This window comes from Neorhizobium galegae (assembly GCF_017877055.1).
Lineage (GTDB): Bacteria > Pseudomonadota > Alphaproteobacteria > Rhizobiales > Rhizobiaceae > Neorhizobium > Neorhizobium galegae_D.
The window spans coordinates 1,532,631-1,589,750 of the sequence record NZ_JAGIPG010000001.1 but is presented as its reverse complement, the minus strand read 5'-3'; the positions used below and the strand labels follow the sequence as shown (position 1 = coordinate 1,589,750).

Here is a 57,120-nt window from a genome sequence, read left to right as displayed (position 1 = left end):
CCACACGACATTTTCTCATTTACAATGTTCCAAGAGATTGCAGCACGCCAACTCGGTTACGACGTCGGCCATTATTTCCATTCGGTCGGCAGCCTCCACCTCTATGACGACACCGAAGACCTGAAGCCACGAAAGATGGCACAAAGCTATATCAACGAGCACTATCTCGATGACGTGCCGATGGTCCCTATGCCTGCAGGCGACCCTTGGGAAAGCATCCGTGAATTCCTTAGGGTGGAGGAAGCTTTGCGACTTGGGTTACCGGCCGCCGACATTCCCGCATCTATGACACCTTATTGGCGCGACATGGCGGTCATGTTGAAAATCCATGCGACCTTGGAGGATGCTGAGACAGCGGCCGTGATCAAAACACACGTCAAGGACCTCTCTCCAGGATTCAAAACATTTGCTCTCGATAGATTGAATAAGGTCCTGAGCAGCGACCAGAGTGCCAAAGATTACCTCAGAGGAAAATAGATTTGCAACGCGCACATTATGATCGGCGAGCCCAGCTTGACGCGGCTATCACCGCTTATGAGCAAGCTCATGGCAAACTGGCGGGCCTGTCGACCGCAGCTCGGAAGGATACCTGGCTTGATCAGCTGATCTCCAGCCTGCGTCGGATTGAGTACATGAAGCTGCTGACGACGGCTAAAATCGATCCTTCGCGAGATGATCCCCACGACCTGTTGTTTGATCCGATCCGAGCTGCCGCTCGTCTTGGCAAGTTAGGCAAACGTGACGAGGCTGTGTGGATGGCGTTTGTCGCGACCCACTTTGGCAAGCACGTTCTCGACGGATGGAAATTGGCAGCCAATATCCTTGGTTCGTTCGGCGCAGGTCCGGTTTGGGACGTCGTGACCTACGGTAACAATCAGGCCACTTTCAATCAGATGCTGGTTCAAAACCAGACCGCTCTCGCTGACCCCACCAAATCCGGCAGATATTCGAACCACCGCCAATACCAATCAAAGAAACCGGCTGCCATTTCGGCGGTGTTCGACACATATTACGATTGGCAGTTCAAGGTCGGCGGCTTCGCGCAGCTCATCCAGAGCACCCACCAGCGTGTTGGCCAAAACCCGACGGAGGTCTTTGATGAACTGTACCGCTCGCTGAATGCCGTCCACGGCTTTGGTCGCCTGGGGAAATTCGATTTTCTGACAATGCTATCGAAACTCGACTTAGCTCCAATCGAAGCAGGGAGCGCTTATATCGTCGGGGCGACCGGCCCACTCTCCGGCGCGAAGCTGCTTTTTTATAATTCAACCAATCACGCAGCATCGGCCATCTCGCTATCACCTCGCGTCGATGGCTTAGACAACTATCTTCAGACCGGCAAACAGGTGATAGAGGACAGCCTCTGCAACTGGCAGAAGTCACCAGACAAATATATCTACTTTAAAGGGTAATGCTTCAAGCGGATTCAGGAAAGAACGCGTCTTCAGACCATCTGTAGCGATGTTTCATTCTATTCAAGCGACCTGGTGGGAGTGCACCCACCTTTTCCAGCTGGCCGATGATGATACCTGCCGTCACGCCAAGATGTCGGGCGGCCGCTAATATCCTTCTCGGAGCGGGATTCCGCTTCAAATCGTCGAGCGCTTCGGGCGAAACCAAAAGGCGCTGCGCGAACTCGTCAGCCTCGTCTTCTTTTGCTGAATTGGTTTCCATCGACGGATTGCTTCCATCGACGTCAATGTGTTCTTCCCCATGCAGCACGACGTGAGCCGCTTCGTGGAAGAAGGTGAACCAGAAGTGGTCCTCCGACAGGTGTCGGAAGCTGAGATGAATGATCGGATGCCGCGAACTCAGAACCCACGATGCTCCACTGGCGCGGCAGCCTTCCGGCGCTCGGGCGGTCGTGACTGCGACACCCACCGCACGGCATGCCTCGATCAGTCGAGGAAGGAATGTTTTCGGATGCTTGAATGCCGATAACCGGCGTAAGCGAGGCAAAAGATCGATAAATGCCTGCCGGTCATATTCTGGCAAGTCTAACCTTTCAGCCTGGCTTTCCCCAGCACGCAACCATACAAGGGTGGCCATTTCATTTGCTTCGAACGCAAATGAGGTACGGAAAGCAACAACCCCCACGCCTGCCGAATACTTGGCATTCCAGGAAAGAAGGTCATCGCAGCCGAAAAAGCGGAGGGCGGAAGCCAAAATGGCGTCCTCTCCACGATTTGCATCGACCCATCCATATTTTCTCATGGAACGGATCGGCAGAGATTTGATCCACTGGGAGACATTACCGCTGTCTGGGGCTAGGCGCGAGAGTTCCTCAACATACGTTTTGTCGCGTGCCAGCCAAAAGCGTGGCGTCGAACCAAGATTCTCTGAAAGAGCCGAGGCCAACTGTCCATCGATCCGGGCACGCCCGTCAATAAGAGCCTGGAGTTGGGTCTCTGAAAGACCAAGTCCTGACGCCATATCGTCGAAAGGTATCTCTTTCGCGTCCATTAGGCGAATGATGGTCGCGCCGGGCGCGGAAGCCCAATTCGGCTCAAAGCTCATACAATGACCTCTTGATCGCGATTTATGTTCCGCAGCAAAACCCGGTGAGCGCTTTGCCAATCATTATCCAGTGGTTCAACCACCAGGGCAGTCCGATCTCCGATATCAAATGATACCAGAAGACCCTTGTCAGTATCCTGAACGAGCCGGTCCCCGGGAACCTCGCCTAAGAAGTCGGCTTCCCGAAGGTCAGCGATCAGGCCTTGATAGATGCTTGCACGCTGCGGGCCGAGTAGCTGCCGCGCGACCTCGCTGTCCAGCGTCACTTGCCGAATGGCTGTGGATATGTATGTCAATTGCAAATCGGTCTTGCCCAAATGTCACTGAACACGCCTCCCTATCCGATTGTTTACAACCAACATCATGTTGATAGAGGGAATCATCCGCGTACTACAACAACGTTACACTTCGCTCGATTACGATCAACCACCAGTTATACCCGACAAAAAAATCGCCCCGGCCATATTCGCCAAAATTAGCTATTATTGCTGATCTTCGAAGACCAATTCGAATTGTACACTGGTGCCATCAGAGATCACGAGGCGCATTTTACTTGGTGCAGAATAGTGTCGCCTGCCAATTCTGGACGTCAGTGCTTGCAGCTCAGTCTCCGGCCCTTTTAAAGTGAAGACAGGGGCTCATTGCCGCCCCTCTGGCGGGCAAGCCCGCCATTCACCGGCTAGGATATTTGCAGTGAACGATTTCCATGATACCGATTCGGTACGGTACAGCCGGGGACGGCGATGACCGTGTGAACGATGACGGGCTAGCCGCAAGGCTGGCCCGTTTCCAGATCAGAGCTTTGCAGGCGAAGATGAAGAGCGACGTCTCGCTCCATCGATGCGGACCGCGCTTTTGCCGTAGCCACATAGGTCGCTTGCGATCCAACCATGATGACCCGGTCGGTAGCTCTCGTCACGGCTGTGTAGAGCATGGCCCGATCCAGGTTGGCGACTTTTTGCAGTGGAACCAAAACGTTGGCAAATTGGCTGCCCTGCGCCTTATGAACGCTGATGCAATAGGCCAGACCCAGCCGGTCCAGTTCAGATACCGGGATACGGTGTCGAGCCCCGTCGAAAGCCACGAGAACATTCTGAATATCAAATCCCGTCACCTGGCCCAACGAGCCATTCCAAAGACGGCGGTCGTAATCGTTCGCAAGCCAGATGCACGGGTCTCCGACCGCAAATCCAAATTGACTCTGCTGCCCCCGCTTCTGGTTCCGTTGGTGGAAGTGCTGATTGATGGCGTCAATACCGGCCACACCGCCGTAGGTTGCCGCCACGACCTGAACCTCCTCGTTGGCAAGATCGTGCATGACGTCCTCCAGGCAGTCGAGCATCTGATGAGGATCGGCAGTGAGGAACGAGCAACCCGTCGAGCCTGTAGCATACTCGGCGAGCCTCTCTGGACGACCCTCACGGATCGAGACCGAGACCTGCGGGATGCCGGTGGCTTCGGAAGCCCGAAGTATCCTCGTGAGTTCGACCTTTGGCACTGCGTTCTCAAGGACGAGGCGATGAAGTGTAAGGCCGAAGCCAATTGGCGGAAGCTGCGCGGTATCGCCAACGAGGAGCAGTGGAGCGTCGTCCGGAAGGTAAAACAGAATACGGTATAGCGTCGGCAAATCCAGCATCGACGCTTCGTCTATTATAATGAGTGTTTGGCGTCCGACCTCGATCTTTTCATCTGCGGCTGCTCTCAGCCACGATGCAATTGTTTGCGCTGGTTGACCGGTCAAGGCCGACATTCGGCTTGCAGCTCTTCCGGCGACGGCCAACTGATAGACCTTCATTCCGAAGTGCCGTGCCGTTGCATTGATTGCCCGAAGTGCGGTGGTCTTTCCTACGCCCGCGCCACCAATGAGAAGAGAGAACGTGTTGGCCATTACCATCTTGACCGCCGCTGCCTGCTCATCGGTCAAGCGGACCGATGAGCCAAGCGATTGCAGAAAGGTGTCGACCTGCGCTGTGGGAATTCCATCGAGGAAGAGGTCGCTGGTGACGGTTCGAGCTATGTGCCGCCGGATGCGGTCCTCGATGTACCGCTCCATGTAGGCAGCGCCCGCAGGCTGATAACCCTGGTCAATCGGGATCGCAGCGCCGTCCCGCACAGCAATCTCGACAGCTTCCCCTGCTGCTTGTGGGCTCACCCGGAGCCGCTCGGCCGTCAGTTTGACGAGCTTGGAGCGGGAGCACCAGGTATGTTTTCGATCCAGCCGATCATAGAGAACGCCCTCTACCGCCGCGACCAGCCTTCTCGGGTCGTCTTTCGACATACCAAGCCGAAGCGCGACGTCATCGACCTGCGTCCAGGTACAAACGGTCAGAAGGCGGTACGGATTGTCCAGAATGCTGCGGACGGCCTGATCGCCCCAGAAGTTCACAGCCTTTCGCGCCAACCGGTTGTCGATCCCGTGCTCGTCGAAGAAGACGACGCAGTCGGCCGTCGCCTGCTGTGTCCGCCATGCATCGATCACGATTGCCGCCTGATTGCGGTCCAAGACCTCGGCTAGACGATCAATGTCGCCGTTGCCGAGGATCGCATAAAGGTCGGTATTGAAGCGTTCCCAGAGCCGCCTGGCCGTGGCCTTGCCCACGCCGACGAACTCTGGCCGTGAAGCCATAAAGTCGATCAAGTGTTTGCCACGAGGGAGTACCGTCAAGGGATCACCCTCTTTCCGGTCGCGGTCGAATGTTCGTATCGTGCCAGGCGGCGTCGAAGCTCGTAGTTCTCGCTGCGCACGGACGCCAATTGCTGTTCAAGTTGCGTGATCCGGGTTTTGTCGGCCGTATCGCGCTTCGGCGTATCGGTCGGGTCCAATATTTCATCGGGAGCCTTCTTTTCCTCCAAACCCAAATCAGCGACGCCTTGGAGAAGACGCTCGTTGAAGCGCTCGTTTTGGACGAATGTTTCGCGATTGAAGCCGCAAGTCGTTGCGACGGCGGTCTTGTTGACCTTACCGCCACGCGACGGAAGCTTGAGGCCCGCACCCTTTAGCCGGTCGAGATACTGCTCAAGTTTAGAGTAGTTGTCTTCGCTGACCTGTTGGAAAGGGTTCAGGCTCATCGTTTGCGACCTACTTTTGTGGTGCTATTCCGCTCGCTGTGATCGCGGTCAATCTGCGGAAGCGGTTGGCTCAAATCGGATTGCGTCAGTCCTCGGCTCCGCGCGTTGTATAACCACGTCGCGAACCGCTCTAGGAGCCTATCCTTCTCTGCTTTCATGACCCCAATCTCAGCAAGAAGGTTTTCAATCCTCTTCTCTGCTGCCACAAGCTCGGGTAGCCTGCTATCGACGTTCGCCGGGGAAGATTTTAGGGCTCGGATGCGAAGCCTGTCCTTGGCCTGTTTAAAGGCGATGCTGATAGACTGTTGTTTATCGAGCCCCTGCCGCGTGAACTCTCGACCCAGCGACGGCGTGACCCGCCGGAGCAAAAGCTCCCAGCTCAGCTTACCCTGCCAGGTGGTCAGGAGTTTGACGATCCTGTCGACCTCGGTATCGGTCAGACGAGCTTCCGCCATCGATCAATCCTCGTCCATGATTGCCATGATGTCAGCCAAATCAGGGTCATCGTCGAGGGCGACCTCATGTTCTTCGTCGCCGAGGGCCTTGCGGTCACGGATAGCCATCGCGACGGCGTTATCCTGGGAAACGTCCGCCAGGTTGACCATTGTACCGTCCGGAATGCTTGTATCATCATGGATTGTGAGCATCTGTTTCATCCGCTCGATGCTGCGCCGATGGGTTTCGACCCATTTATCCGCGCCATAGTAATCTGCACCCATTGCGACGAGGGCGTCGTCCAGTTGCTTTTCGGTGATCGTCAGGCGTTTCGCGATTTTCGCTCGATGAGTCTGATCTCCCTTTACGAAGACGTTCTCGGAGCAACCCAGGCAGTCGCCGAAGCTCTGGCACGGAAGTAGAGAATAATCATGGACGCATACACCAAAATCGCTCAGGAGAGCGGACCCGATCTGTGCTTCGGTAAACTCACGCCGGTCTAAAGGCTGGTTTACGCCTCGAACCCTGGCGGCTTCAAACATCGGTCCGATTGCATTACCGTCATCAAGCGCCTGCCTGATTTGAGACAACGTTTCCTCGGGTGATACGTGGTTGTAAGCCTTGTTCTGGGATGCTTCGCGACCGCTCCATTTTGCGATGTCGAGTTCGCTCATCCCTCGGAACTGCGCAACCGTGTTCAGCCAGTGCCTGAATGCGTGTGTGGTAATTTCAATGTCCGACCCATCGCGTTCTTTTAGGTTCCAACGCTGGAATACGGAGCGCTTAACACCATTATCATGACCAGATAGCCATTGTTCAAAGGCCTGGACCGTAGCTTTCTCGACATAAAAGGGGACCGTTTTCTGGATTGCGGATATGCCATTACCGGCCAAGACGAACAGCGTATTAGAGTACAGCTGATCCTTCTCGCCGTTGTAATACGGGAAGTCCCTCGGCATCCGCGACAGCATAGCTTTTGCTAGAGAAGCCAATCTTACGTTTTTCATCGCTTGGTATCTTGTACGGCCACCGTCGTGTTCAATGCCAATCTGACGTACCCAATGAGCCGTCAAATGCATTCCGGTCTTGTCGCCGGAGGCTTCATGCTTCAAAATCTCTTGAAGATCAGTCAGTGGAAGCTGCCCAGATGCCCTCGCAGGTTCTGAAGCTGCCGGAAGCCAGAGCTTACCGGCATTTTCTTCATACCAACGACAGGTCGTTCGCGCGTCCTCGCACATTTCGCGAAGGCGTTGTATGGCTTCCGTGACGAGATCAACCATCTGGGTCGGAACCCACTTGACTTGGGGCGGATTGCCTTTTCCCGGCCAAACGCGAATGCCGTAGGTCTCGATCTCTTCAACGCTGTCAGGCGCTTTCGTTTTGCCCGATACCTCACAGTCGAGACGAAGCTGGAGCACTTCGTGCGCACGAATAGGAATGGCAATGCAGATCGCGCAGACGGCGCTGAACAGCTTGTCTCTTACCGTTTCGGCGTTTCGATAGACATGAGCGAGGCCGTGGAACGCCTCTGGGCTCGGAAGCTTTTTTTCGCGCCACTCCTTTGCTTCTTGGCCGATTTCCTCAGTTCGATTCTTCGGCTTCCTGACGCCGTGTTTCCACGGAAACGGGGCGTTCAAGGCTTGGCGGTCCATACAAAACCGATGAACCTGCTGGACATAAATCGCGAACTGATAGTGGCGGCCCGCACCGACGCCTTCCTTCGCGATTTCTACCGCTTTGTTGAGGACAACGACATTCAGATTTTCGATTGCGGGGTCGAGCCCCAACTGACGGAATGCTGCCTCGATCAACTGGACCGCGTCCAACCTCTTGCGAGTGTTTTCGTAAGTAACAGGAGAGGTCACATGTAAATACCTGCAATAAGCCTTGGCAAAATCGATGATCGCCGGATGCAAGGCCTCACCAGTGACTTCTTGTTTGCTAGAGATCGTCGCATCCCTGTTCACGAAGGCCAGGATGCGGTTGTCGCGATTTTGACCTTTGGTAAGGAAGCTGTCACCGACTGCCCAGACAAGCTCGCCCCAGGCATGGTGCGGGATCAACGCGTCGATCTGGGTCTGTGCCAACTCTATAAATTCGCGAACGCGATCAGCGGGGTGAATAATCTGAGCGGAAGAAAGTTTGACGACGTTCCCGTTCATGCAGCGACCTCTTCCTCGTCAAGCTGCGCAGCACAAAGCTGGATCACCTCGGCCACGGCTAGGATCGTCCGGTCGCGAATGGTGTACAGCTTCGGCGATATGTCTTCTGCAATCATCCGGTCCCGGTCATCGATCAGCGCTGCCATGAACTCTTCGTGCGGACCATCGAGCCAGGGTTTGAAGTGACGGCAGGTATAACAGGCGAACGGGATCGCCAGTCCGCAAAAGCTCATTTGTCCGCATGAGCCGAGCGCGTCATCAGCGGCATTGTTCAATGAACGGTCGAAGATACCGCTGGTGGGACCAAGCTTCCGCTCATGCTCGCCGTTCACCGTTACGACTACACCGGCAAAAGCTTGCGCTATTGGTGCCAACTCCATTGCAAGGTGGCGGTCAAGGCGCGGTACGACCGCTGGGCTTGCCTCATAATAGACGCCAACGTTCTGAGTGTCGGAATGATCGAGAAGCTCAGCGACAGTGTGTTTGTCTTTGCCATCATCGACAGCTCGCTGGGCAAGGGTGATCCGGAACCGCTTTGCGTTGGTTTTCAACCCTACCACGCGAGATGCTGCGTCCTTCAAGAGATAGCCAACTTGTTGCGAAGACATATGGAACTGCAAGCCCGGCAACTCGCCATCTTTCCTTGCCATGAACATGGGCCAATCGTCACCGATTAGTCCAAGCCGTATTCGCCTTTCGCGATTGACCTGGATGACTTCCTCCAACAACATGCCAATTTGCTTGCTGCAGTATCTCGTTTTAAATGCGGCCCGAGGGTCCTGACCGAATTGCTTGGCCCGAGGCATCCGCAATGCATACGCTCGTGCGCCATCATTCTCGGAAACAACAAGGTCGTTCTCTTTCAGAGCCGCGATCTGGATTGGCCTGGGACCATAGCCCAAGAACAACCAGACAGCAGCATATGTGTACAACCCTATCTTGCCGTCAGCATATGCATCATTGATGGATGCTTGGATCGACATCAGCTCTAAATCGGAGAAAGCTCCTTCATTGGGATCGCGCGTTCGGATCGATACCCCTTTAACATTACCCTTGATGGTCGCTTCTCGAAGATAATCTCTGACCTCTGGCGAGCAAAATCCGTAACCGAAGTCTTCTATGTTCTCTAATAGTATGCGTAGTGCGCCAAGCTTCCACTCCGTTTGACTATTGAGAGTCGCTCGATAATTTAAAATGTCAGAAAGCTCGATTGTATCAGCAACAACGTTCTTCCGAGCGAGAACCTCATAGTAGAAATCAATCATCCGCTGATATAGGTTCATGGCGTGGCTGAATGAATAATGTTCGAGATGCCAGATCAGCCCAAGTTTCAACTTGTGTATCATGCGCGTGCTAATGGACGTGAGCCGACTGAAGTCGAACGCTCTGGAGTTCGTAACTAGGGCCCTGAGCGGCCAGACATCCGAGCGTGGTGCAAAGACATGACCATCTTTGGTCGCCGTGGTCAGCGGCAAAGGTGGCAGATCAGCAAGTTCGGCACCAAAAGTAAGCTCACTCATCGGTTGAACCTGGCATTTTTATCGTTAACTCGTTCTGCATGGTTTCCAAGACTTCGTTTGATCGGCGTCGAACGCTTCTGCGAAGGTAGTGAGCGGCAGAGTCTTCGCTGCGCCATCCCATCAGGCGCTTTCTCCATTTGATCTCGTCTTCCTCCGCGAAGCCTTTTTTGTCGCTCTCTTCAGAGAACCAATCATTCCAACTATGCCGGAGAACGTGCGGCGAAAGCTCTTTTGGCAGGCCGGGCACCACATTCCGCAATCTTTCAAAAATCTTATTGAAGTTAGAGAGAGACATCGGCTTACCGGTTTCGCTGCTTACAATCAGGTAGGGGTGAAATCGAGCGCCTGGTATTTTAGCCCGATATTGGGTGATCCATTCATGCAGCAGCTCGGTGAGTCTGCCTCCGAGCGGCAATAGCCGCGCCGCCGTTTTCGTTGCCGCTGGCATAGACCGAGTTTCATGCGGATTGTCCGGACGACGGTGTATTGTGAGAGTTCCCTTTGACCCAAGGGAGCAATCCGCAACCATTAGACCACCTAGCTCTCCGCGCCTTACGCCAAGGTTCAGGAAGAGCAGGACGATTAAATAATTCCGAAACCGGACCTCTTTATTGAATGGATTTTCTGGATGGTCTGGCTGAATCACGTCCCGAAGCCGCTTGATTGCATCTTCGGACAAGCCTTCCCGCTGCCCAACATCGTCATTGTTGCGCCGGACTAGCCCCTTCCGTTGTCCATCTAGAGCTTTCAGACACTCGTTCCGGACGGCGCTATAATAGCTCCATCTATGTGGCCATGGCGAAAGCCGTGAAAGGAAGTCCGCACTTGTGAATTCAATGAATCTTCTTATTGCCGTTAGTCGGTTTTGCTTCTCGCCCGCCTGAACTCGTTTTGATGTCCGCCTGCTATTAAGTGACACCACTTTAGGAGAGGTTGGTGCGATCTGTTTTGCCGCGTCGGCAACATACAATCCGCAAAAATTTGCAATGTCCAAAACCTCGCTGAGCGAGAAGAACACCCCTTCGCTCAATCTAAGGGAGACATTAACACCGCGAGCAGCAGCCCATAAATACAGATAAGATAACGCGCGAAGCTCGTTAGAGAGCGTATTCGGCTGCATCCCCATAGCCCGACGGTCTGCTGTGATCCAATAAGTTGGCTCCTCTAAGGGCATACCGGTTTCGGGAGAGACCAGGAATGGCATGCGCTCGCCGTTGGCGAACTTGCCCCATGTCACAGAAAAAGGATTTACCGCACTAAAGTCCATGAGCCGCCCCGTGTCGCAAAATGCATTGCAACCTGAGACGTGGTTAGTCAACCCTTATTCTAAATGATCAGTGATCATTTAAATCAATGGCTTATTGCGATCAGTGATCGTAATACTTTAGCCAGATGTGTTAGTTTACAAAAAAACCCCTCCACCCTGGATTGGGTGGAGGGGCGTCGTAGCAGGTCAGTTTGTAAACTGTAATTGCGTTAGAAAACAATCGCTTGGACTGATTTAGTTTACGAACGCAGCACGACGGAACCCTAGAATGGGATGTCGTCGTCGAGATCGCGCGAGAAATTGCCGCCGGACGGCTGACCGCCGGAGGACGAAGCGCCGCGGCTCGCGCCGCCCGCAGCGGGTCGGCGCTCGTAATCGTCACCGCCGCCGAAGTCGTTACCGCCGAAATCGTTGCCGACCCGATTGCCGCCGCCGCCGAAACCAGCGCGGTCACCACCGCCCTCGCCGCGACCATCCAGCATGGTCAGCGTCGAGTTGAAGCCCTGCAGCACGATTTCCGTCGAATAACGGTCGTTGCCGGTCTGGTCCTGCCACTTGCGGGTCTGGAGCGCGCCTTCGATATAAAGCTTGGCTCCCTTTTTCACATATTGCTCGACGACCTTGCAGAGACCTTCGTTGAAGACGACGACCGTATGCCATTCGGTCTTCTCGCGGCGTTCGCCATTGTTGCGATCGCGCCAGGTTTCGGACGTGGCGATGCGAAGGTTGGCGATCGGCCGGCCGTCCTGCGTCCGGCGGATTTCAGGATCAGCCCCCACATTCCCCACCAGGATTACCTTGTTCACACTACCAGCCATATTCATCACCTCATCTGCCGCCCGGTAACGGCACCAAAAATCAATCGCGGCACTCTAGCCCATCGGGCCCAGCCATTGGGTTTTTGCGATCTTTAATCCACAGGCAAATTTGTTCTTTATTTGTTCTATTTTATTCCTATAGTGCTGTCAACCGACTCGGGAACGGCGTTGCATGCCAGCAGTTTCGTCTCGACAGTCGCGGATCAATCACTACATAAGGGCCTTCGATCCTCCCGAGAGCATGAAGATGAGCGAACTGAAGAGCATTTCCATACGTGGTGCGCGCGAGCATAATTTGAAGGGCATCGATCTTGATTTGCCCCGCAATTCGCTGATCGTCATGACCGGCCTGTCCGGCTCGGGCAAATCGTCCCTCGCCTTCGACACGATCTACGCTGAAGGCCAGCGGCGTTATGTCGAAAGTCTTTCGGCCTATGCGCGCCAGTTCCTGGAAATGATGCAGAAGCCGGATGTCGACCAGATCGACGGACTTTCACCGGCGATCTCGATCGAGCAGAAGACGACGTCGCGCAATCCGCGCTCGACCGTCGGAACGGTCACCGAAATCTACGACTATATGCGCCTGCTTTTTGCGCGCGTCGGCGTGCCTTATTCACCGGCGACGGGCCTGCCGATCGAAAGCCAGACGGTCAGCCAGATGGTCGACCGCATCCTCGCCTTCGAGGAAGGCACGCGTCTTTATATTCTGGCGCCGATGATCCGCGGGCGTAAAGGCGAGTACAAGAAGGAACTCGCCGACCTCATGAAAAAGGGGTTCCAGCGCGTCAAGGTCGACGGCCAGTTCTATGAGATCGCCGACGTTCCGGCGCTCGACAAGAAATACAAGCACGATATCGATATCGTCGTGGACCGGCTCGTGGTCCGCTCCGATATTGCCGCGCGCCTGGCGGACAGCCTTGAAACCTCGCTGAAACTGGCCGACGGGCTGGCGGTCGCCGAGTTCGCCGACAAGCCGCTGCCGCCGGAAGAGACTTCGGCCGGTGGATCTGCGAACAAGTCTCTCAACGAGACCCACGAACGGGTGCTGTTCTCTGAAAAGTTCGCCTGCCCCGTTTCCGGATTCACCATTTCGGAAATCGAGCCGCGGCTGTTTTCGTTCAACAATCCCTTTGGCGCCTGCCCGACCTGCGACGGTCTCGGCTCGCAGCAGAAGGTGGATGAAGCGCTGATCGTGCCGGAACCGGCCCGGACGCTGCGCGATGGCGCGATTGCCCCTTGGGCGAAATCCACTTCGCCCTATTACAATCAGACGCTCGAAGCACTGGGCAAGGTTTTCGGTTTCAAGCTGTCCAGCCGCTGGAACGAGCTTTCCGCGCAGGCGCAGAAAGCCATCCTCGAGGGCACCGAGGAAAAGATCGAATTCCACTATGCCGACGGCGCCCGCTCCTACAAGACGGTCAAGAATTTCGAAGGCATCGTGCCGAACCTCGAACGCCGCTGGAAGGAAACCGACAGCGCCTGGGCGCGCGAGGAGATCGAACGCTACATGTCGGCCGCCCCCTGCCCGGCCTGCAACGGTTTTCGCCTGAAGCCTGAAGCCCTCGCGGTGAAGATCAACAAGCTGCATATCGGCCAGGTCACCGACATGTCGATCCGTGTCGCCCGCGACTGGTTCGAGGTGCTGCCGGAACAGCTGAACGCCAAGCAGAACGAGATCGCGGTCCGCATTCTGAAAGAGATCCGCGAACGCCTGCGGTTCCTGAACGATGTCGGCCTCGATTATCTCAGCCTGTCGCGCAATTCCGGCACGCTCTCCGGCGGAGAAAGCCAGCGCATCCGGCTTGCCTCGCAGATCGGCTCCGGCCTGACCGGCGTGCTCTACGTGCTCGACGAGCCGTCGATCGGCCTCCACCAGCGCGACAATGCCCGCCTGCTCGATACGCTGAAGCACCTGCGCGACATCGGCAATACGGTAATTGTCGTCGAGCATGACGAAGACGCGATCATGACCGCCGACTACGTCGTCGATATCGGCCCTGCGGCCGGCATCCATGGCGGACAGGTGGTGGCCGAAGGCACGCCCAGCGAGGTGATGGCCAATCCGAAATCGCTGACCGGCAAATATCTGTCGGGCGAGCTTGGCGTGCCGGTACCGGCGGAGCGCCGCAAGCCGAAGAAGGGCAAGGAGATCAAGGTTTTTGGCGCCCGCGGCAACAACTTGAAAAATGTCACCGCCGCCATTCCGCTTGGCGTCTTCACCGCCGTCACGGGCGTGTCCGGCGGCGGCAAGTCGACCTTCCTGATCGAAACGCTTTACAAATCCGCCGCGCGCCGCGTCATGGGCGCCCGCGAAATCCCGGCCGAGCACGACAGGATCGACGGTTTCGAGCATATCGACAAGGTGATCGATATCGACCAGTCGCCGATCGGCCGCACGCCGCGCTCCAACCCGGCCACCTATACCGGCGCCTTCACGCCGATCCGCGACTGGTTTGCCGGCCTGCCCGAGGCGAAGGCCCGCGGCTACCAGCCGGGCCGTTTCTCGTTCAACGTCAAGGGCGGCCGCTGCGAAGCCTGCCAGGGCGACGGCGTCATCAAGATCGAGATGCACTTCCTGCCGGACGTCTACGTCACCTGCGACGTCTGCCACGGCAAGCGCTACAATCGCGAGACGCTCGACGTCACCTTCAAGGGCAAGTCGATCGCCGACGTGCTCGACATGACGGTCGAGGAAGGCGTCGAGTTCTTCTCGGCGGTGCCGGCGGTGCGCGACAAGTTGCAATCGCTTTTCGATGTCGGCCTCGGCTACATCAAGGTCGGCCAGCAGGCCAATACGCTTTCGGGTGGCGAGGCGCAGCGCGTCAAGCTAGCCAAGGAACTGTCGAAACGCTCGACGGGACGCACGCTTTATATCCTCGACGAGCCGACGACCGGCCTGCATTTCCATGACGTCGCCAAGCTTCTGGAAATGCTGCAGGAACTGGTGAACCAGGGCAATTCCGTGGTGGTCATCGAGCACAATCTCGAGGTCATCAAGACGGCCGACTGGATCATCGATATCGGCCCGGAAGGCGGCACCGGCGGCGGCGAAGTGATCGCGGCCGGTACGCCCGAGCAGATCGTCAAGGAAAAGCGGTCCTATACCGGCCATTTCCTGAAGGAACTGCTGGAGCGGCGGCCGATGAAGAAGGTGGAAGCGGCGGAGTGAACCTGCGCACAAGGGAGGTAATTCATGACCAAAGCCGGCACTATTCGCACGGGCATCGGCGGCTGGACCTTCGAGCCGTGGGAAGGCACGTTCTATCCGGAAAAACTGGCGAAGAAGAAACAGCTCGAATATGCCGCCAGCAAGCTTAGAGTCATCGAAGTCAACGGCACCTATTACGGATCGCAGAAGCCGGAGACCTTTGCCAAATGGGCATCCGAGGTTCCAGACGGCTTCATCTTTTCGCTAAAGGCAAGCCGGTTCACCACCAACCGCAAGGTTTTGGCCGAGGCGGGGGAGTCTATCGAAAAATTCCTGACCCAGGGACTGACCGAACTCGGCGATCATCTCGGGCCGCTGCTCTGGCAGTTCGCGCCGACCAAGAAGTTCGAAGCGGATGATTTCGAGGCTTTCCTGAAACTGCTGCCGAACAAGCTGGACGGGCTGAAGCTGACCCATGTGGTCGAGGTCCGCAACGACACGTTCAAAGTGCCGGAATTCATCGCGCTGCTTTCGAAATACAACATCGCGCCCGTCTGTGCCGACCATTTCGACTATCCGATGATCGCGGATGTCACGGCGGATTTCGTCTACGCGCGCCTGCAGAAGGGGTCGGACGATATCAAGACCTGTTATGCGGAAGAGGATATGAAGGCCTGGGCGAAAAGGCTGGAAACCTGGGCCGAGGGCAACGTGCCGGACGACCTGCCGCTGATCGACGAGAAACGTGAAGTCAAGAAGGAGCCGCGCGACGTCTTCGCCTTCTTCATCCACGAGGGCAAGGTGAACGCGCCCTATGGCGCGATGGCGATGCGCGAACTCCTGGAAAGCCGAAGCTAGGGGTCCAGCCCGATGCCGGCATGGGCGGCGAGGTCCTCGGCCGTCATGCCCCTGCCCGCGCGCGCTCCGGCTTCTCCATGCAGGTAGACGCCGGCAGCGGCCGCCTCGAAGGCGGGCATGCCCTGGGCGAGCAGCGCGCCGATCATTCCAGCCAGAATGTCGCCGGAACCGGCGGTGGCCAGCCACGGCGGTCCGTTGGTATTGATGTAAGCGCGTCCGTCGGGGCCGGCGATCACCGTATCGGCGCCCTTGTAGACAATGGCGGCGTGAGCGCGGGCGGAAACCGCGACCGCCTTTTCCACCTTGCTCAGGTTGTCATCCGCGGCGATGTCGGGAAACAGGCGGGCAAATTCGCCCTCGTGCGGCGTCAACACCAGATGGGGCTCGCCACCGGAAAAGGCATCGAACAGTTCCGAAGGCCTTTCCTTGAAGGAGGTGATCCCATCGGCGTCGAGGACCAGCGGCCGATCCTTCAGCGCAAGCGCGAATTGCCTTGCTTTCTTGCCGATGCCGAAGCCCGGGCCGAGCACGAAAGCGGCAAGTTTTGCCGTATCGAGCCAGTTCTTCAGATCTTTCACCGTGTCGATCCGATGCAGCATGATCGCGGTCAGCGAGGCCGCGTTGACCGGCATGGCATCGCTTGGCGAGCCGACTGTCACCAGCCCTGCCCCGGCTTTCAAGCCGGCGGTCGCCGAAAGCCGAGCCGCCCCGGTTTTGCCCGCCTCGCCGGAGAATACAGCCAGATGTCCGCGGCGGTATTTGTGGGTCTCGCTTCCCGGCTCGACCAGGAGACTGCGCCACAATTCCGGTCGGTTCTCCCTAATCTCCCCCGCAACCTCGCGGATGATACGGGCCGGGATGCCGATATCGAAAACCTCCACGTCACCGCAGAGCGACCTGCCCGGCAGCAGCAGGTGACCCGGCTTTCGGGTCATGAAGGTAACCGTATGGGCGGCCTGAAAGGCGGCGCCGAGCGGTACGCCGCGCCTTCCGCAGAGACCGGACGGCAGGTCGACGGCGACAACCGGGATCTGCGCCTCGGATACGCTGCGGATCATATCCGCGACAATGTCGGGCACGTTGCGCGTGAGGCCGGCGCCGAATAGGGCATCGACCAGCACGTCGCCAGCCCGCGGCCGATAGGCATCGAGGGGCTCCGTCGGCAGGGAGCAGAGTTCTCGCGCCCGCTTGGCATCGCCGGTCAGCTTCTGCGGGTCGCCGAAATGATGGACAGCGACGACCGCTCCAGCTTCGGCAAGCGCGCAGGCGGCCACATATCCGTCGCCGCCGTTGTTTCCGGGACCACACAGCACGACAAAACGCAAAGCGCCGGGAAAATGCCGGAGCGCCGCCGCCGCAACCGCCCGCCCTGCCCGCTCCATTAGATCGAACGACGGGATGCCGGATCGGGCAGAGCCGGCGTCCGCCCCCGCCATCTCGTCGGGTGTCAGAAGCAATGAGACAAGCGAAGCATCCATAGGCGCAATTGAGCGGAAAGATGGCCAGAAAACAAGCGTCGTCTGGCTCGCCAAATGGGCATAAAAATTATGCAAATGCCTAAATTTACATCCTCACCCGCAATACATTCGACAACACTTAACTAACAGAAAAACTTCAAAAAACTCCGATTCTTGTGCCGCAACGCACAAATTGTGAGAAAAACGGAAGCAATTTTGTCACCGAAGCTGCTGTTTTGTCGGGAATTAGGGCAAAACCGCATTATTTTTTTGAAAGTGTCGTCTGAGTTTGGCACGATAACTGCATTGGCAGGTGCGAGCGGGTAACGGCCTGCTTCAAGAGAGAAGCGGAGATATAGTTTCTCATGAAAAAGATCGAAGCGATCATCAAGCCTTTCAAGCTCGACGAAGTGAAGGAAGCCCTTCAGGAAGTCGGCTTGCAGGGGATCACAGTGACCGAAGCCAAGGGTTTCGGCCGCCAGAAGGGCCATACCGAGCTCTATCGCGGCGCAGAATACGTCGTCGACTTTCTGCCGAAGGTCAAAGTTGAGGTCGTCCTGGCGGACGAGAACGCGGATGCCGTCATTGAAGCCATCCGCAATGCGGCACAGACTGGACGGATCGGAGACGGCAAGATATTCGTCTCCAACATCGAAGAAGTCATCCGCATCCGCACCGGTGAAACGGGCGTGGACGCCATCTAAACGCCCCGGATAAACGCCCCCATAACGCCCTAGGGCCAAAGGCCGGGGTTTCATCGTCATCGTACATCGAGGAGGTCATATGACGAGCGCAAGCGAAATCATGAAACAAATCAAGGAAAACGACGTCAAGTTCGTGGACCTGCGCTTTACCGACCCCAAGGGCAAGCTGCAGCACGTCACCATGGACATCGCGTCGGTCGATGAGGACATGTTCGCCGACGGCGTCATGTTCGACGGTTCCTCGATCGGCGGCTGGAAGGCCATCAACGAGTCGGACATGGTGCTGATGCCGGACCCGGCGACGGTCCACATGGACCCGTTCTTCGCCCAGTCGACCATGGTCATCTTTTGCGACATTCTCGATCCGATTTCGGGCGAAGCCTATAACCGCGATCCGCGCGGCACCGCCAAGAAGGCCGAAGCCTATCTGAAGGCATCCGGTATCGGCGATACGGTATTTGTCGGCCCCGAGCCGGAATTCTTCGTCTTCGACGACGTCAAGTACAAGGCCGATCCTTACAATACCGGCTTCAAACTCGACTCGTCCGAACTGCCGTCGAACGACGACACGGACTACGAGACCGGCAACCTCGGTCACCGTCCGCGCGTCAAGGGCGGCTATTTCCCGGTTCCGCCGGTCGACAGCCTGCAGGACATGCGCTCCGAAATGCTGACCGTGCTCGCCGAAATGGGCGTGGTCGTCGAAAAGCATCACCACGAAGTGGCTTCCGCCCAGCACGAGCTCGGCGTCAAGTTCGACACCCTGGTACGCAACGCCGACATGATCCAGATCTACAAATACGTCGTGCATCAGGTCGCCAATGCCTATGGCAAGACCGCGACTTTCATGCCGAAGCCGATCTTCGGCGACAACGGCTCGGGCATGCACGTGCACCAGTCGATCTGGAAGGACGGCAAGCCCACCTTCGCCGGCGACGAATATGCCGGCCTTTCCGAGAGCTGCCTCTTCTATATCGGCGGCATCATCAAGCATGCCAAGGCGATCAACGCCTTCACCAACCCGACGACGAATTCCTACAAGCGTCTCGTCCCGGGTTATGAAGCGCCGGTTCTGCTCGCTTACTCGGCTCGCAACCGCTCGGCTTCGTGCCGCATTCCCTTCGGTACCGGTCCGAAGTCGAAGCGCGTCGAAGTCCGCTTCCCGGACCCGCTGGCAAACCCCTATCTTGCCTTCGCCGCCATGCTGATGGCCGGCCTCGACGGCATCAAGAACAAGATCCATCCCGGCAAAGCCATGGACAAGGACCTCTACGACCTGCCGCCAAAGGAACTGAAGAAGATCCCGACCGTCTGCGGCTCCTTGCGCGAAGCGCTCGAAAACCTCGACCGCGACCGCAAGTTCCTGACCGCCGGCGGCGTCTTCGACGACGACCAGATCGACGCCTATATCGAACTCAAGATGGTGGAAGTCATGCGCTTCGAAATGACGCCCCATCCGGTCGAGTTCGACATGTACTATTCGGCCTGATCCGTTCAGCGCCTCCAACTTGGAGACGGCGGGCCGCAAGCCCGCCGTTTTCCGTTCCGCCGAGCCTTGTGGCTTGCGCCTCCATTGCCGGTGTGCCGATTGACCTCTCCCGATTCTCCAAGACCCCGCCCGATCGACTGGGTGATTTTCGCGCTTGTGCCCGTGTTCTTTTCCAGCAACCTGATCTTCGGGCGCGGCGTGATCGGCGAGATCGGACCGTTCATCACCGCCTTCATTCGCTGGGCCGGAGCAACGCTGATCATCGTGCCGCTGCTGTATCTCGACTGGACGGCTGCCTGGACCTTTGTGCGCCGGCATACCTGGCTCTGGCTGTGGCTGGGTTTCCTGAGCATCGGCATCAGCGGCGGCTTCGTTTACTGGGCGCTGACCCTGACGACGGCATCGAATGCGACGCTGATCTACACGACCTCATCGCTGTTCATCATCCTTTTCGAATGGCAGTTTTCCGGCCGCCGGATCGGCGGTCGGGAGCTTTTGGGCATGGCGGTCGCATTCGCCGGCGTGGCGGCGATCGTGCTGCGTGGCGATGTCGGCGCCTTGGCGCACATGAATTTCAATGTCGGCGACCTCGGCATGCTCGTGGCGGCGATTGCCTTTGCGATCTATTCGCTCCTGCTGCGCCGTCCGGCGGCCCAGGCGATCCGGCCATTCACGCTGTTCGCGCTGATCGGTTTTTCCGGGTCGCTCCTCCTCCTGCCCCCGGCGCTCTGGGAACTCTTCCATGGCGGGCTGCTGCCGACGACGGTTTCAGCATGGTCGAAGATTGCCGGCATCATCCTGTTTGCCTCGCTTGCAGCGTTCTTCTGCTTTCAGCATACGGTGCGGATATTCGGTCCGGCGACGGCGGGGGTGACGCTTTACATGATGCCGCCGGTCTCTATCGTCATGGCGGTGATATTCCTCGGCGAGACTTTTGAAACATATCACGCGGTCGGCATCGTTCTGGTACTCGGCGGCATAGTTCTCGCGACGACCCGCCCGCGAAGGCTTACTAAGCCTTAAGTCTATCCCGCGGAACGAAGCGGCCCCGTCTGCATTAATCTCTTGATGTCGGAGAATTTTATTCCCACATTAGGATGCGAAAGGACATCGCACCATGAAACAACGCAACGCTAAATTTACCATCGGAGAAGTGGTCCGCCACAAGGTCTTTCCGTTCCGGGGCGTCGTGTTCGATGTGGATCCGGAATTCGCCAATACGGACGAATGGTGGAATTCCATTCCCGCAGAAATCCGGCCGAACAAGGACCAGCCCTTCTATCATCTCCTCGCGGAGAATGACGAGACGGAGTATGTCGCCTATGTTTCGGAACAGAACCTGGAACATGACGAAAACGATGCTCCGCTGCGCAATCCGCAGGTCTACCAGATCTTCGATCGCGGCCCATCCGGTCAGTTGAAGCCCAAGATCATATTGGCCCACTAACCCGAATTCGCAAAACCCCGGAAAAGGCGTCGGCATTCTGCCGGCGCTTTTTTCATGTCCGGAATCAGAAAGCCCGGCGCATGGCCGGGCTTTAAGCTGCTTGGTTCCGACTGGAACTTACTGGCCTTGCTTTGCAGAGTTCTGCGCGTCTTCCAGCTTCTTGCGGGTCTCTTCCGCCTTGCGCTGCATGCCTTCTTCGAGGCTGCGCTGGCTCTGAGCGATCTGTTCCTGCGGCATGGCCGGACCGTCGAATACGCCGGTGAAGCCGGTCAGCGGGACCTTGATCGGGTTCGGAGCGCGGCGGAAGTTGATCGAGGTGAAGACCACCTCGCCGCCCTTCTTGAGGCTGGCGATCATGGCGTCCGTCAGCGGCACTTCGGCGGTGCACTTGTCCGGAAGGCAAACGATGTAATCGAGCTTCTGGCCCTTGCCGCCATCGATCTGCATGACGATGCCGGGCGGCACCAGGCGTGCGGTCGGTACCGAAACCTGCATGATCTTGCGGTTGACCTTGCCTTCGACGGTGATCAGGCCAACGGCGGTGATGAGCTGGCCGTTCTGGGCGGCAATGATGTTCTGTACGACGCAGAGATCGCTGTCGTCCTGCTTGGTGCAGGTCTTGAACCAGCCGAGCGGGGGCGCACCAGGAGCGGCCGCGGCCGGAGCATCCTGTGCAAGGGCTGCAACCGGCAGCGCCATCGCGCCGGCCGAAAGAGCGAGAGCGGACATCGCCGTCCGCAGAAATTGGGTTGCCTTAAGCATCATAACGAGATCCGTCTCCTGAAATCCGCTGGGTACGGCAGACGCCGTCAACTCCCTCGGGGTATCCTACTGCCTGTGACCTGTCGGTCAAATGAGGCAATTGAATGACCCGCCCGTGTGGCCAACCTGTTACATCGGGCAGACATCGATATCCAGTCCCTCTTTCGTATTTTTTGACAAGGAGTTAACGTCGGCGATCACTCTTTTGCACATGGCGGTGGTTGGTGGGCCTGATGGCATGCGCTATTTTGCAGGCGAATCAGCGAGGATTTCACCGCCATGGGTCCCATGCGACGCTTTCTTCCCCTCATCGCCGCGCTTCTCATCGGCACCCCGGCCCTGGCCGAACCGGTCCACGGGATAGCCATGCACGGCAGCCCGGCGCTTGGCCCCGACTACAAGCATTTCCCTTACGTGAACCCGGATGTGAAGAAGGGCGGGCGAATAACCTATGGCGTCGTCGGCACGTTCGACAGCCTCAATCCGTTCATCCTGAAAAGCATGCGCACCTCGGCGCGCGGCATCTGGGACCCGGCCTTCGGCAATCTTATCTTCGAATCGCTGATGACGCGTTCCAGCGACGAGGCGTTCACGCTTTATGGGCTGCTGGCCGAGAGCGTCGAATGGAATGACGACCGGTCGTTCATCCAGTTCAATCTCAATCCGAAGGCCAAATGGTCGGATGGCCAACCGGTTACCCCGGATGACGTGATCTTTTCGTTTGAACTGTTGCGCGACAAGGCCCGCATTCCGTTCTCGTCCCGACTGGCGCCCGTCGCGAAAATGGAGAAGGTCGGCGAACGCGGCGTCCGTCTGACCTTCAACGAAAAGGCCGACCGGGAATTTCCGCTGATTCTCGCCACCGGCACCCCGATCCTGCCGAAACACGCGACCGATCCGGCCACCTTCGATCAGTCGACGCTGAAGCCGCCGGTCGGCTCCGGTCCTTACCGGATTAAATCCATTTCGCCCGGAGAACGCATCGTTTATGAACGAAATCCGGAATATTGGGGCAAGGATATCCCCGCCAAGGTGGGGTTCGACAATTACGATCAGATCAGCGTCGAATATTTCCTGCAGGACAACACGTTGTTCGAAGCCTTCAAGAAGGGCGCAATCGACATCTATCCCGACGGCAGCCCGACGCATTGGGCGCGGGCCTATGATTTCCCGGCGGTCCAGAACGGTGACGTGATCAAGGATGCGTTCAAGCCGCAGCTGCCGACCGGCATGCTCGGTTTCGTGTTCAACACGAGACGTTCGATCTTCGCCGACGTGAACGTGCGCGCCGGCCTGTCGCTCGCATTCGATTTCGAATGGGCCAACAAGAACCTTTTCGAGGGCGCCTATACCCGCACGGAAAGCTTCTGGCAGAACTCGCCCCTCTCCTCGCTCGGCAAGCCGGCGGACGAGCGGGAGCTCAGGATCCTCGGGACCATCAAGGATAGGATCGAGCCGGCGGTGCTCAACGGCAGTTATCATCTGCCGAAGACCGACGCTTCCGGTGCAGATCGCAAAGTGCTGCGCGATGCTGTCGATCTTCTCAAGAAGGGCGGTTATGCGATCAAGAACGGCAGGATGTCGGACGCGTCCGGCCGACCGCTGACCTTCGAGGTCATGACCCAGAGCCAAGACCAGGAAAAGCTCGCGATCGCCTATCAGCGGACGCTGAAGATGATCGGTATCGACATGTCGATCCGCACCGTCGACGATGCGCAATACCAAGCCCGCTCCGGCAATTTCGACTACGACATGATCGTCAAATCCTATCCGGCGTCACTGTCGCCCGGCATCGAACAGATCGGACGCTGGGGATCCGCTTCCCGCAATCGCGACGGCAGTTTCAATTTTGCCGGCACTGCGGATCCCGATCTCGACAAGCTGATCGAGACCATGCTGACGGTTCGCAGCAAGGAGGATTTCGAGGCTGCGGTGCGGGCTTACGACCGGATGCTGATTTCCGGTCACTATCTCGTGCCGCTTTATCATATCCCCGATCAATGGGTGGCGCGTCGCAAGCATATCGGTTATCCGGAGAAACTGCCGCTTTACGGCTATCAGCTCAACACCTGGTGGGATAACAGCGCGCAATAATCCAGTCTCTTTCGGTTACCGAGGAAAGGACGCCGCCATGGAGCGCGTAACCATCGACATCGTTTCGGATATCGTCTGCCCGTGGTGCTATCTCGGCAAGGCGCGGATGGAACTGGCAATCGCGGAGGTTCAGGACGAGATCGGCGTCGATATCAACTGGCGTCCCTACCGGCTCAATCCGGACCATCCGCCCGAAGGCGTCGATCACCAGGCCGACCTTGCGGCAAAACTCGGCGGCAAGGTCGCTGTCGAACGCGCCCACGACATGCTGAAGAAACTCGGCGAAGAAGTCGGCATCAAGTATAATTTCGAGGCGATCAAGATCGGTCCCAATACGCTCGATGCGCATCGCCTTCTGCATTGGGCGATCGTGGAAAGCCGCGAGATCCAGGACAAGGTTGCGAACGCGCTGTTCAAGGCGAATTTCGAAGAAGGCCGCAATGTCGGCGACCATGTCGTGCTGGCCGATATCGCCGAAAAATCCGGCCTCGACCGCAAGGTCATCGAAAATCTTCTTTCGAGCGACGCCGACAAGGACACGGTTCTCGAAGAGATCGACGCCGCACGGAAGATGGGTGTGACCGGCGTGCCGTTCTTCATCATCGACGGGCAGTACGCGGTGAGCGGCGCCCAGACGCCGGATGTGTTTGCCAATGCGCTGCGGGAGATCGCCAAGCTGAAGGCGGAAGCCCGCAAGGGCATGATCTGAGAACGGACAGACCGCGTGCGTACCGACCAGACCCTGAAAGGCGTTCTTCTCGCCTTCGCCTCCTTTGCCGCCTACTCCTGGAGCGATGCCAGCGTCAAGATGATCGAGGGCGCGCTGACGCCCTATGAGATGGGCTTTTTTGGCGCCGTCTTCATGCTCGCCGCCTTTCCTTATCTCATGAAGCCGGGGGACAGCTGGCTCGACGTAGTGAGAAGCACCAACCGGCCACTATGGGTCCTCCGCTTCTTCTCGGCCGCGACGGGGACGATCGGCAGTGTTGCGGCCTTCACCTATCTGTCGATGGCGGAAGCCTTCGCGCTGATCTTCCTGCTGCCTTCCTTCGTGACGATCATGTCGGTGCTGTTCCTCAAGGAGACGGTCGGCATCCGGCGCTGGAGTGCCGTGATCATCGGCTTCATCGGCGTTCTGGTGATATTGCGCCCGGGGTTCCGCGAGCTTTCGGTCGGGCATGTCGGCGCGGTGTTTGCGGGGCTTTCCGGGGCGATCTCCATCATCGTCTACCGCGCCATCGGACCTTCGGAGAAGAACATCTCGCTTTACGGCGCCGGCGTCCTTGGTGTTATCGTGATCCTCGGCGTGCTGATGATCCCGGACTTCCGCTGGCCGACTCTGCCGCAATGGGCCATGCTTGCAGGCTACGGCCTGCTTGGAGCGCTGGCCACCGTCTGGCTGATGTATGCGGCCAACCATGCGCCCGCCGCCGTGATCGGGCCAACCCAATACAGCCAGATGCTCTGGGCGATCCTGTTCGGCTATCTCATCTTCGGCGACAAGATCGACCTGCCGATGCTGATCGGTATCGTGCTGATCATTGGTTCCGGCCTTCTGACGCTGGCCCGCGAGCGGGCACGCGACGTGCCCCTGCCCGCGTCCGTGGCGACCGATCCGCAGGCCGCTGGCGTTACAAAGCCGGAAGCGTAATCCGATAGTTGACTATGTCTTTGCCAGTTCGGCGAACTGGGTCATCACCTGGGCCGCGGCAGACAGCCGCTTTTCGGGCGACGGCAGGTCGCGTGTCAGGAATACGCTGTGGTCCGGGCGGATCTTCGCGAGCGTTCCCTGCTTGGCGATATAACCGACGAGATTGGCCGGGTTCGGGAACTGCTTGTCGCGGAAGGTGACGACGATCCCCTTCGGGCCGGCGTCGAGCTTCTCGACATTGGCCTTGCGGCACAGCGACTTGATGTAGACCACCTTCAACAGGTTCTGCACCTCGGTCGGCATCGGCCCGAAACGATCGACCATTTCCGCACCGAAACCATCAATCTCCGGCAGCTCCGTGAGTTCGCCGAGACGGCGGTAGAGGCCCATGCGCAGATGCAGGTCGGGCACGTAGGTCTCCGGGATCATCACGGTGATGCCGACGGAAATCTGCGGCGACCAGCCGGTATCGGTGATTTCGTCGTCGCCCTTCACTTCCGCCACGGCCTCCTCCAACATCTGCTGGTAGAGTTCGAAACCGACTTCCTTGATATGGCCGGACTGTTCCTCGCCCAAGAGATTGCCCGCGCCGCGGATGTCGAGGTCGTGGCTGGCGAGCTGGAAACCGGCGCCGAGCGTGTCGAGCGACTGCAGCACCTTCAGGCGGCGCTCGGCGGTGGTCGTCAGCTGCTTGTTGACCGGCAGCGTGAAGAGCGCGAAGGCGCGCACCTTGGAACGGCCGACACGCCCTCGGAGCTGATAGAGCTGAGCCAGGCCGAACATGTCGGCGCGGTGGACGATCAGCGTGTTGGCGGTCGGCACGTCGAGGCCGGATTCGACGATGGTGGTCGACAGAAGCACATCATATTTGCCGTCGTAGAAGGCATTCATGATGTCTTCGAGCTCGCCCGCCGCCATCTGGCCATGGGCGACCGCGACCTTCAACTCGGGTACATCAGACTGGAGAAAAGCCTGGATTTCCGGCAGGTCCGCGAGCCGCGGGCAGACATAAAAGCTCTGGCCGCCGCGATAATGCTCGCGCATCAGCGTTTCGCGGATGACCAGCGGATCGAAGGGCGAGATGAAGGTGCGCACCGCCATGCGGTCGACCGGCGGCGTAGTGATCAGCGACAGTTCGCGAACTCCCGTCATCGCAAGTTGCAGCGTGCGCGGGATCGGCGTCGCCGACAGCGTTAGCACATGCACGTCGCTCTTCAGCTCCTTCAGCCGCTCCTTGTGCTTGACGCCGAAATGCTGCTCCTCGTCGATGATCAGCAGGCCGAGATTGGCGAACTGGATCCCGGCGCCGAGCAGTGCGTGCGTGCCGACGACGATATCGACCTTGCCGTCGGCGAGGTCCTTCTTGGTCTGGGCGAGTTCCTTGGCGGGCACCAGCCGCGACGCCTGCTCAACCTTGATCGGCAAGCCGCGAAAACGCTCGCGAAACGTCTTGAAATGCTGGCGCGAGAGAAGCGTGGTCGGCACGACGACCGCGACCTGTGCGCCGTTCATCGCCGCGAAGAAGGCGGCGCGTAGCGCCACTTCCGTCTTGCCGAAACCGACATCGCCGCAAACGAGGCGATCCATCGGCCGGCCGGCGCCGAGATCGTCGCGCACGGAATCGATGGCGTTCGCCTGGTCCTCGGTCTCGTCATAGGGGAAACGGGCGGCGAATTCGTCGTATAGACCTTCCGGCGTAGTGAGCACCGGCGCACGGCGGGTGATGCGGGTCGCGGCGATACGGATCAGCGCGTCCGCCATGTCGAGCAGCCGCTTCTTGAGCTTGGCCTTGCGGGCCTGCCAGGCGCCGCCGCCGAGCTTGTCGAGCTGAGCTTCCGCCGCATCCGAGCCGTAGCGCGACAGGAGATCGATGTTTTCGACCGGCAGGAAGAGTTTTGCCTGATCGGCGTAATGCAGTTCCAGGCAGGCGCGCGGCGCGCCGGCGGCCTCGATCGTCACCAGGCCGACGAACCGGCCGATTCCGTGCTCGGCATGGACGACCAGCGAACCTTCGTCGAGGCCAGCGACTTCGGTCAGGAAGTCCGCCCCACGCTTGCGGCGCTTGCCGCGGCGGACCATGCGGTCGCCCAGGATGTCCTGTTCGCCGATGACGGCGATCCTGTCCGTCTCGAAACCGGCTTCGAGGCTGAGCACGGCGGAGGCCGCCTCACCCTGTTCAAGCTTGTCCAGATCGGCGAGCTTGTCGATCTGGCGGATACGCTTCAAGCCACGCTCGTCCAGCACCTGCAAAAGACGGTCGAGCGAACCGGCTGACCATCCGGTGACGAGAACCTTGATGCCTTCGGCGCGCTTGTCGGCGATATGCTTGACGACGAGGTCGAAGACGTTGACGCGTTCGTCGCGATCCTTTTCCTCCGTCTGGTTTTTCGCCCAGCGCGGACCGGCATGCGCATCCAAAGTCACCACCCGGCGACCGTCTGCATCCATCTCGTTGAAGGGCGTCAGGCGCAGCGCATTGACCGCATCGAGCGCTCCGGCAAACGCCTTGCCGTTGAGATAAAGCTGGCCCGGTGCGACGGGCTTGTAGGGAGCGGCCTGTGCGGCGGCTCCCTTGCCCTGGGCGCCAGAATCGCGCCGTGCTTCGTAATAATCGGTGACCAGCTTCGAGCGTTCGTTCGCCGCCTCGCGCGCCGTATGGTCGGTGACGACCCGGAAACCCTTGAGGTAATCGAAAGCGGTTTCGAGCCCGTCGTAGAACAGCGGCAGCCAGTGTTCCATGCCGGGATAACGGCGGCCTTCCGAGACCGCCTGATAGAGCGTGTCGTCGCGGGTCGCGGCGCCGAACAGCGACAGGTAATTCTTGCGGAAGCGGCTGATCGTATCCGGCGTCAGCGTCACCTCGCTCATCGGATTGAGATCGAGGGCGCGCGCCTGGCCGGTGGTGCGCTGGCTGGCCGGATCGAACGAACGGATCGATTCCAGCGTGTCGCCGAAGAAATCCAGGCGCACCGGCTCTTCCGTACCCGGCACGAAGACATCGAGAATGCCGCCGCGTACCGCGAATTCGCCGACTTCGCGCACGGTCGCGACACGCTCGAAACCGTTGCGCTCCAGCCGGGCAGCAATGTCATCCATGCGGATCTGGTTACCGGGCTTGGCCGAGAATGCCAGGCTTTCAATGATCTCGGCGGGAGCGATCTTCTGCAGCATCGCATTGACGGTGACGAGAACGATCGCCGAATGCGGCTTCCTGGCATGCGAGATCAGGCCGGAAAGGGCGGCCAGTCTGCGGGCCGAGACATCGGCGCTCGGAGAGACGCGGTCGTAAGGAAGACAGTCCCAGGCCGGCAGCGTCAGGACCGGGATTTCCGGCGCCACGAAGGAGAGCATCTGCTCCAGATCGAGCATGCGCTGGCCGTCCGACATGACATAGGCGACCGCCTGGCCGGCACGAGCGATCTCGGCCAGGATCAGCGGCTCCATGCCTGGCGGCACGTTGCCTATGGTCAGCGGGCTTTGCGCCGCGGCAATCTTCTTCGCGTCGAATCCGGGAATCATCGGGCCAGAATTCATATCTTGTGCCCGAGCCTTGCTTCCAGGGAAGCTTTGGTAACGGGATCGAAATCCGGGGTATAGGCAGCGACGCGCGCGAAAAGCGGCGTATTGCGGTTTTCCGGCAAGGTCTGCGCACCGGTGATCCAGGCATGCAGGTCGTGATCGTCCTCGCCCATGATCGCCTCGAACTCGTCGAGTTCCGCTTCGCCAAGGTTGGCGATCTCGGCTTCCGCAAAGCTGCCGAAAACCAGGTCCATCTCCCTTATGCCGCGATGCCAGCAGCGATAGAGGATGCGCCGGCGGCGCGGGTCGAGATCCGCGCTGGTGCGGGATAGTCCTGTCATGGCGGTGTCCTTGTTTTGCCGTTCATATAGGACGCTTTTCCGCCCCCGTCACCTTGCCAAATGGGCAAAATCCATCGCATTTTGCGCGCCATGCGTCCCGCCATACTCGATCCGCTGTTCTCGCCCGTCGCATCGCTTGCCGGTGTCGGGCCGAAGCTCGCCGAACTGATCGCCCGCGTCACCGGCCGCGAGGACCCTGACGACTGCCGCGTTGTCGATCTGCTCTTCCATGCGCCCTCGTCTCTGATCGACCGGCGCAACCGGCCGGGCATCGCGCTTGCGCCGCAAGGAGCGATCGTGACGATCGAAGGCAGGGTCGATCGGCATCAGCCGCCGCCGCCTGGCAAATCCAACATGCCCTATCGCGTCTTCCTGCATGACGACACGGGGGAACTGGCGCTCACTTTCTTCCGTGCGAAAGGCAATTGGCTGGAAAAGTCACTGCCTGTCGATGAGATGGTCATGGTCAGCGGCAAGGTCGACTGGTTCAACGGCCGGCCCTCGATGGTGCATCCGGATTTCATCGTAAAATCCTCCGAAGCCGAAAACCTGCCCCTGGTAGAGCCGGTCTATCCGATGACGGCCGGCCTGACGCCGAAAGTGCTGCGCAAGGCGATCGAGGGTGCCGTGGCACGCCTGCCGGACCTGCCGGAATGGGCCGACGAGGCGTTGACCTTGCGCCAGGGGTTCCCGTCCGTGGCAGAGGCCTTTCGCGGATTGCACGACCCGCGCGATGCGGCGGATATCGATCCGCAGTCCCCTGCCCGCCGCCGGCTCGCCTATGACGAATTCCTCGCCGGCCAGGTGTCCCTGTCGCTGGTGCGCCAGAAGGTGCGCAAGGTTCCGGGCCAGCCGATCCGGGTGAAGGGCGATCTTGCCGCAAAGATCATCGCCAACCTCCCCTTCTCACTGACGCCGAGCCAGAAAGCGGCCGTCGAGGACGTCATCAAGGACATGGCCGCCGAGGACCGCATGCTGCGGCTGCTGCAGGGCGATGTTGGCGCCGGCAAGACGCTGGTGGCACTGCTTGCCATGTCCGCGGCCGTCGAGGCCGGGGGCCAGGCAGTGCTGATGGCCCCGACCGAAATCCTCGCGCGCCAGCATTTTGCGACGATCTCGAAGTTGGCCGGTGCGGCAGGAGTGACGGTCGAGGTGCTGACCGGCCGCACCAAAGGACGCGAGCGGGATCAGATCATCGATCGAATCGCCTCGGGCGAAGCGCAGATCATCATCGGAACCCACGCGCTTTTTCAAGATGCGATCAACTATCATAATTTGATGCTCGCGGTGGTGGACGAACAGCATCGGTTCGGCGTGCATCAACGCCTTCGGCTGACGGCCAAGGGAATTTCCCCGCATATGCTGGTGATGACCGCAACGCCCATTCCCCGCACGCTGGTACTCGCCGCCTTCGGTGACATGGACGTCTCGAAGCTCACGGAAAAACCGGCCGGCCGCAAGCCGATCCAGACCGTCACTATCCCGACCGAACGGATCGGCGATATCGTCGCCCGGCTCAGGGGCGCGATCAGCGAAGGAAAAAAAGCCTACTGGATCTGCCCGCTCGTCGAGGAATCGGATGCCTCCGACCTGATGTCGGCGGAAGAACGTTATGCGGTTCTCGCCAGGGAGCTCGGCCGTGATGTCGGCTTGATCCACGGACGGATGAGCGGGCCGGAGAAGGACGCCGTGATGGGCGCCTTCAAGGCCGGCGAAATCCGGCTGCTGGTCGCCACCACCGTCGTCGAAGTGGGCGTCGATGTGCCGGATGCGACGATCATGGTGATCGAACATGCGGAGCGATTCGGGCTTGCCCAACTGCACCAGTTGCGCGGCCGTGTAGGGCGCGGCGACGAGGCCTCGACCTGCATCCTGCTCTACAAGGGACCGCTCAGCGAAACCGGCCGGGCGCGGCTTTCGATCCTGCGCGACAGCGAGGACGGATTCCTGATTGCCGAAGAAGATCTGAAACTGCGCGGCGAAGGCGAACTGCTCGGCACCCGCCAGTCCGGCACACCAGGTTTCCGGATCGCCAGCCTGGAGGCGCATGCGGATCTGCTGGAGATCGCCCGCAAGGATGCCGCCTATCTGCTGGAACGGGATCCAGAACTCACCAGCGAACGCGGCCAGAACATGCGCGTGCTGCTTTATCTGCACCGCCGCGACGAGGCGATCCGGTTCCTGAGAGCCGGCTAGGCCTGCATTTTCGGAGCTGGCAGGATGGCGGTCGGCGCGCCCGGGACGGGCTTGTAGTCCGGTGCGATCAGGCCGCCCGAAATCAAAAGCTTGGCGCCCTCTTCCGGCGTCATGTCGAGCATGACGATCTTGCTCTTCGGCACGAACATCAGGAAACCCGCTGTCGGAACCGGCGTCGGGGGCAGGAAGACACCAACCATTTCCTCACCGTCCGCATTGAGCTTTGCGGCGATCTCTCCCTGCGCGTCGCCGGAAATGAACACCAGCGCCCACATTCCGGGGCTCGGAAACTCGATCAGCCCGCATTTCTTGAAGGAGGTCGATTGTTCCTTCAGCACCGTCTCGAAGATCTGCTTGATGCTCTTATAAATGCTGCGGATCAGCGGCATCCGGTGCAGGATCGATTCACCGAACTTGACGATCGAGCGGCCGATCAGGTTCTTGCCGAGAAAGCCGATGATGGTGATGAACACCACCGCGATCAGCAGGCCGGTGCCGGGAATGGTGATGTTGAAGTAATATTGGGGGTCGTAGCGCTGCGGAATATAGGGCGTGACCCAGCTATCCGCCCAGTCGATGAAGGTGAAGGTGAGCCAGATGGTGATGGCAAGCGGGGCGCAGATGATCAGGCCGGTTAGGAAGTTGTTCCTGAGACGGCCGGCCAGCGATATTCGCTCTGGACTGTCGCTCATTCTGTTTCCCTGCATACCCTAAGCATTGTCGCAATCATCTGTTGCGACAATGACGGATGCGATGTTGCGATGCAAGGAAAAGCCGGTGGATATCACTCCACCGTGACGGATTTCGCCAGATTACGCGGCTGATCGACATCAGTCCCCATGAACACCGCCGTATGATAGGCAAGAAGCTGGATCGGCAGCGAGAAGATCATCGGCGCGATGATCTCGTCGACATTCGGCAGCGCGATCGTCGCCATGGTGGGAAGCTTGGACGCCGCCGCACCCTTCTCGTCGGTGATGAAGATGATCTTGCCGCCGCGCGCCGCCACTTCCTGCATGTTGGAAACGGTCTTTTCGAAGAAGCGGTCATGCGGTGCGATGACGATCACCGGCATATGCTCGTCGATCAGCGCGATCGGCCCATGCTTCAGTTCGCCGGCGGCATAACCTTCCGCGTGGATGTAGGAAATCTCCTTGAGCTTCAGCGCGCCTTCCATGGCAAGCGGAAAACTGGTGCCGCGGCCGAGGTAGAGCACGTCCTTGAAGCGCGACAGCTCGCGCGACAAAGCCTCGATCTGCGGTTGGATGTCGTTCAGCACCCGGCTCATGATCCGCGGCATTTCGGCGAGGTGCCTGACCATCGCCTTCTCGTCGCCCGCCGTCACCGTGCCGCGGGCACGGCCGGCGCCGATTGCAAGCGCGGCGAGAACCGCAAGCTGGCAGGTGAAGGCCTTGGTGGAGGCGACGCCGATTTCCGGACCGGCGAGGATCGGGAAGATCGCGTCCGATTCGCGGGCAATGGTCGATTCCTTGACGTTGACCACCGCGCCGATCTTGAGGCCGTTGTCCTTGCAGTAACGCAGCGATGCCAGCGTATCGGCCGTCTCGCCGGACTGGGAGATGAACAACGCCGCCTGGGTTGGCGACAGTGGCAGTTCGCGGTAGCGGAATTCGGAGGCGACGTCGATCTCGACCGGCAGGCGGGCGTAACGCTCGAACCAGTATTTGCCGACCAGGCCGGACAGATAGGCCGTGCCGCAGGCGGCGATCGCCAGGCCCGAGACCTTGCCGAAATCGATCGCCGTGTCGTTCGCCTTTACCGTGTGATCGGCGAAGTCGATGTAGTGGCTGAGCGCATGGGAGATGATCTCCGGCTGCTCGTAGATCTCTTTCTCCATGAAATGGCGATGGTTGCCCTTGTCGACCATGAAGGCCGAGACCTGGGAAATCTGGCTCTGCCGCTTCACCGGCTTGCCGTCATAGTCGATGATCTCGGCGCCCTTGTGGGTCATGACGGCGCAGTCGCCGTCGACGAGATAGGTGATCTCGTTGGTGAACGGCGACAGCGCAATGGCATCGGACCCCAGGAACATTTCGCCGTGGCCGTGGCCGATCGCCAGCGGCGGCCCGAAACGGGCGGCCATGATCGTACCCGGATCGTCCTTAAACATCACCACCAGCGCATAGGCGCCGGAAACGCGGTTCAGCGTCGCCAGCATGGCGGCGCGGTGGTCGAGGCCCTGGCGGGTATATTTGGCAAGCAGGTGCGCGACGACTTCCGTATCCGTCTGGCTTTCGAAGACGGCGCCTTCGGCCAGTAGTTCGTCCTTCAGCTCGGAAAAGTTCTCGATGATGCCGTTATGGACGACGGCGACGCCGTCGACGAAATGCGGATGGGCATTGGTCTCGTTCGGAACCCCGTGGGTCGCCCAGCGGGTGTGGGCGATGCCGATCGTGCCCGGCAGCGGCTCCGCGTCGAGCCTCTTTTCGAGATTGAAGAGCTTGCCCTCAGCGCGGCGGCGATCCATGCGGCCCTCGTGGATGGTCGCTACGCCGGCGGAATCATAGCCGCGGTATTCGAGCCTTCGCAACGCATCGACCAGACGCGCCGCCACCGGCGAATTTCCGACGATCCCTACAATCCCGCACATGAACGACCCTTTCCGCTTCGTGAAACCCGCGCGAATTCCTAGCCGATTGCGGGCTTTGCGCAATCGGCCCGCCGGTCACTTTCGATGTCGGAAAGTAACGCGCAAATGTTAATGGCCGGGTTATTTTTGGGCCTTCTTGGCCGCCTTGAAGGCAAGCGCCCGCTCCCGGAGGATTTTCGCACGCTCCGGCTTCACTTCCTGGCGGGCACGGCCAAGCGCCAGCGCATCGGCCGGCACGTTTTCGGTGATGACGCTTCCCGAGGCGACATAGGCGCCGTCGCCGATCGAGACGGGTGCGACGAGCGACGAGTTCGAACCGATAAAGGCGTTGGCGCCGATGCGGGTCTCATGCTTGTTGACCCCGTCATAATTGCAGGTGATCGTGCCGGCGCCGATGTTGGAATGGGCGCCGACGAATGCGTCGCCGATATAGGTGAGGTGGTTGACCTTGGCCCCCTCTTCGATCCTGGCATTCTTGACCTCGCAGAAATTGCCGACCTTGGAGCCCGCGGAAAGATCGGCGCCGGGGCGAAGCCTAGCGAAAGGCCCGACGGTGGCGCCGCCGCTCACATGCGCACCCTCGATATGGGAAAAGGCGTGGATCACCGCCCCGCCGTCGATCCTGACGCCCGGGCCGAAAACGACGTTCGGCTCGATCAGCGCATCCTGGCCGATCTCCGTATCATAGGAAAGGAAGACGGTTTCCGGCGCGATCATGCTGACGCCCGAGATCATCAATTCATGGCGCCGGCGCTCCTGCCAGAGCTTTTCAAGCATGGCGAGTTCGGCGCGATTGTTGCAGCCGGCGACTTCGGTTTCCGGCGCATCGACCGCCACGACCTTGCCGCCTGCCGCGCGCGCGATTTCCACGATATCGGTCAGGTAAAACTCGCCCTTCGCATTCTGATTGGTGATGCCCTCCAGAAACGACAGCGCCTTCTGGCCGTTGATCGCCATCAGCCCGCTATTGCACCAGGTGATCTTGCGCTCTTCGTCGGTCGCATCCTTCTCCTCGCGGATCGCGACCAGTTCGCCATTTTCGACCAGCAGCCGGCCATAGCCGGTCGGCCTGTCCGTATGGAAACCGATCACCACCACGTCAGCTCCGGCGGCCAGCTTTTCCCGCGCCGCGGTGAATGGAGCGGAGGTGACAAGCGGCACGTCGCCATAGGCGATCAGGATATCGTCGTAACCGCGGGCGATGGCTTGTTTCGCCGTCAGGACCGCATGGCCCGTGCCGCGACGCTCGGTCTGCAGGAAGGCCTCGACCGCAACACCCTCGACCGCGCCGGCCTTGGCAACCCCGTCCGCATCGCGGCCGACCACCAGTGCCGCCTCGGTGACATCAGTCGATGCCACCGCCGCCATCACATGGGCGATCATCGGCCGGCCGGCAATCGGATGCAGCACTTTCGACATCGACGACTTCATGCGCGTGCTATCGCCGGCGGCGAGGATGACGGCGAGGCAGGAACGGCTCATAAGGGTTTCTCCTTCTCAGGCATTTTGCCGCTTCATAACAGCAAGATGATTGAAGCGCGATAAACGCCTTATGTGCGGCGGAAACAAAAAGGTCGCCCGACAGCCTGCGTGGGAAGCAGAACAAATCATTCAAGTGGCCGCATCGAAACCGGTGCTGCCATCTTCCTAGGATAGGTTTCGAGCACGGACCGGATCGGGTCTGGTCCGGTTGCTACCTTGCCGTATCAGCGATATGCCCCGCCGGAGCCGTTTCCCATCAAGCCAGTTCGCTCTCGTCGTATTTCACGCGCGCGGCCTTGACTGACGGATGATTGACTTCCGCCCATAGCAGCACCTTGGAAAGCGGCTCGAAGAGCGAGCGGCCGAGATCGGTCATCCGGTATTCGACACTCGGCGGCTTGGTCGGAAACACTTCGCGTTCGATATAGCCGTCGCGCTGCAGGTCGCGCAAAGTCTGGGTCAGCATCCGCTGCGAAATATCCGGCACCAGCCGGCGAAGCTCACCGAAGCGATAGGGTTGGCGCGCCAAGGCCCCGAGAAGCAGCGTCGACCATTTGCCGGCGATCCGGTCGAGGACGTCCCGGACCGGGCAGTTATCCATGTCCCACCCGGACATGTCGCATTCCTTGCCGTCCAGGACCGGCTTGCGGCTTGCATTGAGGGCCATGGAGTTGGTTCCCTTGAAGTAACAATCTCCCTGGAAACTGCCTCCTTTACAGATCGAAGTCAATTCTTATTCTAGTGCTAGTCTCTTTTTGAGACCAACGTCCTTCGCCGCGCCTTCAGGCCGGCCATTGCCAGGAAAGAAGACCTCATGACCAAACTTCTCGTCACCGGCGCCGCCGGCCATCTGGGCCGCGCAGTGCTGCGTCACCTGCTGGAGACATCCAAGATCGCCGCCGCCGACATCGTCGCTGCCAGCCGTGATCCGAACAAACTCGCCGACCTTGCCGCCAGCGGTCTGGAAACTCGCCACGCTGATTTCGACGACGAAGCCGGTCTCGTGAAAGCCTTTACCGGCGTCGATCGCGTGCTGATCATTTCCACCGACGAACTGGCAACGCCCGGCAAGCGCATCACACAGCATAGGAACGCCGTTTCCGCCGCCGCAAAGGCCGGCGTGAAACATATCGTCTACACGTCGATGCCGAACCCGGACAAGTCGCTGGTCACGTTCGCACCGGATCATCTCGGCACCGAAGAGGCCATCAAGGCAAGCGGCGTCGCCTACACGATCCTGCGCAATTCCTGGTATCACGACAATTATCTGATGGGCATGCCGCACAATCTTCAGGTCGGCAAATGGTACACGTCCGTGGGTACGGGCAAGATCACCACGCTCAGCCGCGACGACTGCGCCCGTGCTGCAGCCGCTGCGCTTGCCAATCCGCCGGCCGGCAGCCGCACCTTCACCCTCACGGGCCCGGAATCCCTGACGGCCGCAGAAATCGCCGCCCGTGCATCTGCCGCCGCCGGCAAGCCACTGGATGTCGTCGATGTCACAGACGAACAGCTGACACATGGCCTCATCGGCGCCGGCCTGCCCGCCTTCGTCGCCACCATGCTCGTCTCGGCGGACGCCAATATCCGCGCCGGCAATTTCGAGCAGTTGACGGGCGACTACGAGATGCTGACGGGCCAGAAGCCGCAGACGCTCGCCGACTATTTCGAGACACAGAAGGCCGCCCTCGCCGCTTAGCCCCTCGCCGATTGCGGCTCTCCAAATTTCGCGATAATGAGATGGAGTTGCCAAGTTCCATCTCATTTGGAGAAAAAATGCGCAAGATCGGCTTGATTGGCGGGATGAGTTTCGAAAGCGCCGCTGTGTATTATCGGCTGATCAACGAGATGGTGCGCGAACGCCTCGGTGGTTTTGCGTCTGCCGATCTGCTGCTCCATTCCGTCAACTTTGCCGAAATCGTCGACATGCAGAAGGCCGGCCGCTGGGATCTGGCGGCCGAGCATCTTGCGGGAAGCGCCCGCGGATTGAAAGCAGCCGGCGCGGAATGCGTGCTGATCTGCACCAACACCATGCATCTGGTCGCGCCGGAAGTGCAGGCCGCGGTCGACGTGCCCCTCATCCATGTCATCGATGAGACCGCCAAGGTTTTGACATCGAAAGGGCTGAACCGCCCGCTCCTGCTTGCCACCCGCTACACGATGGAGCACGGTTTCTATACCGAGCGCATGAAGATGCTCGGCATCGATGCCGTGGTGCCGGACGCGGAAGACCGAACCGACATCCATGACATCATATTCGACGAGCTCTGCGCCGGCACGGTTCTCGACACCTCCCGCACCCGGGCCATCGCCATGATCGAGAAGGCAAAGCTTGAAGGCGCCGACAGCATCATCCTCGGCTGCACGGAAATCTGCCTCCTCCTCGACCCCTCCAGCCTACCACTTCCTGGCGTCGATTCCACCGCCATCCACGCCACGGCCGCTGTCGATTTCGCACTCGGCCAGTCGCCGGCAAAACAGGCTGCGGCATAAATTTACTTGACTCAGTCCAATAAATATTGGACAGAATCTTCGCAAAGGAGATTCTGCCGATGACCGATCCTGCCGTTCTCGACGCCGTCCGCGCCTTCAACCGTTTCTACACAAACAAGCTCGGCATTCTCTCCAAGGGCTATCTCGACACCGACTACACGCTGACCGAGGCGCGTATCCTCTACGAAATGGGCGCCCGCCAACGGGTGTCCGCGACCGAACTCAACCGCGATCTCGGCCTCGACCCGGCCTATCTCAGCCGACTGCTGAAGAAATTCCGCGAGGCGGGCTTCCTCGACAGCGAGCCGGACCCCGGCGACAAACGCAGCCAGATCCTCATTGTCACCGACAAGGGACAAGCCGAATACGAGACGCTCGGCGAACGCTCCCGCCAGCAGATCGCCAAGGATCTGAGGGACGTGGATGAGATGGGCCATGAAAAATTGATCGGCTGCATGCAGGCTATCCGCACCGTTCTCGATCCGCAATCGACCGTACCCTCCCCACCGGTTGTTATCCGTCCGCACCGCATCGGCGACATGGGCTGGCTCATCGAAGCCCAGGCGGTCGCCTATGCGCGGGAATACGGCTGGAACGACAAGTTCGAGGGCCTGGTCGCCGAAGTCGCCGGCAAGTTCATCGCCAACTTCAACCACGAGCGGGAACGCTGCTGGATCGCCGAACGCGGCGGCAAACGGGTCGGCTCGGTGGTCGTGGCCGACGGCGGCGGCGACACCGCCAAGCTCCGCCTCCTCTATCTCGACCCGGCCGCCCGCGGCCTTGGCCTTGGCCGGACGCTGGTCGAACAATGCATCAAATTCTCGACGCTCGCCGGCTACAAAAAGCTGTCGCTGTGGACCAACGATATCCTGACAGCCGCAGTCCGCATCTACGAAACGGCCGGCTTCAAGCTGGTCGCGGAGGAAAAGCACAACCTGTTCGGGCCGGAATGCAACGGCCAGACCTGGGTGCTGGACCTCTGCGAGGCAAAGCTTTCGTCGTCGAACTAGACCGTCTGTCCGCAGGCGCGGCGGAAGCGGCGCACGGTTTCCGCCATGCCGTATTCCAGCGCATCCGCTGTCAGGCCGTGCCCGATGGACACCTCCGCCATTTGCGGGATGCGTTTCACCAGCGCCGGCAGGTTGGCAACCGTCAGGTCATGGCCGCCATTGACGCCAAGCCCTTCGGCAAAAGCCGCATCCGCCGTCCGGCCGAGCTTTTCAAGGATCTCCGCGCCGAGCTCGGGATGGTCGAAACAGCCGCCATAGGGACCGGTATAGAGCTCGATGCGATCGGCACCCGTTGCCCTTGCAAGCTTCACCGCCTCGATATCGCCGTCGCCATCGGCAAACAGCGACACCCGCATGCCGCCCTTCTTCAGCCGTGCCACGATCGGCTTCAGCATCTCGCCCGTGGCACGGAAATCGAACCCGTGATCCGAGGTCGCCTGGGCCGGATCGTCCGGCACCAGCGTCACCTGCTCCGGCTGGGTCGCCTCGCAGAGCGCCAGGAAATCCTCGCTCGGATAACCCTCGATATTGAACTCGGCCTCAGGAAACTCGTCATCGATCAGCGCCCGAAGAACCGGCAGGTCGGTGAAGCGGATATGGCGCTGGTCGGGGCGCGGATGCACCGTCAGGCCGGCCGCGCCCGCCTGAAGCGCGATACGCCCCAGCCCCTCGACGCTCGGCCAGGGAAGATCGCGGCGGTTGCGCAGCATGGCGATGGCATTGAGGTTGACGGAAAGCTTGGTCGGCATGGCAACACCCGGTCTCTGAGAAATCGATCCGCTTTTAGGCCATGCGCCTTCGCAATGCCACCGGGTTTGGGAAAATGCACCTATAAAGAGTTTTGATGGACGAGAATTCACGAGGCAACCGGGGCTACCATTTCCTACAGTTTTAGCTAATCTATATCTAACAGAGTTCGCCGGGCAGGCCAAAAGGCGGCGGAATACGGTTTGAACAGCGAATTCTGCCATCCATTTCAATCGGGTCCGCATTTTCAGTACCGAGGTTCTATCCAGGAGGCCGACACGAGGTCGCAACCTGTAGGTGCAGATTTGACCACGACGCCAAACTCAGGCGCAAGGGGACTCGATGCAGAGCGATATCATGCAGGCCATGACCGAAAGCGCGCCCCTTGCGGGAGCAGCCCGTCATTTCCCTTATCTCCCCCAGGTTTCACTCCCTTTTGAAATGCCCACCCAGCCGGTGGCGATCGCCGAAATGGCGGATCTCTTCGGCGTCACCCATCGCACGCTTCACTTCTACGAGGAAAAGGGCCTGATCATCGCCCGCCGCTCCGGCGCCATGCGGGTCTATGACAGGGTTCAGATCCACCGCATGGCGGTCATCAATGCCTGCCGCGAAATCGGCATTCCGGTTGCGGTCATCCAGGAACTGATGGAAGAGCTTGCGGGCGCGACCTCGGAGGCGGAAGCCGACGAGATGTTCCACAACATGCTGGCACGGCGAAAGCGGGAGCTTACCGCCGACATTTCCAACATCCGCCGGCAGATGCAGCAGATCGAAAGCCTGCTGATTGCCGAGGAAGAAGACCAGGCGCTTGTTAGGCCCCGGCCCATGTCCCTGGTCCTGAGCGATGTCGAGAAACGCTGCCTGGGCCTGATGGCTGAAGGATATTCGGCGCCACGGCTGGCCCGCGCCCTCAATCTCGAATTCGAGGACCTGCGCCGGATGGAGGATGACATCATCCAGAAATTCCAGGCCACCAATCGCTTTCAGGCCGTCGCCAAGGCGATGCTGCTCGGCTTCGTGCCGAACTGATCGGCCGACGATGTTTCAGCGAACGCCGCTCCTTTATCGGACGATAGTCAGCGTCTCGGCCGCGCGGGTGATCGCGGTATAAAGCCAGCGCTCCCGGCTGTCGCGAAACGCCCAGCTCTCATCGAAAAGCACGACGTTGTTCCATTGCGACCCTTGAGCCTTGTGGACGGTCAGCGCGTAACCGTAGTCGAACTCGTCGTAACGCTTGCGGGTCGTCCAGGGGATTTCACCCTCCTGCTCCTCGAACGCCTGTTTCAGAAGCTTGATCTTGGCAGCCCCGCGATCCATGTCGTCGTCTTCCGGCCGGATCATCAGGTTGATGCCGGGCTTCACCGTCTCGCGCGACGAACTCATCACCTGCCAGAGCGAACCGTTGAGCAGGCCCTTGGCAGGGTCGTTCCTGAGGCAGACCAGCTTGTCGCCGGATTGCGGATAGTCCGCGGTAAAACCTTTCAGTTCCCGAAGCCGCTGATTGTAGCGCTTGCGGGTCTTGTTGGTGCCGACCAGAACCTGGTCCGCCTCCATTACCAGCGGCTGTGTCACCTCGTTGCGGGAGATCACCTTGGCCGTGCCGTAGTCGCCATACATGATCTCCTTGCCCTCGCGCACGTTCATCGCCAGCTGGATGATCGGGTTGTCGCGCGCCTGGCGGTGGATGTCCGTCAGCAGGTAATCCGGGTCTTGTTCGGTGAAGAAACCACCGCCGCTCACCGGCGGCAGCTGGCCGGGATCGCCGAGCACAAGGATCGGCGTGCCGAAACTCATCAGGTCCTTGCCGAGCGCCTCGTCCACCATCGAACATTCGTCGATGATGATCAGCGCCGCCTTGGCGACCGGGCTCTGCCGGTTGATCGAGAACATTGGCGCGATCGACGTCTTGCCCGCGTCGTCCTCGACCGCCTCCTCGCCGCGCGGCCGGTAGATCAGCGAATGGATGGTCTTCGCATTGCGCGCGCCGCGCGAGCGAAGAACCTGCGCCGCCTTGCCGGTGAAGGCCGCAAACAGCACCTCGCCATCGACATTTTCGGCGAAATGTTTCGCAAGCGTGGTCTTGCCGGTGCCCGCATAACCGAACAGCCGGAAGACCTGGCTGCGCCCCTCTTTCAGCCATTGCGAAACGGCCTTGAGGGCCTCGTCCTGTTGCGGTGCAAATTGCATGGCGGGACTTGGCAGGATTCTGCAGGCAAGCGCAACTGAAAAAGAACGATAAAAACATAAAGCCGAGGATGGATCAGGAAAAATTAATGACGGTAACTACTTCGTCTGAACTGTCAGCCACCGTCTCATCGACAAGCAATTCGGAAGGATTTTTGTTTTTTATGGTCAGGATTCTTGCGTTGTTCGGACCGCCTTTAATGCCGATTTTATTACCAACATCGAAGGCCCCCAATCCTGCTCCTTTGTCACGAATGGTATGGGGAGACGTGAATTGCAAAGCAGCCGACGTTATGCTGAAGAATGGTTCCGTTGTATGAAAGCGCGAATGCCGGCGGCCAATGCGATCACCGACCTGCATATAGATCTGACGCAGCCTGTGGACGTGGGGATCGTCAAGACGGATCTGAATATTTGCCCTGATGGAACTTTCGGCGAGCACAAAGGGCGCAGATTTGTTTGGGTCCACATTGAACATCGCCTCCCCGACCGCGATTATTAACGCTTTGTCGTTGCAACGCGGATCCAACGCTACTCTTTCCAAGTCGAAAAGCGTCCGTATCCCCAATTTCCAGAGACGAATAAACTGCGGTTGATCCAACAGAACTGCAGAGTTGGGCCTGCGCCACCCAATCCATAATTTGATAGACTCCATAAGGCGCTTCGACGAACAGCATTAAAGGGTTGGCAGCGGCCAAATTCTGAACAGACGTTATGTGATAGTCTTCCAATCTGTCGCGGACGCTGGTGTTAATGCCGTCGACAATCTCGATTGGTGTCGAGGAAAAACTCCTGTAGACATCCATATTTTCCTTCTTGAAGGAGGAAAGCCTGCTCTTGTTCAAGATATCGCGGATCGCCGCGGAGGGTAGAAAGCCTACGGCAAAAGCCAGGAGGACAAGGCCGCTGCCAGTCAGTTGATTGATGGAAAACAGTTCCTCGAAACCCTTTGCGATCACAATCGCCAGTGCCACGCCGCCGGCAATATCGATGGCGCTTAAAACAAATAAAGCGGGACTGAGATCGAAGTTGTTGATCGCGCGATAGAGTTGCCGGATGTTGACAAGATAGGCGCCAAGAAGTGCACTGATCATTGCCACCGCCCAAGACGGCGTGACAGCGTCTCCCATCAGTCCTGACAGAGGGGGAGGAAACGTCGCTCCTAGCAAAACAGCAAAACCGAGCCAAGAGATACCGCCAACGATCAAAACGAACGGCGCGATTCCGACAAACCACGCCCATAAACCAAAATCCTGTGGCGAGCGTCCCAGACCATGATCCTGCTCACCGAGGAAATATTTGAATTTCACGAACTCAAACGAAGGAATGAGCCTCGTTTTGTCTTCTGTTGATGGCATATGAAACACCGCGGCGAGATCTCGGATGATCTCCTGCCGCTGCAATTTCACCGTCTGCCTAACCATCACGATGGCGAGCGGTACGAACACCGCAAATATCGCGGTCGGAAGGAGCACTACTAAGTAGTAAGGCATTTGCTCCCCCCACTCCTACACAACGGGCGCAACAAATACAATTATAGGTATAATATTCGAAAAATCAATCAGGGAATACTACTTTATAGAGCACACTTCCACGCAGTTTGGTGATGGGTTGATTCGGTATATTATTGTTGCCGTTCGAGCAGCTTGGCGAGCTGTTCGATCACCGTGCCCCAGCCGTCGAAAAAGCCCAGTTCGCCATGCATCTTCCGGTCATCCGGGCTCTTGTGCATCACGTGCCTTGCGGATGATCCTTGAAGGTGATGATCGCGGTCATGAACGGCTGTTCGGCCGGTCTCCAGCCGCCCGTCAGCGCATTGGTGAAGACAATCCGTTCCTGGTCGTCGGCGGCCAGAAAGCAGGCGCTTAAGTGCGGACCGAATTCGCCGCCATTCTCGCTCATCTGCGTCTCGAAGGCCCCGCCAGGGCGAATGTCCATCGCCACGACCTTGCAGAGCGCCGGCGCAGGGATCCATCATTGTTCGAAACTCGCCTTATCCGTCCAGGCATTCCAGACGGCCGCGCGAGGCGCCTTGATCAGCCGTGAAATGCTGAGGTCGAGATCCGGATTGAAGGTCTGCATCATCTGCCTGTCTCCCGTTTCTGTTCGCCCCGAAGGAATTCCTGTTTCGCCAGAACCAATTGTTCCAGCCTGTCGGTGCGGGCTTCCCAGATGGCCCGTTGTTCGGAAAGCCAGTTTTCCAGCATTGCGAAACGTGCCTTCTCCAAGGTGCAGGTCCGCACCCGACCCTGTTTCTGCGTCCTGATCAGACCTCTCTCCTCCAGGAAACGCACGTGTTTCATGAATGATGGCAGCGCCATGTCGAAAGGTTCGGCGAGATCGCTGATGCTTGCCGAGCCTTGGCCGAGGCGTCCCAGAACCGCCCGCCGTGTCGGGTCCGCAAGTGCCTGGAACAGGCCGTCGAGTTCGCTCGAATATTTTTCCATAAGGCTAAGTATCAAATCGAAACGATTAGCTCAACGGCTAAGTATCTTTTTCTCGAAAAATCTTTAGCGATCGACGGAATAAATTCGCCCCTGCCGGTGTCTTGACTGTTGGTGGCCGATGTGAGGCCGCCATTCAACCAGGGAGACGATCCATGAAGACCTTCATTCTCGTGCCTTTCGCGCTGGCTGCGCTGACCTCGGTCGCGTTTGCTGCCGGCCCGTTCAAGACCGTCAAGACTTCCACCAAGGGCGACGTCCTTGCCGGTGAAAAGGGCATGACGCTCTACACCTTCAAGAACGACAAGCCGGGCACTTCCAACTGCTACGACAAGTGCGCCGCCAACTGGCCGCCGGTCATGGCCGCTTCCCATGCGAAGGCGGATGGTGCATACTCCATCGTCACCCGCAAGGACGGGGCCAAGCAGTGGGCGAAGGATGGCATGCCGCTCTATTACTGGGTCAAGGACACCAAGGAAGGCGACACCACCGGTGACGGCGTGAACGGCGTTTGGGATGTCGCAAAGCCCTGATCAATCCACTTCCGGAGCGGCGCGCGAGGCACAGGCTCCCGCGCCGCTTTCCTTCGAGGCGCAGATCCTCGCCCTCCTGCCCTCGCTCAGGCGTTATTCGCGTAGCCTGACGCGCTCGGACACGGAGAGCGAGGACCTGTTGCAGGATTGCGTCGAGAAGGCGCTGGTCAGCCGCGGCCAGTGGCGCGGCGCGAATTTCAAATCCTGGGCCTACAGGATCATGACCAATCTCCACCTCAACGCCCGCCGCTCGGTGGCGCGGCGTCCATCCGTCGGCATAGAGGAGGCGGAGACCTTGGCCGCAAGCACGAGCGCCGACGATCCCCTGGAAAAGAACCGCCTCGTCCAGGCGCTGGAAACGCTGCCGAAGGAGGCGCGCGCGGTGCTGATGCTGGTGGTCGTCGAAGGTTACGCCTACCAGGAAGTCGCCGACATGCTGGAGATACCGGTCGGCACCGTCATGTCGCGCCTGTCGCGGGCACGCCAGGCTCTGCGGGAAAAAATGCGGGAGGAAAACGTCATACCATTGCGGAGACCACGATGACCGAAGCCGGATCCGTATCCGAAGCGGAACTGCACGCCTATGCCGACGGCTTCCTCGACGAGGCCGACCGTGCCCGCGTGACAAGCTTTCTGGCCGAAAACCCGGACGCCGCGCAGATGGTCGCCGACTGGCAGGAGCAGAACGACGAATTGCGCGCCGCCTTCGCCGGTCATGAACGGTCGAAACCCTCCGATATCCAGCTTCTCACCGGCGGTTTGACGCGCGCCAGCACCCGGTCGCCGCGCCGCCTCGCGCTCGCCGTGGCCGCAGTGCTCATCTTCGCAGCCGGCGCGCTCGGCGGCCATTACGGCCCACTTCTGTTCGAACGCCCGGAAATCCGGCTCGCCACCACTGAAATCCTCCCCCGCGAGGCCCGCAACGCCTTCCTCGTCTATGCAAGCGAGGTGCGTCACCCGGTCGAAGTCTTCGCCAACGAGGAGACGCATCTTGCCAACTGGCTCGGCAAGCGGCTGTCGATCGCCAATCTCAAGGTTCCGAACCTGCAATCGATGGGCTTCAAGTTGGTCGGCGGCCGCCTCCTGCCGGTCGGCGGCAAGCCGGGCGCCATGTTCATGTACGAGGACCAGGCGGGCCAGCGCCTGACGGTGCTCGTCGGCCGCAACAAGGAAAACCGCACGACGAGCTTCCGCTTCGCCTCCGCCAGCACTGTCGAGACCTTCTACTGGATCGACGGCGAACTCGGTTATGCCGTCACCGGCGAAATCTCCCGCGACATGCTGCGCCGGATCGCCGAGGAATGTTACCGGCAGTTTCCGAGCTGAAGCTTCAGCGCAGCGGATCGTTGGCAAGCTCGATCGGCCGGCCATGCGGCGTCGCTTCGGCGGCCCGCTGCCAGCTCTGCTGCAGCGCCAGGATCGTCTCGCCGTCCGCCACACCCTTACCGACCAGCAGCCCCGAAAGCGCCGCCACCCAGCAGTCGAAATAGTCGCTGGCGTCCTCGGCCCGGCCGGGCCTGTGGATCTCGCCCGAAAGCGCCTCCGCCCATTCGCTCCAGGTGAACAGCCCGCGCTCGTGCAGATGCACCGTCATCGCGAAGGCCTCCGCCGCCCAAGGTTCTGGAAAAACCGGGTCACCCTCCGGTGACTTCGGCAGACCCGGCGATTGGGCCAGCGGCGACGGGGTCTCACACGTGCTCAAGATAACTCTCCCAGGCATCGATCGAAACCGTGAGCATCGGATCTGCCCCCTCGCCCCAGATCTCGGCGGCGTCGAACGCGACGGTATAGACCCATTGCGGGTTCTCGCCTTTGCCATGCGCATTGTCGTCCGGAAACACAAAAGAACCCTGCACCGCTTCGACAATGCCGGCCTTGGCGCGGGCGTAACGCGGCAGGCGGGTATGGGTTTCCGGATTGAAATTGCGGGTCCGCACCCGGTCGCCGGGCTGGAAGCGCGGTTCGGTCTCGACGGGCCGGTCGCAAGGTCCACCCTTGGCGAGCACGCCCGCCACCATCTCCGCCTTCAGGATACGTTTTGGGGTGACTGGTTCCATCTGCTTATGCCCCGCATCGATCTCGGCGGCGGTCACGAAGCCATGGCGTTCGAGGAGAATTTCTAGCGCCCGTGTCCAGATCTCGTAATAGCTCGCGCCCAGATACTCCGCAGGCGGAATATTCTCGCGCGCGTGGCGGCTTTCGTCGATCGTCCAGGCACCGAGAGCGCCGCCGGACAGCGTCAGCCCCAGTGCCCGCTTCTCCCACTCGGCATGGAAATACGGCTCGTCCTTTTCCGGCGCCACAGGCCCGAAGCCCATCTGGCCGCCGAGATCATGAGGCCCGTTCATGGCCGCGGCCCCGCAATCGCCGTGCCGATCATCGCATCGCGGCTGACGAGGTCGGCAAGCTCCTCCTCGCTCAAGCCGTCCGTGCCGCCAGGCCGCTCCGGGATCACCAGATAACGCAGTTCCGCAGTCGAATCCCAGACGCGGATCTTCTTCGTCTCCGGCAGCGTGACGCCGAATTCCGCAAGCACGCCGCGGGGATCGATGACCGCGCGCGAGCGATAGGCCGGCGCCTTGTACCAGACCGGCGGCAGCCCGAGCACCGCCCAGGGGTAGCAGGAGCACAACGTGCAGACGACGAGGTTGTGGGTATCAGGCGTATTGAACACCGCCCGCATATGTTCGCCCTGCCGGCCGGTATAGCCGAGGCTCGCGATCGCGGCCGTTGCGTCCGTCGTCAGCCATTCGGCGAAGTCCGGATCGCTCCACGCCTTTGCGACCACGCGGGCGCCGTTGCGCGGACCGATCTTCGTCTCATAGGTCTCGACGATCTCGTCGATCGCCTTCGGATCGATCAATCCCTTTTCGGTCAGCACCGTCTCCAGCGCTTTGACGCGTGCATGCATGTCCGTATAGCGGTTGTCGTGCCCATGGCCGTGATGGTGGTGGTCGTGATCGTGGTGGTGATGATCTGCAGACATGACGGCCTCCCTCACTTCAGCATTGGCCAGAGGCTCGCGACAAGCAGGAGCGCCATGGTGATGTTAAACCATTTCAGCCGCGCCGGCACCGACAGCCATTCGCGCAGCGCCGAACCGAAACCGGCCCAGGTCGAAACGCTCGGTACGTTGACGGCGGCGAACGCCAGCCCCACGAGCATCACGGTCGGCAGGTAATATTCCGGGTCCGTATAGGTTGCCATGGCGGTGACCGCCATGACCCAGGCCTTCGGATTGACCCATTGGAAGACTGCCGCGCCAATAAATGTCATCGGCTGTGCACCGGTCCTGCCATCCGACAGGCTGCGCGATGTGCCGATCTTCCAGGCGACCCAGAGCAGATAGGCGCCGCCGGCGAATTTCAGTGCTGTGTAGACGACCGGCACCGAATGCAGCAGTGCGCCGAGGCCGAGGCCAACCGCGATCAGCAGCGACAGAAAACCGGCACCGATGCCGAGCATGTGGGGAATCGTCCGCACGAAGCCGAAATTCACGCCCGACGCGAAGAGCATCATATTGTTCGGGCCAGGCGTGATCGAGGTGGTCAAGGCGAACAGGACAAGGGCCAGAAAGGTTTCCAGCGACATATTTTCTCCTAGCGCCAATCCGCCCCGGTTGCCTCGACAATCTCGTTTCGCGGATGGCCTGCTGTTCCGGTGATAATGTCGTTGGACATGATCTTCAAGCGGAACTTGGCAGCTTCTATCGAAGCCATATGTGAGTAGGATGGACTTCTCCAGAAGCGACAGATCGAGGCCAGCCATGTCCGATATCCCGACAGTCACCCTGCCCTCCGGCATTTCCGTCCCGGCGCTTGGCCTTGGGACCTGGCAGATGGGCGAGGACGCCCGCAAGGCCGGCATTGAGATCGAGAGCCTGAGGCGCGGCCTGGACCTCGGATTGACACTGATCGACACGGCGGAAATGTATGGCGAAGGCGGCGCCGAAAAAATCACCGCCGAAGCGATTGCCGGCCGGCGAGACGAGGTGTTTCTGGTCAGCAAGGTCTATCCCTGGAATGCCAGCCGAAAAGGCGTCATCGATGCCTGCGAGCGCAGCCTCGACCGGCTGAAAACCGACCGCCTCGACCTCTATCTCCTGCATTGGCGCGGCGAACATCCGCTGACTGAGACCGTCGCCGGCTTAGAGGAACTGCGCCGCACCGGCAAGATCGGCGCCTGGGGCGTCTCCAACTTCGACCTCGACGACATGCTGGAACTGATGGATGTGCCGGATGGCGCAAACTGCGCCGCCAACCAGGTCCTCTACAACCTCTCCCGCCGCGGCGTCGAATACGATCTTTTACCCTGGTGCCAGGAGCGCGGCATCCCGGTCATGGCCTATTCGCCTATCGAGCAGGGCCGGCTTGCCAGAAGCGGCGAACTGATCCGCATCGCCAAGGCCTATCAGGCAACGCCGGCGCAGGTGGCGCTGGCCTTCCTCCTGGAGCGCGACGGCGTCATCGCCATCCCCAAATCCGCCAATCCGGACCGGGTGGCGGAAAATGCCGAAGCAGTCGATCTGGATCTCAGCGAGGCGGACTGGACGGCGCTCGACGCCGCCTTCCCCCCGCCATCGCGCAAGGCACCGTTGGAGATGATCTAGCGGAGATCGTGCGTCCGACGCCCCGCCAGCATCTCGAGCGCCCGGAAGACATCGATCTCCGCCCGAGCCGTTTACATTCCCTGCGGACCGCGGTTCATCGCCGCGATCCCGGTGCGGCAGACCTCGACCAGGCCGAGCGGCTTCATGATCGCCACGAACTGGTCGATCTTCGAGGACTTTCCGGTGATTTCCAGGATGAAATGCTCGACGGTCGCATCGACGACCTTGGCGTGGAAGGCATCCGCCAGTCGCAGCGTCTCGGCGCGGCGGTCGCCCTGGCCGACAACCTTGACCAGCGCCACCTCGCGCTCGATCGGCCGCTCCTGGCCAAGCGCATGGGCGCGCACCGTCAGGTCGACGACCCGATGCACCGGCACGATCCGTTCGAGCTGTGCCTTGATCTGTTCAAGCACCGTCGGCGTGCCGCGCGTCACGATGGTAATGCGGGATAGGTGCGCTTCGTGCTCCGTTTCCGAAACCGTCAGGCTTTCGATATTGTAGCCGCGGCCGGAAAACAGGCCGATCACCCGTGCGAGCACGCCCGGTTCGTTGGCGACAAGAACCGAAAGCGTATGGCTTTCGGCCTTCGCCGTCTCAGGCGCGATGAAATAAGCGGATCCGGTCGGTTGTTGATGCGCATTCATGATCTTAGGTCCATTTCCTCAGAATTTTGTTGAAGGATGTGCTGCCCGTCTCAGACAAGCTGGCGACCCTTGGCATCGATGGCATTGGCAACCGCTTCATCGGTGGCTTCGTCCGGCAGCAGCATCTCGTTATGCGCCTTGCCCGAGGGGATCATCGGGAAGCAGTTGGCGAGATTGGCGACGCGGCAATCGAAGATCACCGGCTTCTTGACCGCGATCATCTCCGCGATCTTGCCGTCGAGCTCCCTCGGATCGTCGCAATACATGCCGACGGCGCCGTAGGCTTCCGCAAGCTTCACGAAATCGGGCATCGCTTCCGTATACGAATTCGACAGGCGGTTACCGTGCAGCAATTGCTGCCACTGGCGAACCATGCCCATGTACTGGTTGTTCAGGATGAAGATCTTGACCGGCAGGTTATGCTGGATGGCGCAGGACATTTCCTGGATGCACATCTGGATCGAAGCGTCGCCGGCGACGTCGATGACGAGAGCGTCCGGATGGGCGACCTGAACGCCGATCGCGGCCGGCAGGCCGTAGCCCATCGTGCCGAGACCACCCGAGGTCATCCAGCGGTTCGGCTCTTCGAACTCGATGAACTGCGCCGCCCACATCTGGTGCTGGCCGACTTCCGTGGTGATGTAGGTATCGTGCCCCCTGGTCGCCTCGAAAAGGCGCTGCAGCGCATATTGCGGCATGATGACATCGTTGGAATGCTTGTAGGAAAAACTCTTGCGAGCCCGCCAGCGGTCGACCTGGGTCCACCATTCCTCGGTCTGCGCCCTGGCCGGCTTCTTCGGCAGGGCACGCCACAGGCGGACCATGTCTTCAAGAACGCTGCCGACGTCGCCGAGGATCGGGATATCGACATGCACGTTCTTGTTGATCGAGGACGGGTCGATATCGATATGGATTTTTCGCGAGTTCGGCGAAAACGCGTTGATGCGGCCGGTGATGCGGTCGTCGAAACGGGCGCCGATGCAGACCATGACGTCGCAGTCGTGCATCGCCATGTTCGCCTCGTAGGAACCGTGCATGCCGAGCATGCCGAGCCAGTTCTTGCCGGAAGCGGGATAGGCGCCGAGCCCCATCAGCGTCGAGGTGATCGGGAAATCGCTGAGCTCGACCAACTCGCGCAGCAGTCGCGAGGCTTCCGGGCCGGAATTAACGACGCCGCCGCCGGTATAGAGGATCGGCCGGCGCGCCGAGGCCATCAGCTCGACAGCCGCCTGGATGGCGTTGATGTCGCCCTGGGTTCGCGGCTGATAGCTGGTGTTCTGGGCGACCTCCGGCTTCGGCGTATACGTGCCGGTCGCAAACTGAACGTCCTTCGGAATATCGACGACGACCGGGCCCGGCCGACCGGTCTGGGCGATGCGGAAGGCCTCATGGATGATGCCGGCGAGTTCGTTGACGTCCTTGACCAGCCAGTTGTGCTTGGTGCAGGGCCTGGTGATGCCGACGGTGTCGCATTCCTGGAAAGCGTCCGAGCCGATCAGCGTCGTCGGGACCTGGCCCGACAGGCAGACCAGCGGCACCGAATCCATCAGCGCATCCTGAAGCGGGGTGACGGCATTGGTGGCGCCCGGGCCGGATGTCACCAGCATGACCCCGACCTTGCCGGTGGAGCGAGCATAACCTTCGGCCGCATGGCCGGCGCCCTGCTCGTGGCGCACCAGGATGTGCTGGATGTCGTCCTGCTGGAAGATCTCGTCATAGATCGGCAGAACGGCGCCGCCCGGATATCCGAAGATATGCTCGACACCATTGTCCTTCAGGGCCCTCAGGACGATCTCAGCGCCAGTCATCTGGTTATCCGGCGTCTGGTTATCTGGCGTCTGAGTGTTCGTATTCGTCATTGTCTTGGTCCATTCGCTGCTGGATTTTTACCGGCGGCTCCTCCGAGCCGGATTGAAGGCATAAAAAAAGGCCCCCTGGAGGAGCCTGTCTTTCCGCGCATGGGTGGCTGTCGCCGGACGGTTACACCGTCCTGCCCATGCGCGTTCCCACCACAATAAGAGCGATCGAGATCTTCATGGCGCGAAGTGTTAGCCAGATAAATGTCGTTCGTCAACGTGGGCATGCACCAAAAATCCTCATCGGCCTGATTTTGCTGCCCCGTTTCCATCCGCCGGTGACGCGATTTCCTACACGAGTTGTTAAGCCCGGCACAATATAGTTGGCGTGTTTGGAGGGTAACGGCCCGACAGATGAGCCATGACTATATCCGCCACCCCAATGATAGGGGCCCGAGTTTGTTGAACAACGATCTGCACCGTTCCACGTCTGCGGGAGAGCAGGATCGTCGTGACGTCCAGAAACCGGGCAACCGCATGCTTGGCCGCGTCGTCGCCTGCAACGGCTCGCACGCCACCATTTCCGCCGTTGCCGAACAGGGCGAGACCGATCTTACCGAACTCTGGTCCGTGGGCCGGCTGATCTCCATCAGCGTCGGCGAAAACCGTGTCGTGGCGCTCGCCTATGCGATGCAGACCGGCGGCAAGGAGTGGAGTGAAGGCGGCAACACCAACTTCCACATCGAGGCGGAGCTGCTCGGCGAGGTGCGCAAGGGACCGGACGGCCTCGACGAGTTCACCGGCGGCATCTCCTGTTATCCCTATCTTGGCGCTGTCGCGCACCGGATCCGTGCCGCCGACCTCCTGCGCATCTACGATACCGGCAAGAACGAAACCTGCGTGGTCGGCAAGCTCACCCAGGACGAAACGATCGATGCGACGATCCATATCCCGTCGATGCTGTCGAAACATTTCGCCATCGTCGGCTCGACCGGCGTCGGCAAATCGACCGCCGTCTCCCTCCTCCTCCACAAGGCGATCGAGACCGACCCGAAGCTGCGCGTCCTCATCCTTGATCCGCACAACGAGTTTGCCGCAGCGTTTCCCGATCACGCGGTCGTCATCGATACCGAAACGCTCGACCTGCCCTTCTGGCTGATGCGGCTCGAAGAGTTTTCCGAAGTGGTCTTTCGCGGCCGCCCGGCGGTGGCGGAAGAACTCGACATCCTGCGCGACCTGATCCCGGAGGCCAAACGCGCCTTCCGCGGCAATGAAACCTCACTGATGCGCCGCTCAACCGAAAAAAGCTCGGTCACCGCCGATACGCCGGTACCCTACCGCATGGCGGACCTGCTGGCGCTGATCGACGAACGTATCGGCCGCCTGGAAGGCCGCGGCGAGAAACCCTTCCTGCGCTCCTTGAAGATGCGCATCATGTCGGCGATCAACGATCCGCGCTACCACTTCATGTTCTCCAACAACACGATCAACGACACGATCATGGAGACGATCGCCTATATCTTCCGCATCCCTGGCGGAGACCGACCGATCTCGACCTTCCAGCTCGCCGGCATCCCGTCGGAAGTCGTCAATTCCGTTGCCTCGATTCTCTGCCGCATGGCGTTTGAACTGGCGCTCTGGAGCAATGGCGCCATCCACATGCTGGTCGTCTGCGAAGAAGCGCACCGCTACGTGCCGGCCGACCGAGAACTCGGCTTCTTCCCGACGAGACAGGCCATTTCGCGTATCGCCAAGGAAGGCCGCAAATACGGCGTCTCGCTCGGTGTGATCACCCAGCGCCCCGGCGAGCTCGACCAGACGATCCTGTCGCAGTGCTCGACGGTGTTCGCCATGCGGCTGTCCAACGACCGCGACCAGGAAATCATCAAGTCGGCGATCCCCAACTCGTCGATCTCCACGACCAGTTTTCTATCGTCGATCGGCAATGGCGAGGCTATCGCCTTCGGCGAGGCGATTTCCGTGCCGATGCGCATGCGGTTTGCCCGCGTCGAGAAAAAATACCTGCCGAAGGCCAACGGCGTCGCCGACAAGGGCACGGAGGATACGCCGGATACCGTCGATCTGCGCACGGTGATCGCACGTATGCGCGCCGTCAGCGGCCCGGACATTTCCGCCTTCCAGCAAAGCTACTCCACCGCGACGGCACCCTTCCCGGAAGGCGCGTCCGGTGCCGAGGAAGACACGGATGATGATTTCCCGCCGGCAGGCGATGCCGAACTCGATCGCTGGAACCTGGAGATTCGCTCGACGGGCCATGTGACGATCAATCCGACGCCGCCCATGGCAGGCAACCCGCAGCCTGAGCCCTACCGGCCGGACATGCTGCCGCGCGCTGCTGCACCCGACCCCCCCCCGGCACCCCGCCCCGACCGTTTCGCAGATCTGCGCCGCGAACGCCCGCCCGAGCCGCCACCCTACCAGCCTGCGCCTCCGACATTTCAACGCCCGCCGGCGCCCGAAGGCGCCCCACGCCCGAACCCGCTGCTCCGGCGCGAAGGATCGCTGCGCGAAAGCCTGCTGAAGAAACCGCTGACCAGCCTCTACGACAAGGATTGAGCTGGCCTCAGGCTAGCCGCTCCCAGCTTTCGTCCATCTGGTTGCGAAACCATGTCATCTGGCGCTTGGCATATTGCCGCGTCAGTGCAGATCCGCGTTCGATAACCTCTTCCCGGTTCATCCGGCCTTCCAGCATCTCCGCGACCTGCACAACGCCGATCGCCTTCATGGCGGGCAGGTCGGGTGAAGGACCGAGCGCCAGCAGCGCCCTCACCTCATCCACGGCCCCGGTCTCAAGCATTGTCTCGAAACGGCGGTCGATGCGCTCGTGCAGGATCTTTCGGTCCGGCAGCACGACGAGCTTCCTTGCGCGCGAAGGATCGATCACCATCGGCCCCTGCCTGCCCTGGAATTCGGCGATCGAGCGGCCGGTCTCCGCCAGAACCTCCAGCGCCCTGACGATCCGCTGCCCGTCCTTCGGCTCGAGACTCGCGGCCACCGGTGCATCCCTCACCAGAAGCTCCGCATGCAGCGCCTCCGGTCCTTCCTCCTTCAGACGCAGGCGAATCTCGCAGCGGATATCCTGCGAGATTTCCGGCATATCGGACAGGCCGCCGGTCAGGGCCTTGAAATAAAGCCCCGTGCCGCCGACGAAGACCGGCAGCCGCCCCTCGCGCTTCAGGTCAGGCAGAAGCGCCGTCACGTCCCGCAGCCACTCGCCGGTGGAATAAGCCCTCGTCGCCGGCACATGGCCGTAGAGCAGATGCGGCACACCCTCCATTTCGTCCTCTGCCGGCCGCGCCGTGAGAACCCGCAGCGTGTCGTAGACCTGCATGCTGTCGGCGTTGATCACCACGCCGTTTGTCTCGCGCGCCAAGCGCAGTGCAAGCGCCGACTTGCCGCTGGCCGTCGGCCCGGTTATCAGGATCGCATCAAAATTGTCGATAAGGTCGCTCATATGGCTTTCGTTGCCACGCTCATTGCCCATCCGTCAAACCCCGTTCTCAATGCAAGGCTCGGAGAACAAGCGGCGGAGGCGGTGAAAGCCTCGGGCCTTTACTGGCTGGCGGACGGGATCGCCTGCGATATCGCCCTTCGCGACGGTTCGGATATCGAGGTGGCCGAGGCCGATCTGAGGGCCGTCATCGGCAGCGCCCCGATCGATCTCGTCATCCAGGACGCGGATACGCGTCGCAAGAAATTCCTGATCGCCGACATGGATTCGACCATGATCGGCCAGGAATGCATCGATGAGCTTGCCGATGTCGTCGGCTTGAAGGACAAGGTCGCGACGATCACCGCCCGCGCAATGAACGGCGAAATCGCCTTCGAACCCGCCCTTCGCGAACGCGTTGCACTTCTGAAGGGCCTGCCGATCACGGTCGTCGACGACGTCATCGCCAAGCGCATCACGCTCACGTCAGGTGGGCCGGAACTGATCGCCACCATGAAGGCCAGAGGCCATTATGCCGCCCTCGTGTCGGGCGGCTTCACGGTCTTCACCAGCCGCATCGCCGCGACCCTCGGCTTCGACGAGAATCGCGCCAATATCCTCCTCGAAAACGATGGCATCCTGACCGGCGAGGTCGCCGAACCCATCCTTGGCAAACAGGCCAAGGTGGATGCGCTCCTTGCCATCGCGGCAAAGCTCGGCATCTCCCCGGAAGACACGATCGCCGTCGGCGACGGCGCCAACGATCTCGGCATGCTCGGCATCGCCGGCTCCGGCGTCGCGCTGCACGCCAAGCCCACCGTTGCCGCCCAGGCCAGGATGCGCATCGACCACGGCGACCTGACCGCCCTCCTCTATATCCAGGGCTATCGCAAGACGGATTTTGTTGTGGGCTAGATACAACCCATGCGATTGACGGATTGAAATTTCAATCGCATCGTTCGCGTTGAAAATCATTGCAAAAATGGTATACTCAATGCATTGGAAGATGGAATTTCTGAATGATCGGGTCAGGATCGAACTCGAGGCGTTTCCCACCGATATTGTTGCCAGCTTTCTCCGCATCGTGAGGCTGATCGAGAAGGACCTGCCAAGGTACACGAACCCTATATGAGGCACCTCGAGGGCCGATCTGGGAAATGCGAATGCGCGGTCGCGATGGAATCGCCAGAGCAGCTTACGTAACGGCTTCAGACCACCGGATCGTGGTTTTGCATGTCTTCCAGAAGAAGACCCAGAAAACGCCCAGACGCGACATCGAGATTGCGTTGAGACGGGCAAAGGATGTGAGATGACCAAGAAGAGCCTTCTGGTAAGCGAAGCCGCCAACGAATGGTTCAAGGACCCCGAATTCGTCGCGGCCTATGATGCCCTGGAAGAAGAATTCGCCCTGGCGGAAGCCTTGATCAAGGCACGCGCCCAAGCCTCCATGACGCAGGAAGACGTCGCCAAGGCAATGGGCACGACGCAGGCGGCAATCGCGCGGCTGGAAAGCGGTCGTTCCATGCCATCGACCAGAACCCTTCAGCGTTTTGCCGACGCAACCGGCACGAAACTCCGCATCCGCTTCGAAAAACCGAAATCCTCTTCGCAAGCGTCTTAAGACAATGTCTCTGACGCGCCATCCCATGATCATCCTCG

Annotated in this window: 53 protein-coding genes and 1 pseudogene (2 of these 54 running past the window's edge); 25 read left to right on the top strand and 29 right to left on the bottom strand. The window is 60.0% G+C overall.

From position 1 onward, the window contains the following. Positions 1-477, top strand: partial view of a thymidylate synthase gene (locus J2857_RS07360; protein ID WP_210009423.1) — the end only. The gene continues 570 nt to the left of window position 1, outside the view; 477 of the gene's 1,047 nt are visible here — the last part of the coding sequence; the start codon falls outside the window, past its left edge; its stop codon occupies positions 475-477. Positions 478-479: 2 nt separating this feature from the next. Further along, on the top strand, positions 480-1,412 hold the full coding sequence (locus J2857_RS07355; RefSeq protein ID WP_210009422.1) for a hypothetical protein: 933 nt from the start codon (positions 480-482) through the stop codon (positions 1,410-1,412). A 4-nt stretch (positions 1,413-1,416) separates the two neighbouring features. Here the strand turns inward: J2857_RS07355 and J2857_RS07350 are convergent, their stop codons facing one another. From J2857_RS07350 to J2857_RS07315, 8 genes are all read right to left on the bottom strand, one after another. After that, the gene (locus J2857_RS07350) at positions 1,417-2,517 is read right to left on the bottom strand and encodes an ImmA/IrrE family metallo-endopeptidase (protein ID WP_210009420.1); all 1,101 of its coding nucleotides are present in this window, start codon (positions 2,515-2,517) and stop codon (positions 1,417-1,419) included. A 766-nt stretch (positions 2,518-3,283) separates the two neighbouring features. Next, positions 3,284-5,182 (bottom strand): AAA family ATPase, encoded by a 1,899-nt coding sequence (locus J2857_RS07345; protein ID WP_210009418.1) that lies wholly within the window; start codon positions 5,180-5,182, stop codon positions 3,284-3,286. Next, complete coding sequence (locus J2857_RS07340) at positions 5,179-5,586, bottom strand: hypothetical protein (protein WP_210009416.1); 408 nt, start codon at positions 5,584-5,586, stop codon at positions 5,179-5,181. The genes J2857_RS07345 and J2857_RS07340 overlap by 4 nt, the downstream gene beginning before the upstream one ends. Next, entirely contained in the window at positions 5,583-6,041 is a 459-nt protein-coding gene (locus J2857_RS07335; protein WP_210009414.1) for a hypothetical protein, read from the bottom strand. The genes J2857_RS07340 and J2857_RS07335 overlap by 4 nt, the downstream gene beginning before the upstream one ends. A 3-nt stretch (positions 6,042-6,044) precedes the next feature. Next, complete coding sequence (locus J2857_RS07330) at positions 6,045-8,183, bottom strand: hypothetical protein (RefSeq protein ID WP_210009412.1); 2,139 nt, start codon at positions 8,181-8,183, stop codon at positions 6,045-6,047. Next, positions 8,180-9,703 carry a site-specific integrase gene (locus J2857_RS07325; protein WP_210009410.1) on the bottom strand — a complete coding sequence of 508 codons (1,524 nt, stop codon included), beginning with the start codon at positions 9,701-9,703 and terminating at the stop codon, positions 8,180-8,182. The genes J2857_RS07330 and J2857_RS07325 overlap by 4 nt, the downstream gene beginning before the upstream one ends. Beyond that, a complete protein-coding gene (locus J2857_RS07320; protein ID WP_210009408.1) occupies positions 9,696-10,970 on the bottom strand; it encodes a tyrosine-type recombinase/integrase in 1,275 nt (424 codons plus the stop codon). Before J2857_RS07320 ends, J2857_RS07325 begins: the two co-directional genes overlap by 8 nt. Positions 10,971-11,233: 263 nt before the next feature. Beyond that, on the bottom strand, positions 11,234-11,788 hold the full coding sequence (locus tag J2857_RS07315; RefSeq protein WP_210009407.1) for a single-stranded DNA-binding protein: 555 nt from the start codon (positions 11,786-11,788) through the stop codon (positions 11,234-11,236). Between the two features lie 247 nt (positions 11,789-12,035). Between J2857_RS07315 and uvrA the strand changes: the two genes are divergently transcribed. Beyond that, complete coding sequence (gene uvrA / locus J2857_RS07310; RefSeq protein ID WP_210009406.1) at positions 12,036-14,957, top strand: excinuclease ABC subunit UvrA; 2,922 nt, start codon at positions 12,036-12,038, stop codon at positions 14,955-14,957. A gap of 24 nt (positions 14,958-14,981) precedes the next feature. Next, a complete protein-coding gene (locus J2857_RS07305) occupies positions 14,982-15,794 on the top strand; it encodes a DUF72 domain-containing protein (protein ID WP_210009405.1) in 813 nt (270 codons plus the stop codon). On the opposite strand, the gene J2857_RS07300 is transcribed toward J2857_RS07305, so the two are convergent. After that, positions 15,791-17,272: an NAD(P)H-hydrate dehydratase gene (locus tag J2857_RS07300; RefSeq protein WP_210009404.1), complete on the bottom strand. Its 1,482-nt coding sequence runs from the start codon at positions 17,270-17,272 to the stop codon at positions 15,791-15,793. The genes J2857_RS07305 and J2857_RS07300 overlap by 4 nt on opposite strands. 344 nt (positions 17,273-17,616) lie before the next feature. Between J2857_RS07300 and J2857_RS07295 the strand changes: the two genes are divergently transcribed. From J2857_RS07295 to hspQ, 4 genes are all read left to right on the top strand, one after another. Continuing rightward, positions 17,617-17,955, top strand: a complete 339-nt coding sequence (locus tag J2857_RS07295; protein WP_038542987.1) for a P-II family nitrogen regulator — start codon at positions 17,617-17,619, stop codon at positions 17,953-17,955. 79 nt (positions 17,956-18,034) lie between these two features. Continuing rightward, positions 18,035-19,444 carry a type I glutamate--ammonia ligase gene (gene glnA / locus J2857_RS07290; RefSeq protein WP_210009402.1) on the top strand — a complete coding sequence of 470 codons (1,410 nt, stop codon included), beginning with the start codon at positions 18,035-18,037 and terminating at the stop codon, positions 19,442-19,444. Between the two features lie 99 nt (positions 19,445-19,543). Then, positions 19,544-20,467: a DMT family transporter gene (locus tag J2857_RS07285; RefSeq protein ID WP_210009400.1), complete on the top strand. Its 924-nt coding sequence runs from the start codon at positions 19,544-19,546 to the stop codon at positions 20,465-20,467. A gap of 94 nt (positions 20,468-20,561) precedes the next feature. Next, on the top strand, positions 20,562-20,891 hold the full coding sequence (gene hspQ, locus J2857_RS07280) for a heat shock protein HspQ (RefSeq protein ID WP_038586840.1): 330 nt from the start codon (positions 20,562-20,564) through the stop codon (positions 20,889-20,891). 117 nt (positions 20,892-21,008) lie between these two features. Here hspQ and J2857_RS07275 read toward each other — a convergent pair whose 3' ends face one another. Further along, positions 21,009-21,656: an invasion associated locus B family protein gene (locus J2857_RS07275; protein ID WP_210009398.1), complete on the bottom strand. Its 648-nt coding sequence runs from the start codon at positions 21,654-21,656 to the stop codon at positions 21,009-21,011. Positions 21,657-21,932: 276 nt separating this feature from the next. Between J2857_RS07275 and J2857_RS07270 the strand changes: the two genes are divergently transcribed. From J2857_RS07270 to J2857_RS07260, 3 genes are read left to right on the top strand one after another with little or no spacing between them, the layout of a single operon-like run. After that, complete coding sequence (locus tag J2857_RS07270; RefSeq protein ID WP_210009396.1) at positions 21,933-23,747, top strand: extracellular solute-binding protein; 1,815 nt, start codon at positions 21,933-21,935, stop codon at positions 23,745-23,747. Positions 23,748-23,784: 37 nt separating this feature from the next. Further along, positions 23,785-24,456: a DsbA family oxidoreductase gene (locus tag J2857_RS07265; RefSeq protein ID WP_210009394.1), complete on the top strand. Its 672-nt coding sequence runs from the start codon at positions 23,785-23,787 to the stop codon at positions 24,454-24,456. Positions 24,457-24,471: 15 nt separating this feature from the next. Continuing rightward, entirely contained in the window at positions 24,472-25,398 is a 927-nt protein-coding gene (locus J2857_RS07260; RefSeq protein ID WP_210009392.1) for a DMT family transporter, read from the top strand. Positions 25,399-25,410: 12 nt separating this feature from the next. On the opposite strand, the gene mfd is transcribed toward J2857_RS07260, so the two are convergent. Continuing rightward, positions 25,411-28,917: a transcription-repair coupling factor gene (mfd, locus tag J2857_RS07255; RefSeq protein ID WP_210009391.1), complete on the bottom strand. Its 3,507-nt coding sequence runs from the start codon at positions 28,915-28,917 to the stop codon at positions 25,411-25,413. Between the two features lie 11 nt (positions 28,918-28,928). Then, positions 28,929-29,258 carry a succinate dehydrogenase assembly factor 2 gene (locus tag J2857_RS07250; RefSeq protein WP_210009390.1) on the bottom strand — a complete coding sequence of 110 codons (330 nt, stop codon included), beginning with the start codon at positions 29,256-29,258 and terminating at the stop codon, positions 28,929-28,931. 90 nt (positions 29,259-29,348) lie between these two features. On the opposite strand from J2857_RS07250, the gene recG reads away from it, so the two are divergent. Beyond that, on the top strand, positions 29,349-31,454 hold the full coding sequence (gene recG / locus J2857_RS07245; RefSeq protein ID WP_210009389.1) for an ATP-dependent DNA helicase RecG: 2,106 nt from the start codon (positions 29,349-29,351) through the stop codon (positions 31,452-31,454). On the opposite strand, the gene J2857_RS07240 is transcribed toward recG, so the two are convergent. The 4 genes from J2857_RS07240 to J2857_RS07225 all read right to left on the bottom strand — a co-directional run bounded on the left by J2857_RS07240 (position 31,451) and on the right by J2857_RS07225 (position 36,214). After that, complete coding sequence (locus J2857_RS07240) at positions 31,451-32,146, bottom strand: DUF502 domain-containing protein (protein WP_210009388.1); 696 nt, start codon at positions 32,144-32,146, stop codon at positions 31,451-31,453. The genes recG and J2857_RS07240 overlap by 4 nt on opposite strands. Before the next feature lie 92 nt (positions 32,147-32,238). After that, positions 32,239-34,065, bottom strand: a complete 1,827-nt coding sequence (glmS, locus tag J2857_RS07235) for a glutamine--fructose-6-phosphate transaminase (isomerizing) (RefSeq protein WP_210009387.1) — start codon at positions 34,063-34,065, stop codon at positions 32,239-32,241. Between the two features lie 120 nt (positions 34,066-34,185). Continuing rightward, entirely contained in the window at positions 34,186-35,547 is a 1,362-nt protein-coding gene (gene glmU, locus J2857_RS07230) for a bifunctional UDP-N-acetylglucosamine diphosphorylase/glucosamine-1-phosphate N-acetyltransferase GlmU (protein WP_210009386.1), read from the bottom strand. A 256-nt stretch (positions 35,548-35,803) separates the two neighbouring features. Beyond that, the gene (locus tag J2857_RS07225) at positions 35,804-36,214 is read right to left on the bottom strand and encodes a winged helix-turn-helix transcriptional regulator (protein WP_210009384.1); all 411 of its coding nucleotides are present in this window, start codon (positions 36,212-36,214) and stop codon (positions 35,804-35,806) included. 147 nt (positions 36,215-36,361) lie between these two features. Here J2857_RS07225 and J2857_RS07220 point away from each other — a divergent pair, with 147 nt between their 5' ends. From J2857_RS07220 to J2857_RS07210, 3 genes are all read left to right on the top strand, one after another. Continuing rightward, the gene (locus J2857_RS07220) at positions 36,362-37,246 is read left to right on the top strand and encodes an SDR family oxidoreductase (RefSeq protein ID WP_210009382.1); all 885 of its coding nucleotides are present in this window, start codon (positions 36,362-36,364) and stop codon (positions 37,244-37,246) included. Positions 37,247-37,323: 77 nt separating this feature from the next. Further along, positions 37,324-38,040: an aspartate/glutamate racemase family protein gene (locus J2857_RS07215; RefSeq protein WP_210009380.1), complete on the top strand. Its 717-nt coding sequence runs from the start codon at positions 37,324-37,326 to the stop codon at positions 38,038-38,040. Positions 38,041-38,099: 59 nt separating this feature from the next. Beyond that, positions 38,100-39,050: a bifunctional helix-turn-helix transcriptional regulator/GNAT family N-acetyltransferase gene (locus tag J2857_RS07210; protein ID WP_210009378.1), complete on the top strand. Its 951-nt coding sequence runs from the start codon at positions 38,100-38,102 to the stop codon at positions 39,048-39,050. Here the strand turns inward: J2857_RS07210 and J2857_RS07205 are convergent. Then, the gene (locus J2857_RS07205) at positions 39,047-39,799 is read right to left on the bottom strand and encodes a pyridoxine 5'-phosphate synthase (RefSeq protein WP_210009376.1); all 753 of its coding nucleotides are present in this window, start codon (positions 39,797-39,799) and stop codon (positions 39,047-39,049) included. The genes J2857_RS07210 and J2857_RS07205 overlap by 4 nt on opposite strands. Before the next feature lie 340 nt (positions 39,800-40,139). On the opposite strand from J2857_RS07205, the gene J2857_RS07200 reads away from it, so the two are divergent. After that, positions 40,140-40,829 (top strand): MerR family transcriptional regulator, encoded by a 690-nt coding sequence (locus tag J2857_RS07200; RefSeq protein ID WP_210009374.1) that lies wholly within the window; start codon positions 40,140-40,142, stop codon positions 40,827-40,829. Between the two features lie 33 nt (positions 40,830-40,862). Here the strand turns inward: J2857_RS07200 and J2857_RS07195 are convergent, their stop codons facing one another. From J2857_RS07195 to J2857_RS07175, 5 genes and pseudogenes are all read right to left on the bottom strand, one after another. Continuing rightward, positions 40,863-41,987 (bottom strand): ATP-dependent DNA helicase, encoded by a 1,125-nt coding sequence (locus tag J2857_RS07195; protein ID WP_210009372.1) that lies wholly within the window; start codon positions 41,985-41,987, stop codon positions 40,863-40,865. Positions 41,988-42,060: 73 nt separating this feature from the next. Continuing rightward, on the bottom strand, positions 42,061-42,345 hold the full coding sequence (locus J2857_RS07190; RefSeq protein ID WP_210009371.1) for a hypothetical protein: 285 nt from the start codon (positions 42,343-42,345) through the stop codon (positions 42,061-42,063). Positions 42,346-42,379: 34 nt separating this feature from the next. Then, positions 42,380-43,477: a hypothetical protein gene (locus J2857_RS07185; RefSeq protein ID WP_210009370.1), complete on the bottom strand. Its 1,098-nt coding sequence runs from the start codon at positions 43,475-43,477 to the stop codon at positions 42,380-42,382. A 131-nt stretch (positions 43,478-43,608) separates the two neighbouring features. Beyond that, positions 43,609-44,069: pseudogene (locus tag J2857_RS07180) on the bottom strand (SRPBCC family protein). Beyond that, positions 44,066-44,431, bottom strand: a complete 366-nt coding sequence (locus tag J2857_RS07175; RefSeq protein ID WP_210009369.1) for an ArsR/SmtB family transcription factor — start codon at positions 44,429-44,431, stop codon at positions 44,066-44,068. The pseudogene J2857_RS07180 and the gene J2857_RS07175 overlap by 4 nt, the downstream one beginning before the upstream one ends. Before the next feature lie 152 nt (positions 44,432-44,583). Between J2857_RS07175 and J2857_RS07170 the strand changes: the two genes are divergently transcribed. From J2857_RS07170 to J2857_RS07160, 3 genes are read left to right on the top strand one after another with little or no spacing between them, the layout of a single operon-like run. Continuing rightward, entirely contained in the window at positions 44,584-44,961 is a 378-nt protein-coding gene (locus J2857_RS07170) for a COG4315 family predicted lipoprotein (RefSeq protein ID WP_210009368.1), read from the top strand. After that, positions 44,945-45,505 carry an RNA polymerase sigma factor gene (locus J2857_RS07165; protein ID WP_210009366.1) on the top strand — a complete coding sequence of 187 codons (561 nt, stop codon included), beginning with the start codon at positions 44,945-44,947 and terminating at the stop codon, positions 45,503-45,505. Before J2857_RS07170 ends, J2857_RS07165 begins: the two co-directional genes overlap by 17 nt. Further along, on the top strand, positions 45,502-46,287 hold the full coding sequence (locus J2857_RS07160; RefSeq protein ID WP_210009365.1) for an anti-sigma factor family protein: 786 nt from the start codon (positions 45,502-45,504) through the stop codon (positions 46,285-46,287). Before J2857_RS07165 ends, J2857_RS07160 begins: the two co-directional genes overlap by 4 nt. Positions 46,288-46,291: 4 nt before the next feature. Here the strand turns inward: J2857_RS07160 and J2857_RS07155 are convergent, their stop codons facing one another. The 4 genes from J2857_RS07155 to J2857_RS07140 are packed head-to-tail and all read right to left on the bottom strand — an operon-like array spanning position 46,292 to position 48,552. Next, the gene (locus J2857_RS07155) at positions 46,292-46,663 is read right to left on the bottom strand and encodes a nitrile hydratase accessory protein (protein WP_210009364.1); all 372 of its coding nucleotides are present in this window, start codon (positions 46,661-46,663) and stop codon (positions 46,292-46,294) included. Further along, entirely contained in the window at positions 46,650-47,309 is a 660-nt protein-coding gene (gene nthB, locus J2857_RS07150) for a nitrile hydratase subunit beta (protein ID WP_210009363.1), read from the bottom strand. Before nthB ends, J2857_RS07155 begins: the two co-directional genes overlap by 14 nt. Further along, entirely contained in the window at positions 47,306-47,947 is a 642-nt protein-coding gene (gene nthA / locus J2857_RS07145) for a nitrile hydratase subunit alpha (RefSeq protein WP_210009362.1), read from the bottom strand. Before nthA ends, nthB begins: the two co-directional genes overlap by 4 nt. Before the next feature lie 11 nt (positions 47,948-47,958). Further along, entirely contained in the window at positions 47,959-48,552 is a 594-nt protein-coding gene (locus J2857_RS07140; RefSeq protein ID WP_210009361.1) for a LysE family translocator, read from the bottom strand. A gap of 175 nt (positions 48,553-48,727) precedes the next feature. On the opposite strand from J2857_RS07140, the gene J2857_RS07135 reads away from it, so the two are divergent. Continuing rightward, positions 48,728-49,570, top strand: coding sequence for an aldo/keto reductase (locus tag J2857_RS07135; protein ID WP_210009360.1), 843 nt, complete (start codon positions 48,728-48,730; stop codon positions 49,568-49,570). Positions 49,571-49,641: 71 nt separating this feature from the next. On the opposite strand, the gene ilvN is transcribed toward J2857_RS07135, so the two are convergent. Continuing rightward, the gene (gene ilvN / locus J2857_RS07130; protein WP_024164177.1) at positions 49,642-50,214 is read right to left on the bottom strand and encodes an acetolactate synthase small subunit; all 573 of its coding nucleotides are present in this window, start codon (positions 50,212-50,214) and stop codon (positions 49,642-49,644) included. 50 nt (positions 50,215-50,264) lie between these two features. Further along, positions 50,265-52,073 carry an acetolactate synthase 3 large subunit gene (locus J2857_RS07125; protein ID WP_210009359.1) on the bottom strand — a complete coding sequence of 603 codons (1,809 nt, stop codon included), beginning with the start codon at positions 52,071-52,073 and terminating at the stop codon, positions 50,265-50,267. Between the two features lie 396 nt (positions 52,074-52,469). Between J2857_RS07125 and J2857_RS07120 the strand changes: the two genes are divergently transcribed. Beyond that, positions 52,470-54,587, top strand: coding sequence for an ATP-binding protein (locus J2857_RS07120; protein ID WP_210009358.1), 2,118 nt, complete (start codon positions 52,470-52,472; stop codon positions 54,585-54,587). Between the two features lie 7 nt (positions 54,588-54,594). Here the strand turns inward: J2857_RS07120 and miaA are convergent, their stop codons facing one another. Then, positions 54,595-55,485: a tRNA (adenosine(37)-N6)-dimethylallyltransferase MiaA gene (miaA, locus tag J2857_RS07115; RefSeq protein WP_210009356.1), complete on the bottom strand. Its 891-nt coding sequence runs from the start codon at positions 55,483-55,485 to the stop codon at positions 54,595-54,597. Here miaA and serB point away from each other — a divergent pair, their 5' ends adjacent. From serB to J2857_RS07095, 4 genes are all read left to right on the top strand, one after another. Further along, on the top strand, positions 55,486-56,376 hold the full coding sequence (gene serB / locus J2857_RS07110; RefSeq protein WP_210009355.1) for a phosphoserine phosphatase SerB: 891 nt from the start codon (positions 55,486-55,488) through the stop codon (positions 56,374-56,376). It abuts the gene before it with no gap. A 242-nt stretch (positions 56,377-56,618) separates the two neighbouring features. Continuing rightward, positions 56,619-56,774 (top strand): type II toxin-antitoxin system RelE/ParE family toxin, encoded by a 156-nt coding sequence (locus J2857_RS30880; RefSeq protein ID WP_348635664.1) that lies wholly within the window; start codon positions 56,619-56,621, stop codon positions 56,772-56,774. Next, entirely contained in the window at positions 56,771-57,082 is a 312-nt protein-coding gene (locus J2857_RS07100; protein ID WP_210009353.1) for a helix-turn-helix domain-containing protein, read from the top strand. Before J2857_RS30880 ends, J2857_RS07100 begins: the two co-directional genes overlap by 4 nt. A 25-nt stretch (positions 57,083-57,107) precedes the next feature. After that, positions 57,108-57,120 carry the 5' end (the start) of a GNAT family N-acetyltransferase gene (locus J2857_RS07095; protein ID WP_210009351.1) on the top strand. The gene runs 569 nt beyond the window's last position, so the window shows 13 of its 582 coding nt (coding positions 1-13); its start codon is at positions 57,108-57,110; the stop codon falls past the right edge of the window.

Excerpts from the sequence above, each read along its gene's own strand:
- J2857_RS07210 (WP_210009378.1), top strand. The coding sequence starts at position 38,100 with ATGACCGATCCTGCCGTTCTCGACGCCGTCCGCGCCTTCAACCGTTTC.
- J2857_RS07275 (WP_210009398.1), bottom strand. The coding sequence starts at position 21,656 with ATGATGCTTAAGGCAACCCAATTTCTGCGGACGGCGATGTCCGCTCTC.
- mfd (WP_210009391.1), bottom strand. The coding sequence starts at position 28,917 with ATGATTCCCGGATTCGACGCGAAGAAGATTGCCGCGGCGCAAAGCCCG.
- J2857_RS07300 (WP_210009404.1), bottom strand. The coding sequence starts at position 17,272 with ATGGATGCTTCGCTTGTCTCATTGCTTCTGACACCCGACGAGATGGCG.
- J2857_RS30880 (WP_348635664.1), top strand. The coding sequence starts at position 56,619 with ATGCGAATGCGCGGTCGCGATGGAATCGCCAGAGCAGCTTACGTAACG.
- J2857_RS07315 (WP_210009407.1), bottom strand. The coding sequence starts at position 11,788 with ATGGCTGGTAGTGTGAACAAGGTAATCCTGGTGGGGAATGTGGGGGCT.
- J2857_RS07185 (WP_210009370.1), bottom strand. The coding sequence starts at position 43,477 with ATGCCTTACTACTTAGTAGTGCTCCTTCCGACCGCGATATTTGCGGTG.
- J2857_RS07250 (WP_210009390.1), bottom strand. The coding sequence starts at position 29,258 with ATGACAGGACTATCCCGCACCAGCGCGGATCTCGACCCGCGCCGCCGG.
- hspQ (WP_038586840.1), top strand. The coding sequence starts at position 20,562 with ATGAAACAACGCAACGCTAAATTTACCATCGGAGAAGTGGTCCGCCAC.
- J2857_RS07195 (WP_210009372.1), bottom strand. The coding sequence starts at position 41,987 with ATGCAATTTGCACCGCAACAGGACGAGGCCCTCAAGGCCGTTTCGCAA.
- J2857_RS07100 (WP_210009353.1), top strand. The coding sequence starts at position 56,771 with ATGACCAAGAAGAGCCTTCTGGTAAGCGAAGCCGCCAACGAATGGTTC.
- J2857_RS07340 (WP_210009416.1), bottom strand. The coding sequence starts at position 5,586 with ATGAGCCTGAACCCTTTCCAACAGGTCAGCGAAGACAACTACTCTAAA.
- J2857_RS07190 (WP_210009371.1), bottom strand. The coding sequence starts at position 42,345 with ATGCAGGTCGGTGATCGCATTGGCCGCCGGCATTCGCGCTTTCATACA.
- J2857_RS07265 (WP_210009394.1), top strand. The coding sequence starts at position 23,785 with ATGGAGCGCGTAACCATCGACATCGTTTCGGATATCGTCTGCCCGTGG.
- J2857_RS07270 (WP_210009396.1), top strand. The coding sequence starts at position 21,933 with ATGGGTCCCATGCGACGCTTTCTTCCCCTCATCGCCGCGCTTCTCATC.
- J2857_RS07320 (WP_210009408.1), bottom strand. The coding sequence starts at position 10,970 with ATGGACTTTAGTGCGGTAAATCCTTTTTCTGTGACATGGGGCAAGTTC.
- J2857_RS07175 (WP_210009369.1), bottom strand. The coding sequence starts at position 44,431 with ATGGAAAAATATTCGAGCGAACTCGACGGCCTGTTCCAGGCACTTGCG.
- J2857_RS07135 (WP_210009360.1), top strand. The coding sequence starts at position 48,728 with ATGTCCGATATCCCGACAGTCACCCTGCCCTCCGGCATTTCCGTCCCG.
- J2857_RS07225 (WP_210009384.1), bottom strand. The coding sequence starts at position 36,214 with ATGGCCCTCAATGCAAGCCGCAAGCCGGTCCTGGACGGCAAGGAATGC.
- J2857_RS07295 (WP_038542987.1), top strand. The coding sequence starts at position 17,617 with ATGAAAAAGATCGAAGCGATCATCAAGCCTTTCAAGCTCGACGAAGTG.
- J2857_RS07330 (WP_210009412.1), bottom strand. The coding sequence starts at position 8,183 with ATGAACGGGAACGTCGTCAAACTTTCTTCCGCTCAGATTATTCACCCC.
- uvrA (WP_210009406.1), top strand. The coding sequence starts at position 12,036 with ATGAGCGAACTGAAGAGCATTTCCATACGTGGTGCGCGCGAGCATAAT.
- glnA (WP_210009402.1), top strand. The coding sequence starts at position 18,035 with ATGACGAGCGCAAGCGAAATCATGAAACAAATCAAGGAAAACGACGTC.
- J2857_RS07305 (WP_210009405.1), top strand. The coding sequence starts at position 14,982 with ATGACCAAAGCCGGCACTATTCGCACGGGCATCGGCGGCTGGACCTTC.
- J2857_RS07165 (WP_210009366.1), top strand. The coding sequence starts at position 44,945 with ATGTCGCAAAGCCCTGATCAATCCACTTCCGGAGCGGCGCGCGAGGCA.
- glmU (WP_210009386.1), bottom strand. The coding sequence starts at position 35,547 with ATGAGCCGTTCCTGCCTCGCCGTCATCCTCGCCGCCGGCGATAGCACG.
- J2857_RS07335 (WP_210009414.1), bottom strand. The coding sequence starts at position 6,041 with ATGGCGGAAGCTCGTCTGACCGATACCGAGGTCGACAGGATCGTCAAA.
- nthA (WP_210009362.1), bottom strand. The coding sequence starts at position 47,947 with ATGTCTGCAGATCATCACCACCACGATCACGACCACCACCATCACGGC.
- J2857_RS07220 (WP_210009382.1), top strand. The coding sequence starts at position 36,362 with ATGACCAAACTTCTCGTCACCGGCGCCGCCGGCCATCTGGGCCGCGCA.
- J2857_RS07325 (WP_210009410.1), bottom strand. The coding sequence starts at position 9,703 with ATGAGTGAGCTTACTTTTGGTGCCGAACTTGCTGATCTGCCACCTTTG.
- nthB (WP_210009363.1), bottom strand. The coding sequence starts at position 47,309 with ATGAACGGGCCTCATGATCTCGGCGGCCAGATGGGCTTCGGGCCTGTG.
- J2857_RS07200 (WP_210009374.1), top strand. The coding sequence starts at position 40,140 with ATGCAGAGCGATATCATGCAGGCCATGACCGAAAGCGCGCCCCTTGCG.
- J2857_RS07160 (WP_210009365.1), top strand. The coding sequence starts at position 45,502 with ATGACCGAAGCCGGATCCGTATCCGAAGCGGAACTGCACGCCTATGCC.
- J2857_RS07140 (WP_210009361.1), bottom strand. The coding sequence starts at position 48,552 with ATGTCGCTGGAAACCTTTCTGGCCCTTGTCCTGTTCGCCTTGACCACC.
- J2857_RS07350 (WP_210009420.1), bottom strand. The coding sequence starts at position 2,517 with ATGAGCTTTGAGCCGAATTGGGCTTCCGCGCCCGGCGCGACCATCATT.
- ilvN (WP_024164177.1), bottom strand. The coding sequence starts at position 50,214 with ATGAATGCGCATCAACAACCGACCGGATCCGCTTATTTCATCGCGCCT.
- J2857_RS07215 (WP_210009380.1), top strand. The coding sequence starts at position 37,324 with ATGCGCAAGATCGGCTTGATTGGCGGGATGAGTTTCGAAAGCGCCGCT.
- J2857_RS07125 (WP_210009359.1), bottom strand. The coding sequence starts at position 52,073 with ATGACGAATACGAACACTCAGACGCCAGATAACCAGACGCCGGATAAC.
- miaA (WP_210009356.1), bottom strand. The coding sequence starts at position 55,485 with ATGAGCGACCTTATCGACAATTTTGATGCGATCCTGATAACCGGGCCG.
- serB (WP_210009355.1), top strand. The coding sequence starts at position 55,486 with ATGGCTTTCGTTGCCACGCTCATTGCCCATCCGTCAAACCCCGTTCTC.
- J2857_RS07205 (WP_210009376.1), bottom strand. The coding sequence starts at position 39,799 with ATGCCGACCAAGCTTTCCGTCAACCTCAATGCCATCGCCATGCTGCGC.
- J2857_RS07170 (WP_210009368.1), top strand. The coding sequence starts at position 44,584 with ATGAAGACCTTCATTCTCGTGCCTTTCGCGCTGGCTGCGCTGACCTCG.
- glmS (WP_210009387.1), bottom strand. The coding sequence starts at position 34,065 with ATGTGCGGGATTGTAGGGATCGTCGGAAATTCGCCGGTGGCGGCGCGT.
- recG (WP_210009389.1), top strand. The coding sequence starts at position 29,349 with ATGCGTCCCGCCATACTCGATCCGCTGTTCTCGCCCGTCGCATCGCTT.
- J2857_RS07240 (WP_210009388.1), bottom strand. The coding sequence starts at position 32,146 with ATGAGCGACAGTCCAGAGCGAATATCGCTGGCCGGCCGTCTCAGGAAC.